Source organism: Pantoea sp. S62, assembly GCF_016658625.1.
Lineage (GTDB): Bacteria > Pseudomonadota > Gammaproteobacteria > Enterobacterales > Enterobacteriaceae > Pantoea > Pantoea vagans.
Map to the genome: position 1 here is coordinate 114,883 of NZ_JACVVI010000008.1, position 57,671 is coordinate 172,553.

Consider the following 57,671-nt stretch of genomic DNA (forward strand, 5'->3'; position numbering starts at 1 on the left):
AGTGTGCAGCGCAGAATGCGATGTCAGTAAATTATGCAGTGAGTCGATCAGCGCCAGCTTTTGTGCCGCCAGCGGTAACTGCTGTTGCTCCGCCTGCACCTGAGGTGCCAGCGTGAAAGAGAGGTGACGAATAACGGTGCGGATGGCGTGCTGATGCCAGTAATCCACGCTGAAGCTTGGACGTCGGGATGCTTCCTGAAGCCGGATTAAATGATCGAAGCTTGTGGCATTGCCAAGAAAGAGACTACTTGCCGGCGATTCAGACGAGGCGTTGAGTTCGGAGCTTTGCGCACAGGCTGGCAGGCCAAAGCTGGCCGCTACCATCCCTAACAGGAGATGGGGCCAGAAGTAGCGTCTACCTAATTGTCGCCAGCGCAGAAGAATCCCGATCACAACCTTTCCATCGCGCATGCTCTGTTGCGCTCTTGATTTCGTGTACCCGCCGCGAGCCGCAACGGATTTCGGCCTGTAAAAGCGCCACAGATAGTAACATTAATGTGGGGCATCCACACCTGGGATTAAAGAGGCGGCGTGAGAAAACGCGTGTGATTGTTCAGCAATTCAGCAGAACAGACAACGCTTTGCGAGCAAGGTCGCAGTCATCAGGTGTGTTACGGAAGGCAATAAAAAAACGGCTGGTGCCGCTGACCGGAGAGGGTGTCAGCATAACCAGCCGTTTCACGTTCTGGGGTAGTTAAGCCAGAACCAGATTCGGTGCTTTGAATGCCACTGGCAGTTCAGCTTCGTCTTCGAAGGTAGCCCATTCCCAGGCTTCCTGCTTCGCAAGAACCGCCTGCAACAGCTTGTTGTTCAGCGCGTGGCCCGATTTGAACGCAGTGAATGCGCCAATAATGTTATGACCACACATAAACAAGTCGCCAATCGCGTCCAGCATTTTGTGACGGACAAACTCGTCTTCAAAACGCAGACCTTCTTCATTCAGTACGCGGAAATCATCCAGACCTATCGCACAATCTAAGCTACCGCCCAGGCACAGGCCTTTAGACTGCAGATATTCGATTTCACGCATAAAGCCAAATGTACGCGCCCGGCTGATTTGACGAACAAAGGCGTCAGCAGAGAAGTTCATCGCATAGCGCTGTGAGCTGGAATCGATAGCCGGGTGTTTGAAGTCAATGGTGAAATCGAGCGAGAAACCGTTGTACGGTTTGATCTCTGCCCATTTGTCACCCTCTTCCACACGCACGGTCTGCTTAACGCGCACAAATTTCTTCGCGCTGTTGAGCTGCTCGATACCCGCATCCATCAGCAGATAGATAAACGGTGCTGCGCTGCCATCCATGATCGGGATTTCTGGCGCATCGACTTCAACAATAATGTTGTCGATACCCAGACCCGCCAGGGCGGCATTAAGGTGTTCAACCGTTGAAATACGCACGCCTTCATCATTCACCAGGCAGGTACTCAGCATGGTGTCGCGCACGTATTTTGCATCAGCCGGAAAATCTACCGGTGGATTCAAGTCGGTGCGACGATAGATGACCCCGGTGTTAGCCGACGCAGGGCGTAATGTCAGTGTGACTTTTTTGCCGGTATGTAAACCGACGCCAGTCGCCTGAACAATACGTTTTAATGTCCTTTGTTTGATCATCGCATTATCTCGCAGTATCACCTTTCCGACCGCCAGTATACTTTACCAGCGGACAGACACTTTAGCACAAAGAGCGGAGAATCCCAATTATAGGGTTAATCCTAGTCGGCCTGCTTACGTAAAAAGGCCGGAATATCAAGATAGTCTGGCTCTTTATTCGACTGCGCAGCCTGGTCGTTAACGACTTTGGCAGCAGGCTTCTGCTCCTGCGGCAGTGGTGACATACCGTGCTGCTGATAGCGATGATCCATCACTGGCTGGCTGGCTGGCTTGTTGGTGACCAGCGTGATTTCCGGACGCTTGTCCATGCCAATACCGGTTGCCACGACAGTGACGCGCAGTTCGTCGTTCATTTCCGGATCCAGCGACGTACCGATTACCACGGTCGCGTTGTCAGAGGCGAAGGCACGAATAGTGTTACCCACGGTTTCGAACTCATCCAGACGCAGGTCGAAGCCCGCAGTAATGTTGACCAGCACGCCACGGGCGCCAGACAGGTCGATATCTTCCAGCAGTGGGCTGGAGATCGCCATTTCAGCCGCTTCTTCCGCACGATCTTCACCGCACGCCACGCCTGAACCCATCATTGCATAGCCCATTTCGGACATCACGGTACGCACGTCAGCAAAGTCGACGTTCATCAGGCCCGGACGAGTGATCAGTTCGGCGATACCCTGGACTGCGCCTTTCAGCACGTCATTGGCCGCACCAAACGCATCCAGCAGGGAAATGCCACGACCCAGCACTTTCAGCAGCTTGTCGTTTGGAATGGTAATCAGTGAATCGACATGCTTGGAGAGTTCAGCGATCCCCTGCTCGGCAAACGCCATGCGTTTTTTGCCTTCGAAGTTGAATGGCTTGGTGACAACCGCCACCGTCAGGATACCGAGATCCTTGGCCACTTCAGCAACCACAGGTGCTGCACCGGTACCGGTACCGCCGCCCATGCCTGCTGCGATGAAGACCATGTCTGCCCCTTCCAGCGCAGCCCGCAGTGCTTCGCGATCTTCTTCTGCAGAGTTACGGCCCACTTCCGGGTTCGCACCCGCACCCAGACCTTTGGTAATGTTATTACCGATCTGGATGGTCTGGCCGACCGCTGTTTTACGCAGCGCTTGCGCGTCGGTATTCACAGCAAAGAATTCCACACCTTCGATACGTTCGCGTACCATGTGCTCTACGGCGTTACCGCCGCCGCCACCGACGCCGATGACTTTAATCACCGCGTCGTTGGTTAATTCCATAGGTTCAAACATGATTTCTCTCCGTTATGTGCCTGTCGCCTGGAGATCATTAAAGAAAACAGCATGATCCCCTTTCACAAAAATTAAAACTCTTTTTTTAACCAACTGTTAATACGCTTGAACCAGTTACCTACTGAAACCCGTTTTTCGGTCTCTGCATCACCGTTCATGTGCGACTCTTTGCCGTAATGCAACAGTCCCACGGCGGTGGAGTAGTACGATTCCTGCGCATAGTCAGTCAGGCCGGTAATATTCAGCGGCTGTCCGATACGCACCTGCGTATGGAATACGCGTTGCGCACAGGCCGCCAGTCCTTCGATTTGCGCTGCACCACCGGTCAGGACAATGCCTGCGGCCAGATGATGCTTCACGCCCTGCTGACGCAGTTGTTCCTGTAACTGCAGAATCTCGTCATTGACCAGATTCAAAAGTTCGGTATAACGCGGCTCAATCACTTCCGCCAGCGTCTGACGTTGCAGGCTGCGCGGTGGACGTCCTCCTACGCTCGGCACTTCAACGTTCTCATCTTTGCCGACAATCGAGCCCAGCGCACAGCCATGGCGCACTTTAATCGCTTCAGCATCCGTTGGTGGTGTACCAAACGCATAGGCGATATCGCTGGTGACGACGTTGCCTGCATACGGAATCACCTTAGTGTGCCGTAAAGCGCCGCCGGTATATACGGCTATGTCCATTGTACCGCCACCAATATCGACAACACAGACGCCCAGCTCACGTTCGTCTTCAGTCAGAACCGCAAAACTGGAGGCGAGGCCGGCAAAAATCAGCTGATCCACTTTCAGTCCGCAACGCTCAACGGCTTTAACGATGTTCTTCGCCATATCGTTGTGGCAGGTGATCAGGTGTACTTTTGCCTGCATGCGCACGCCGGACAGCCCGACCGGATTCTTAATCCCTTCCTGATAATCGATTGCGTATTCCTGAGGAATTACATGCAGGATGCGGTGCTCGTCACGTACTCTCACCGATTTGGCGGTATGTACAACGTTCTCTACATCATCCTGAGTCACTTCCTCTTCCGAAATCGGAACCATCCCGATTTCGTTCTGACAACTGATATGTTTGCCCGATAAAGCAAGGTAGACGGAGGAGATCTGGCAATCTGCCATCAGCTCAGCCTGATCGATGGCGCGCTGAACGCATTTCACCACCGACTCAAGGTCGTTTACGCCACCTTTATCCATACCGCGGGAAGGGCAGCTGCCCACCCCAATAATGTTGACCATACCATCGGGCAGAACTTCCCCAACCAGGGCGGCAACCTTTGCAGTGCCGATTTCGAGTCCAACTACCAGTTTTCTGTCCGTTGCCTTGATCATTGTTGTTTAGCCTGTGCCTGGTTCTGTTGCTGATTACTGTCCTGTGGCTCCATCACGACCGGTGTCCAGCCAACAGAAGCGCCAGAGTCGTATCGCAAATCCACGTAGCTGATACGTTTGCTCTCGTTCTGACCTTGCTGTTGCAGCACCGGGTAGAGCTCAATAAAGCGATTCAATCGTTTCATGGTGTCGCTGCGGCCCAGTTCGATACGTACATCATCGCTGGTGACCAGCTGCCATGAACGACGGGCCGTCATCGACGCCACCTTCAGGGTAAACTTCCGGGCTTTCAGCACATCATCCATGCTGTGATAGCCCGCCAGGACCTCTTTCTCACTCCCTTCTGGCCCATACAACATCGGCATTGTTTCTTTGCCGGCATGACTGGCGGGTACGCTGAAGGAGACACCTTCAGCATCCACCATATGCAAATCGTTCCAGCGCGCCACCGGCGTATACTCCACCAGATGGATTTTCAGTTCGTCCGGCCACTGCTTACGTACGCTGACCTGCTTAATCCACGGCAGCCGCTCAATCTGCTGCTGAAGGATATCCACATCCTGAGACATAAATGTGCCAGGCGGACCCAGCGACAGAATCGCCTGGCGGATATCGTCGTGGGTGGTGTAGTGCGTCTGTCCTGTCACCACCAGTTTTGACAGCGGCACCCGGGACGCATCGTTCATCCACTTCAGCACTACCAGCCCGCCGGCAACCATAATCCCGATAACCATCAGCAGAAAAACAATGCCGAACAGTCGGGCTCCGTTACTGCGCCCGGTGCGAATACGCTCCTGCGGTTCACGGTTTCGAACTCTCATCGCCGCCTGTGACATATCAGTCGGCCAGCTCCAGAATATGGGCAACCAGCTGCGGGAAACTCATGCCCGCCTGTTTCGCAGCCATAGGAACCAGACTGTGGCTGGTCATGCCCGGAGAGGTATTGGCTTCCAGCAACTGAAAGCGCCCTTCCCCATCCGTCATCACATCAACCCGTCCCCAGCCACGACAGCCCAGTGCACGCCAGGCCGCCAGCACCAGCTGCTGTAATTCAGCTTCACGTTCAGCGCTTAAATCGGCCGGACAGACGTACTGAGTATCGTCAGAAATGTATTTAGCTTCATAGTCATAGAACTCACTGGCGCTCTTTATTTCAATTGAGGGCAGAATACGATCGCCCACAATCGCGACGGTATACTCCGCGCCGCTGAGAAACGCCTCGACCAGTACGTCATTGTCGTGCTTAAACGCCATGTCCAGTGCGGCAGGCAGCGCGCTCAGATCGTTAACCCGGCTGATACCCACACTCGAGCCTTCACAGGCTGGCTTTACAAACAGTGGCAGACCCAGCGCCGCAATTGCTGCGTTGCTCTCTGCATCCAGCCCGGCATCAAACTGCTGACGCGTCAGCCAGACAAATTTGCCTGAGGGTAATCCGCGACCCTGCCACAGCAGTTTGGTGCGCAGCTTATCCATGGTCACAGCCGATGCCATTACGCCGCTGCCGGTGTAAGGCAGTTGCAGGAACTCCAGCACCGCCTGCATCGTGCCATCTTCTCCGCCCCGGCCATGCAGCGCGATAAAGGCTTTGGCAAAGCCCTGCTCTTTCAGCGTCAGCACCGATACATCACGGGTGTCGACGCCATGCGCATCGATGCCCATTTCCCGCAGTCCGGCGACGACGGCCTGACCCGAGTTCAGCGAAACCTCACGCTCTGCTGAGGTGCCGCCCATTAATACGGCAACTTTATCCGCCATGACGATCCTCCGCTTTGCGTTCCGGCTGGAGCTTAGTCTCCGCCAGCTTGCGGGCAACCTTGCCGACGTTACCGGCGCCCTGCACCAGGATCAGGTCATTGCCTGACAGAAGTGGTGCCAGCATTTCCGGCAGCGCGTCATGTTCCGGCACCAGAATCGGATCAACCTTGCCCCGGTTACGAATGGCACGGCACAGCGAACGGCTGTCAGCACCCGGAATCGCGGTTTCACCGGCGGAGTACACATCCAGCATCAGCAACACATCGACATGCGACAGCACGTTGGCGAAATCATCAAACAAATCGCGGGTACGGCTGTATCGGTGCGGCTGAAACACCATCACCAGTTTTTTATCCGGCCAGCCTGCGCGCGCGGCTTTAATCGTCGCGTCCACTTCGGTTGGGTGATGACCGTAATCATCCACCAGCATGGCGGTGCCCGGCTGACCGTTCACTGGCTCAGTCGGGAATTCACCCAGCAGATCAAAGCGACGGCCCGTGCCCTGGAAACTCTCCAGCGCAGCCAGGATGGCATTGTCTTCAATGCCCTCTTCACTGGCGACGGCAACCGCGGCTGCCGCGTTCAGGGCGTTATGGCGACCCGGCGCATTCAGCGTAATCTGCAGCGGCGCTTTGTCCTGACGGATCAGGGTAAAATGCCCCTGCGCGCCACTCTGCTCGTAGTTTTCAATGCGCAGATCCGCATCGTCACTGAAACCGTAGGTGGTGATATGACGGCCCACGCGCGGGATCAGGTCACGGATAACCACATCATCTACACACATCACCGCACGACCGTAAAACGGCAGGTTGTGCAGGAAGTTAATAAACGTCTGCTTCAGGTTCTCAAAATCGCCCTGATAGGTGTCCATATGGTCAGCTTCGATGTTGGTCACAATGGCCACCATCGGCTGCAGATGCAGGAACGACGCATCGCTCTCATCCGCTTCGGCAATCAGATAGCGGCTGTGACCCAGACGAGCATGGGTGCCTGCTGCTTTGACCAGGCCGCCGTTAACGAAAGTCGGATCAAGACCGGCTTCCGCATAAATACTCGACACCATCGCCGTGGTGGTCGTTTTGCCATGCGTACCCGCAACGGCGATGCCGTGACGGAAACGCATCAGTTCAGCCAGCATCTCCGCGCGACGGATGACCGGGATACGCTGTTCACGAGCCGCTACCAATTCCGGGTTATCCTGCGATACGGCGCTGGAGACCACAACGACGCTCGCATCAGTCACGTTTTCGGGGCGATGGTTAAAATAAATGGTGGCGCCCAGGGCGATCAGGTTCTGCGTCACCGGGTTAGGGGCCAGATCTGAACCGCTGATATGGTAGCCTTCATTTGCTAACACTTCGGCAATACCGCCCATGCCAGCACCACCGATGCCGACAAAGTGGATGTGCCGGACGCGACGCATCTCGGGCACGATAGAACGCAGTTTTGCCAATTGTTGTGTATTCATCGCTCTCAGTTACCTGCTATTTCAGTTTGTACCCACTTCGGGTACAGGTCAGACACGCTGACCGGAATGATTACTTTGCGGCGCGAGCCACTTCCTGAGCGACCCGTCCAGTCGCATCGGGGATCGCCACCTGACGGGCCTGCTCGGCCATCGTCAGCAGTGTTGCGCGGTCCCAGTGGCGTAGCAAATCCGCTACAGCCTCCGCAGTAAATTGCGGCTGCTCAAAAATTCTGGCGGCGCCCGCTTTCTCCAGCGGCAGCGCGTTCCAGTACTGCTGGCGATCTTTGTGCTGAAACGGCACGAAAATCGCCGGTAAACCAGCGGCAGCGACTTCGCTCACGGTTAATGCGCCGGAGCGACATACCACCACATCAGCCCAGGCGTAGGCGGCAGCCATGTCATCAATAAACTCAGTGACCTTATGCTGCGTCTGTCCCACCTGCTGATACGCTTTCTCTGTTTCGGGCTGTGCCCCTTTACCGGTCTGATGCCACAGGGTGATCTCATCACCCACCAGCGCCGCAACCTGCGGCAGCGTCTGGTTCAGAATCCGCGCCCCCTGACTGCCCCCAATCACCAGCACCCGAATCGGGCCATGACGATCCGCCAGACGTTGCGCGGGTAAAGGCAGAGCCAGAACATCGGTACGAACCGGATTCCCCACCACATCGGCGGCGGGAAACGCGCCCGGAAACGCCTGCAGTACTTTGGTAGCGATTTTCGCCAGCCATTTGTTAGTCAGCCCGGCGATCCCGTTCTGCTCATGCAGCACCACCGGAATTCCGCAGCTCCAGGCCGCTAAGCCGCCTGGTCCTGAAACGTAGCCGCCCATGCCCAGCACAACATCCGGCTGCCAGTCTTTCATAATGCGACGCGCCTGGCGCCAGGCATTGAAGATACGCAGCGGTGCCAGCAGCAGTGCTTTCATGCCCTTCCCGCGCAATCCGCTGATACGGATGAAGTCGATGTCGATGCCGTGTTTTGGCACCAGATCGGCTTCCATACGGTCGGCTGTGCCTAACCAGCGAACCTGCCAGCCCTGTTCCATCAGATGATGGGCGACAGCCAGACCGGGAAAGACATGTCCGCCAGTTCCGCCTGCCATCACCATCAATCGCTTACCGCTCATCGACCACCTCGGGTAAACGCCTGCGCTTTCGCCAGGCGCGTTTCATAATCTATGCGTAATAAAAAGACGATGGCGGTCGACATAATGATCAGACTCGACCCACCGTAACTGATCAGCGGTAAGGTCAGGCCTTTGGTCGGTAACATACCGGCTGCAGCCCCGACGTTAACCAGCGCCTGGAAGCTGAACCAGACACCGATTGAACAGGCTAAAAAGCCGGAAAAACGCTGATCCAGTTCCAGAGCACGACGGCCAATCGACATCGCACGAAAAGCGACGAAGAATACCATTAAAAGTGCCAGTACCACACCGACATAGCCGAGTTCTTCCCCGATGATGGCGAAAATAAAGTCGGTATGCGCTTCCGGCAGATATTCCAGCTTTTGCACCGAGTTACCGAGTCCCTGCCCCCAGAATTCTCCGCGACCAAATGCCATCAGAGACTGTGTCAGCTGGTAGCCACTACCAAACGGATCTTCCCACGGATTCCAGAACGAGGTCACACGGCGCATACGATAAGGTTCTGCAATGATCAGCAGGATCACCGCAAAAATGCCGGAGCCGATGATGGCCATGAACTGCCACAGCTTGGCACCGGCAAGGAACAGCATCGCCAGCGTGGTGACAAACAGCACCACCACCGTACCCAGGTCAGGCTGCGCCAGCAGTAACACCGCCAGCACGACCATCACGCCCATCGGCTTACAGAAGCCCCAGAAGTTGTTTCGCACCTCTTCCACTTTGCGCACCAGGTAGCTGGCGAGATAGCAAAACAGGGAAAGCTTCGACAGCTCTGCAGGCTGGATACGCAGCGGACCCAGCGCGATCCAGCGCGAGGCACCGTTGACCGAGCTGCCGACGACCAGAACAATCAGCAGCATCGCCACCGTGACCATCAGCATCACGTTGCTGTAGCGCTGCCAGAAATCCATCGGTACCCGCAGTGTGACCAGCGCCATACCCAAAGCCAGTACAATGTAGAACGCATCACGTTTGGCGAAGTAGAAGAGATCGTCATTCAGACGCTGACCTACCGGCATAGACGCCGACGTCACCATCACAAAACCAATTACCGCCAGGCCCAGCGTCAGCCATAACAGTGTGCGGTCATAGAGCACCAGCGATGAATCATCACTTTCGCGTGCGCCCATCACCCAGTCTTTCAGGCGTCCTGAGAAGTAACCCGCCAGTCCGGCACCAGGAATACGCATCAGCTCAGCTCCTTCGCCAGTTGCGCGAACTGCTCACCGCGCTGCTCAAAGTTACGGAACTGGTCAAGGCTGGCGCAGGCCGGCGACAGCAGAACCATATCGCCTGCTTTAACCTGCGGCGCGATCTGCTCCATTGCCTGTCGCATCGTTTCCGTGCGCACAGCGATGTCAGGACGCAGTGCGGCCAGCGCATCGCCGTCACGGCCAAAGCAGTAAAGGCGCACGTTGTTGCCCTGAAGCCACGGGATCAGCGGTGTAAAATCGGCTGACTTACCATCACCGCCCATCAGCAGCCACAGCGTTCCCTGAACCTGCAGGCCGTTCAGCGCCGCTTCGGTGCTGCCGACGTTGGTCGCTTTGGAGTCATTAATCCAGCGTACGCCCTGGTGTTCATGGACCAGCTGGAAGCGATGCGCCAGACCGTTAAATTGCGTTAAGGCCGCGAGGCTGGAGGCGCGTGGCAGACCGACCGCATCGGCCAGCGCCAGCGCAGCCAGCGCGTTGGTGTAGTTATGCTGTCCCACCATCTTCATTTCAGCGGTGTTCAGGACTTTCTCACCTTTCACCCGCAGCCAGATACTGCCCTGCTGCTTGTTAAGGTGGTAGTCACCGAAATCGACACCAAAGCTGACACAGCGCTTATCCGCACCACGTACCGGCATCGTCAGCGCATCATCAGCGTTAACGATGCAGATCTGCGCATTCTCATAGACCCGCAGCTTGGCAGCACGATACTGCTGCATACCCAGCGGATAGCGGTCCATATGATCTTCGGTGACGTTAAGCACGGTTGCCGCAGCCGCTTTCAGACTGTGGGTGGTCTCAAGCTGGAAACTGGAGAGTTCCAGTACATAAAGTTGGGCCGGTGATTGCAGCAGACTCAGCGCGGGCAGACCGATATTGCCACCGACGCCCACCTGCCAGCCTGCGGCTTTCGCCATCTCACCTACCAGCGTGGTCACGGTGCTTTTGCCGTTGGAACCAGTAATTGCCACGATGGGAGCCTGCGCCTCGCGGCAGAACAGCTCAATGTCACCGACGATTTCAATTCCGGCTTCTACCGCTTCGCTGAGAATCGGATGCGCCAGTGCGACGCCAGGGCTGGCAACAATCAGATCGGCCGCCAGTAGCCAGTCACCGTTAATGCCGCCCAGATGGCGTTCAACCTGCCCGGGCAATTTATCCAGCCCCGGCGGCGAGACACGGGTGTCCATCACGCGAGGCGTGACGCCCTGCGCTAAAAAGAAATCAACACAGGAGAGCCCGGTAAGGCCCAGTCCGATGATGACGACTTTTCTACCCCGATAGTCAGCCATGATTAACGCACCTTCAGCGTGGCCAGGCCAATCAGCACCAGCATTAGCGAAATAATCCAGAAGCGCACGATGACGCGCGGTTCCGGCCAGCCCTTAAGTTCATAGTGGTGATGGATCGGCGCCATGCGGAAAATACGCTGGCCGCGCAACTTGAACGATCCCACCTGAAGGATTACCGACAGCGTTTCAACCACAAATACGCCGCCCATGATCACCAGTAAAAATTCCTGACGCAGTAACACCGCGATGGTGCCCAGCGCGCCGCCTAATGCCAGCGAGCCGACGTCGCCCATAAAGACCTGAGCCGGATAGGTGTTGAACCACAGGAAGCCCAGCCCTGCCCCGACGATAGCGGTACAGACAATCACCAGCTCACCGGCGTGACGCAGATAGGGAATATGAAGGTATTCAGCAAACTTCACGTTACCGGTTGCCCAGGCAACCAGCGCGAAGCCCGCAGCGACAAAGACGGTTGGCATAATCGCCAGGCCATCCAGACCATCGGTCAGATTGACCGCATTACCCGTTCCGACAATGACAAAGTAGGCCAGCAGCACATAAAACAGGCCAAGCTGCGGCATGATGTCTTTGAAAAACGGCACGACCAGTTGAGTCGCAGGGGTATCTTTGCCCGCCGCATAAAGTCCGAACGCCACACCCAGCGAAATCACCGACATCCAGAAATATTTCCAGCGGGCGATCAGGCCTTTGGTGTCTTTACGCACCACTTTGCGGTAGTCATCGACAAAGCCGATGATGCCAAAGCCGACCAGCACGAACAGCACGCACCAGACATAGGGGTTCGACGGATAGGCCCACATCAGTACCGAAATGGTGATGGAAGTCAGAATCATGATGCCGCCCATGGTAGGCGTCCCGCGCTTACTGAAGTGCGATTCCGGACCGTCGTTACGGACGACCTGGCCAATCTGTAATTTCTGCAGCCAGGCGATGAGGCGCGGCCCCATCCAGAGCGAGATAAATAACGCGGTCAGCAGGCTGACAATGGCGCGAAACGTCAGATAGGAAAAGACGTTGAAGCCCGAATAAAAAGCGACCAGATGCTCGGCCAGCCAAACTAACATGTTCCTTTCTCCTTTAAGCTCTGTACTACCTGCTCCATGGCGGCACTACGTGAACCTTTTATCAGGACGGTAATTTCTGAGTGTTGGGACAACAATTCTCGCAAACGTTCAGTCAGCGCCGTCTTATCGCTGAAATGTTCACCAACGCCACTGCTTTCACTAATGAAATGGCTGAATTTTCCACAGGTCAGTACGCGGTCAAGGCCTGCTTCGCGTGCCGCTTCACCGATTTCGCGGTGACATTTTTCAGTCTCTTCGCCCAGTTCCGCCATATCACCCGCGACCAGCACCTGGTAACCTGGCATCTCTGACAGGACCTGGACGGCGGCGGTCATCGAGCCGACGTTAGCGTTGTAGCTGTCATCCAGCAGCAGCTGATGCGCAGAAAGACGCACCGGGAACAGACGACCCGGCACCGACTGCAGGTTTTTCAGTCCCTGCTGAACGGCGCTAAGCGGCGCATCCACCGACAGGGCCAGTGCCGCCGCCGCCAAAGCGTTAGCGATGTTATGACGGCCCGGCAACGGCAGTACGATCTCAGCCGTGCCACGCGGTGTGTTCATCACAAAATGGGTGCCATCCTGCGCAATGCGGATATCACGGGCGGAGAAATCACACTCGGCCGCCTGCGGTGAAAAGCGCCACACGGTTTTATCCTGCAGTGTGCTCTGCCAGTTCGGCCAGTCGTTGCTCTCCGCATTGAGAATGGCAATGCCGTGAGCCGGCAGGCCCTGAAAGATCTCACCTTTCGCTTTAGCAACACCCGCCAGTGAGCCAAAGCCCTCCAGATGGGCCGCGGCCAGATTATTCACCAGCGCACTTTCTGGTTTAACCAGGTCAGTGGTGTAGGCGATTTCGCCCTGATGATTAGCACCCAGCTCGATGACCGCATACTGATGTTCTGCGGTCAGGCGGAGCAGGGTCATCGGCACGCCATAATCGTTGTTGAGATTGCCTGCGGTGTAGAGCGTTTCGCCACACTGACGCAGAATTGCTGCGGTCATCTCCTTAACCGAGGTTTTGCCGGAGGAGCCGGTCAGCGCCACGACGCGGGCGGTCGACTGCTGACGAACCCAGGCACCCAGTCGGCCAAAGGCGATACGGGTATCTTCAACCACCACCTGAGGCACAGCGACAGGTAAATACTTACTCACCAGCAGCGCCTGTGCGCCACTGGCAATCGCCTCTTCAGCGAAGTCGTGTGCATCGAAGCGTTCGCCCACCAGCGCGACAAACAGGCTGCCCGCCGTCACTTTGCGGGTATCGGTGGTCACATCATTCAGGGTTAAATCGCTGCCGTGCAGCGTGCCGCCGGTAATTTCCGCCAGGGTCTTTAATGAAACCGGAATCATGCTGCGCCTCCCAGCAGTGCCGCTACCGTGGCACGATCGGAGTAGTCGAGACGACGGTTGCCGATGATCTGATAATCTTCATGGCCTTTGCCCGCCACCAGCACGATATCGTCAGGCTGTGCCTGCATAATGGCGTTAGTGACCGCTTGCGCACGACCTGATACCACGCGGGCGCGGCCCGGATCCAGCAAACCGGCCAGAATGTCTTTTACAATCGCCTGCGGATCTTCGCTGCGCGGGTTGTCGTCGGTAATCACCACCACATCCGCAAATTGTTCAGCAATCGCCCCCATTAACGGGCGCTTGCCTTTGTCGCGGTCGCCACCGCAGCCAAACAGGCACCAGAGTTTTCCTTTGCAATGCAGACGTGCCGCTTCCAGCGCTTTTTCCAGCGCATCCGGCGTGTGGGCATAATCCACCACGACCGTCGGTTTTCCTGCAGCGCTGAACACTTCCATACGCCCGTTAACGGGCTGTAATCGTGGTGCAACGCTTATCAGCGTCGCCAGCGGATAATCCAGTGACAGCAGGGTCGCCAGCGCCAGCAGCAGATTGCTGACGTTGAACGCGCCCATCAGCGGGCTGTCGATTTCACCGTTGCCCCAGCTGGAGCTGAAACGGATATGAGCCCCGTTGTCGTGGTACTCCACCGCATCGGCTTTCAGCCAGCGGCCATGGCAGCCCGATTGAAGGTTATCTTCCATGGTGACGGCAACCGCATCAGGTAAGCGCGCCAGCCAGCGACGGCCGACTTCATCATCAGCGTTAAGAATCGCCTGTCCGACCTGATGCTCAGAAAACAGTAGCCATTTGGCCGACTCATAGCTCGGCATGTCACCGTGGTAATCGAGGTGATCGCGACTGAGGTTAGTGAAGACCGCTGCAGCAAACGGCAGCGCCGCAACGCGATGCTGCACCAGACCGTGTGAGGAGACTTCCATCGCGGTCAGGGTCGCCCCTTTTTCAGCGAGCTCGTGCAGCATATGCTGAACGTCCACGGCTGAACCGGTAGTATTTTCTGCAGCGACTAAGTGACCCACCAGCCCGTTGCCGACGGTGCCCATCACCGCGCTGGTCTCACCCAGCAGCGTTGCCCACTGCGCCAGCAGCTGGGTAGTCGTGGTTTTACCATTGGTGCCGGTGACGCCAATCAGCGTCTGCTTCTCGCCCGGCTGCTGATAAAAACGTCCTGCTAAAGCCGACAGCCGCTGATGCAGCTGTGCCAGATAGATGACCGGTACGCCGTGCATTTCACGGATTTCGCCGTCAGTCGCTTCACCTTCAGCTTCAGCCACCACGGCGGCAACGCCCTGCGCAATCGCCTGCGGAATGAAACGGCGGCCATCAACCTGATGGCCTGCAACAGCGACAAACAGATCGCCAGACGCCGCCATGCGGCTATCCAGGGTCATGTCGCGCAATGGGCGCGCCGGCGCGCCTGGCACCCAGGGGCCGAGTAAGTCGCGCAGGTTACGATCTGTCACTTGATTCCTCACTTCTGTTAGTCACCAACTCATTCCTGTCATTGGTCGTCGGTAATGCGTCCGGCTCGATGTTCATGGTGCGCAGTACGCCGCCCATGATGGCACCAAACACCGGTGCAGAAACCGCACCGCCATAATACTTGCCAGCCTGGGGATCGTTGATCACCACCACCAGCGCGAATCGGGGATGACTGGCAGGCGCAACGCCTGCGGTATAGGCAATGTATTTATTGACGTAGCGTCCGTCCGGCCCGACTTTTTTCGCCGTACCGGTTTTTATCGCGATGCGATAACCCTTGATTGCCGCTTTAACGCCACCGCCACCGGGCAGCGCCACGCTTTCCATCATGTGCATCACAGTTTTCACCAGTGACTCATCGAAAACGCGTTGTCCCGCGACGGGCGGATCCACTTTGGTAATCGACAGCGGACGGTTAATGCCATAGCTGCCAATCGTTGCGTAGACTCGCGCTAACTGTAACGGCGTTACCATTAGCCCGTAGCCGAAAGAGAAGGTGGCCCTCTCTATGTCAGACCACCGTTGTTTTTTAGGGTATAAGCCACTGCTTTCCCCGACCAGCCCCAAATTGGTCGGTTTGCCCAGTCCAAAGCGCGCGTAAGTTTCTACCAACGCTGAGGAAGGCATCGCTAACGCCAGACGTGAAACACCGACGTTACTCGACTTCTGTAAAACCCCTGTCAGGGTCAATTCGTTGTAGCGCGCCACATCTTTGATCTCATGACCATTGACGCGGTACGGCACGGTATTCAGGACGCTGTTCTCTCTGACCACGCCGCGCTGCAGCGCGGTCATCACCACCATCGGCTTCACGGTAGAACCCGGCTCGAAGATGTCGGTAATCGCGCGGTTACGCATCAGATCTTTTGGCGTATTGGTGAGATTATTCGGGTTGTAAGCCGGACTGTTGGCCATCGCCAGCACTTCACCGGTGTTCACATCCACCAGCACCGCCGTACCCGATTCCGCTTTGTTAAAAGCAACGGCGTTATTCAGTTCACGGTAAACCAGCGCCTGTAAGCGTTCATCAATGCTCAGGGTCAGGTTATGGGCGGCGCGGCTGTCCACAGAGGAGATATCTTCGATGACGCGACCATAACGGTCTTTGCGCACCGTCCGCTCGCCCGGCGCACCGGTCAGCCATTTATCAAAGCTCTTTTCAATGCCTTCGATGCCCTGGCCGTCGATATTGGTAAAGCCAATCAGATGAGAGGTGACCTGCCCGGCAGGATAGTAACGACGCGATTCTTCGCGCAGATGAATACCGGGAAGTTTGAGTTTTTTGACGTATTCACCGATGGCCGGATTAACCTGGCGCGCCAGATAGACAAAGCGGCCTTTAGGGTTGGCATTGACGCGGGCCGCCAGCTGATCAAGCGGAATAGAGAGCGCATCGGACAGCGCTTTCCAGCGGCTGTCGAGCGTTACGCCACCACCAGCATGCAGCTCTTTTGGATCAGCCCAGATGGCATTAACCGGTACACTGACAGCCAGTGGGCGGCCAGCGCGATCGCTGATCATCCCGCGCGAAGTCGGCACTGCCTGAACACGCAGCGAGCGCAAATCGCCCTCTTTCACCAGCTTGCCGGGATTGATGACCTGCAGCCAGGCCACACGCGACAGCAAGCCACCCAGCGCCAGTAAAATACAGCCGCACAGCAACGCAAAACGCCAGCTTACAAAGCTGGCTTTATCTTCCGGTTTCTTTAACTTCAGCGTTCTGCCTGTGCCGCTCATTCGCTATCTGAAATCCTTATTTCTGCACCACGATATTTTCTTGTGAAGGATCAACGTGCTGCAGCTGCAGCTTTTCGGTGGCGATGCGTTCAACCCGGCTATGGTCGCCCAGCGCATTCTCTTCCAGAATCAGGTTGCGCCACTCGATATCCAGCGCATCACGCTCCAGCACCAGCTGTTCGCGCTGCGCGGTCAGCAGTCGTGTTTTATGGGTGGTGGTGACCACCAGCACGGCAGACACCACCACAGCGATCAGCAACAGCACCGGAATCTTGCCTTTTCGCAGCAAATCCCCGCCGATGACGGCGGGCAGACTGTGGCGCTCATTACCGATCATGCGTCGGTTTTCTCCGCGATACGTAATACCGAACTGCGCGCACGTGGATTTTCAGAGACTTCAGCATCACCCGGTGACATCTTGCCAAGCAGCTTCAGCTCACGCCCGCCCAGCGCTCGCAGCTGATGTTCAGTCATCGGTATCCCGGCTGGCACCTGTGGCCCGCGACTCTGATCGCGCATAAAGCGCTTCACCAGCCGATCTTCCAGTGAATGGAAGCTGATAACAGAGAGGCGCCCCTGTGGTGCCAGCACCTCAACCGCCCCTTTCAGAGCAATATCGATCTCTTCCAGTTCGCTGTTAATCCAGATACGAATGGCCTGGAAGCTGCGTGTAGCCGGATGCTTAAACTTATCTTTCACCGGCATGGCGACAGAGATCACTTCAGCCAGCTCCCGGGTGCGGGTCATCGGCTGTTCACGATTGCGCTCGACAATGGCCCGGGCAATACGTTTAGAGAATCGCTCTTCACCGTAGGTCTTCAGGACGAAGGCGATATCCGCTTCTTCCGCGTGCAGTAACCATTCTGCGGCGGAGTGACCGCGCGAAGGGTCCATGCGCATATCCAGTGGTCCGTCACGCATAAAGGAGAAGCCGCGTTCGGCGTCATCCAGTTGCGGTGATGAAACCCCCAGATCGAGTAAAATGCCGTCAATTTTCCCGACTAAATCCCGTTCAGCGACATACTCTGCCAGCGCGGAAAAAGGGCCATGGATAATTGAAAAACGCGGATCGGTGATCTCAGCGGCAGCGGCGATAGCTTGCGGATCGCGATCGATGGCGATCAGCCTTCCCTTCTCTCCCAGTTGCGAAAGAATCAGGCGTGAATGGCCACCACGGCCAAAAGTGCCGTCGATGTAAATACCGTCTTCCCTGATATTGAGGCCGTTAACCGCCTCATCCAACAGTACGGTGGTATGTTTGAAATTTTCCTGCATAGCTATAGCGACAAGTCCTGCAACCGCTCAGATAAAGGCTCCTGAGCCGACTGTTCTGCGTCAATATCGTCCCTGACTTGTTGATACCAGGTCTGTTCATCCCACAGCTCAAACTTGTTGAACTGTCCAACCAGCATCACTTCTTTGGTTAATTTTGCGTGCTGCCGAAGCGTATTTGCCAGCAGCAGGCGGCCTGCATTGTCCATCTGACATTCACTGGCATGTCCCAGCAGCAAACGCTGTACGCGGCGCTCAAGTGGATTCATGCTGGAAAGGCGTGCCAGCTTTTTTTCAATGATTTCCCATTCGGGCAGGGTATAAAGCAACAGGCATGGCTGGTGGAGGTCGATGGTACAGACCATCTGCCCCTGAGATTCCCCAATCAGCAAATCGCGATATCGCGTGGGTACGGCGAGCCGCCCTTTGCTGTCGAGATTGACTAACGTTGCTCCGCGGAACATGCCAGTCTCTCCTCCTGGTCACCCATTTACGCCACTTTATCCCACTTTTTACCACGAAACGAGTTTAAGGATCCCATGAAATCCTTGTCAAGCCGGAGCGGTAGTTGAATATCACTCTTTACAGAGCGCAAAATTAATCTCTGGCGACGATATAAACGAATAAAAAGGGAAAGTAAAAATTAAGCCAATGAATACCTGAATAAAAATAAGGACCCACAAAAAAACGACTAAAAATGAAACAACATGCAGCGCTGAATATTTATCGTAGTTTCTGAGACAGCGGCGGCATTTTAGGGGATTTCCGAAAGGAAGCACAGCAGCTTCAGGCGAGACGGGGCAGGAAGTTTGTTGAAGTTGTAAGCAGATAATAAAAATAAGCCTGTCGACTTTGTTAGATTTGATGAGCAGAATTTACGCTTTTTTACGTCGACCTGTTTATTTAATCAGTACATCACGGAAATAAAATGGGCGGGCAGCATAATACTGCCCGTTACTCATTTAACTTTTCTGCTTAATTGTCCGCGACGGTATAAATTACGACGAATGCGGGTTAAACCCGGTTTCGGTTTTCTGGGTTCATCCAGCGAGGCTAAAACTAATTCCAGTACACGCTCTGCCACGTCACGATGACGCTGACCCACCGCCAGTACCGGACACTCAAGAAAGTCCAGTAATTCGTGGTCGCCAAAGGTGGCAATGGCCAGCTCGGTCGGCAGCCTTCCGTCACGTTTCAGCGTCACATCCATGACACCCTGCAGCAGACCAAATGAGGTGGTAAACAGCGCCTCCGGCATCGGATGATCTTCAAGGTATTTTTCAAACAGCGCGGCAGCGGCGGTGCGTTCGAAGCTGTTGCAGTAGATGTAGTCAATCGGACGGGGATCGTCTTTCCAGGCATCGCGGAACCCCATCTCCCGCAGGAAACTTACTGAGAGCTCAGGTAACGCGCCAAGGAACAGCACATTTTTAACCTCAAGCTGACGCAGTTCAGCGGCCAGCGTCTGTGCATCATCCTGATCGGCACCCACTACGCTGGTAAAATGTTCACGATCCAGCGCGCGGTCTAACGCGATAATCGGCAGGGGATCGTTGATCCAGCGCTGATAAAAGGGATGCTCTGGCGGTAATGAGGTAGAGACGATAATCGCATCGACCTGCCGCTGTAACAGATGTTCAATGCAGCGCATCTCGTTATCAGGCTGGTCTTCAGAACAGGCGATCAGCAGCTGATAGCCGCGCTGACGCGCCTGGCGCTCCAGATAGTTCGCAATACGGGTATAGCTGGTATTTTCCAGATCGGGAATCACTAACCCAATGGAGCGCGTTCGCCCGGCACGTAGCCCGGCAGCCACCGCATTAGGGTGATAATTATGCTCACGTACCACCGCCATGACTTTTTCAACGGTTTTGTCGCTGACACGATACTGCCGCGCTTTACCATTGATCACATAACTGGCCGTGGTGCGCGATACGCCTGCCAGACGCGCAATTTCATCCAGTTTCACGATAACCCCACCATCAAATCCGCTTTAACGGCAAAAATAGCCGCAGTTAAGCTATGGATAACTTATGACTATCATCTAACAGCAGAAAAGTGCGCGGAGCAACCGCTTTTCTGAATGTAACCCGCCTGGCGCATAAAAAATAAAAAAACCCGGCATTTCGCCGGGTTAGGTGAGGATTGATGATGACGGAGCGTAATTAACGCATGATGCGATCGCCGCGTGAAACGCCCACGATCCCGGAGCGTGCCACTTCAATAATTTCGGCAACATCGCGGACGGTATTCAGGAAAGCGTCCAGTTTGTCACTGGTGCCTGCAAGCTGAACCGTGTACAGCGTTGGCGTCACGTCAATGATCTGACCGCGGAAGATCTCGGCGTTTCGTTTCACCTCTTCACGGCCATAACCGCTGGCCTGAATCTTCACCAGCATGATTTCACGTTCAACATAGGCGCCCTGCCCCAGTTCGGTAACGCGCAGCACATCCACCAGCTTGTGCAGCTGCTTTTCAATCTGCTCCAGCACCTTCTGATCGCCCACCGTCTGAATGGTCATCCGCGACAGCGTGGGATCGTCGGTCGGTGCCACAGTCAGGCTTTCAATGTTATAGCCGCGCTGCGAAAACAGACCGACGACACGGGATAATGCGCCGGATTCGTTCTCCAGCAGAACTGATAAAATGCGACGCATAATTATGTCCTCTCCGTTTTGCTTAACCACATCTCATCCATGCTGCCACCGCGAATCTGCATCGGGTAAACGTGCTCGCTACCGTCAACGGTGACATCCACAAACACCAGACGTCCTTTCGCCAGCGTTTCCAGCGCCAGCGTCAGTTTCTCTTCCAGCTCAGCCGGATGTTCAATCGCGATGCCGACATGACCGTAGGCTTCCGCCAGACGCACGAAGTCAGGCAGCGACTCCATATAAGACTGGGAGTGACGACCGGAATAGATCATATCCTGCCACTGCTTCACCATGCCCAGCACCCGGTTATTCAGGTTCAGCACCAGCACCGGCAGATCGTACTGCAGTGCTGTAGAGAGCTCCTGAATGTTCATCTGGATACTGCCATCGCCCGTTACGCAGATGACGGTCTCTTCCGGCAACGCCATCTTAACGCCCAGCGCAGCAGGCAGACCAAAGCCCATGGTGCCCAGACCGCCGGAGTTGATCCAGCGGCGCGGTTTGTCGAAAGGATAATAGAGCGCAGCAAACATCTGATGCTGGCCCACATCCGACGTGACGTACGCATCGCCTTTGGTCAGACGGCTGATGGTTTCAATTACGGCCTGTGGTTTAATTTTATCGCTGGTGCGATCAAATTCCAGGCAGTGACGACTGCGCCAGCCTTCGATCGCCTGCCACCAGTCGTGCAGGCTCTCAGCACGCGATGGCGTGTCGCTTTGCGCCAGCAAATCCAGCATCTGCTGCAGTACCTGTTTCGCATCACCTACGATCGGGATATCCGCCGCGACCGTCTTGGAAATAGAGGTAGGGTCGATATCGATGTGCATCACCGTGGCGTTGGGACAATATTTCGCCAGGTTATTAGTGGTGCGATCATCGAAGCGAACACCAATACCAAAAATCAGGTCGGTATTGTGCATCGTCATGTTGGCTTCGTACGTGCCGTGCATACCGAGCATGCCGACGCACTGACGGTGGGTACCCGGAAACGCGCCCAGGCCCATCAGCGAAGTTGTCACCGGAATATTCAGGCTTTCGGCCAGCTGTAACAGTTCCGCTTCGCAGCCAGCGGTGATGGCCCCGCCACCCGCGTAAATCACCGGCTTCTTCGCGGCCAGCAAGGTGGTCAGCGCGCGCTTAATCTGCCCTTTGTGACCCTGAATGGTCGGGTTGTAGGAGCGCATGCTTACCGAGTCCGGCCAGTGATAAGGCAGTTTGTTGGCCGGGTTCAGAATATCTTTTGGCAGGTCGATCACCACCGGTCCCGGACGTCCGCTGGAGGCCAGCCAGAATGCCTTTTTCAGTACGGTTGGGATCTCTTCGGTGCTTTTTACCAGGAAGCTGTGCTTCACCACCGGACGAGAGATGCCGACCATGTCGCACTCCTGAAAGGCATCATAGCCAATCAGCGACGAGGGAACCTGACCCGACAGGATCACCAGCGGAATCGAGTCCATATAGGCGGTAGCGATACCTGTAATTGCATTGGTTGCACCGGGTCCTGAGGTAACCAGCACCACGCCAACTTCACCAGTAGCACGCGCCAGACCGTCAGCCATATGCACCGCGCCCTGCTCATGGCGCACCAGAATGTGATCGATACCCCCGACGGTTTGCAGCGCATCATAGATATCTAAGACTGCGCCACCCGGATAACCGAATACCTGCTTAACGCCCTGATCGATTAACGAACGGACGACCATTTCGGCTCCTGACAACATCTCCATCTTCTGCCTCCAGGCTTGAGGACCCGGCCCGGTTACTACGCCCGTTGGTGTGTAACACGTTGCCCTGGTGCCTGCTTTGCCAATCAAAATCTTATGTTTATGCACGACAGCGAAAACATGTGCCGCTGTCCGGTTACAGAGAAATCTGTTGAGTTCATTGTTCTGAGAGTAGGTCAATTACCATAACCGCAGTTAACCGGGCAGGCAAACCGCAAACCCGCGTAAATTAAAAGGCCGGGACGTAAAGGCTCTGCCTGATAAGAATTGGCTGCGCGGATTAAACTAATTACGTCGCAGAACCGCAGACGAAAATGCTAAGTAAGAAATTATTTTCAGCGTGATATAAGAAATAACGAAAACTTATTACCGCCTGCAATAGCCCACAATCGCCTGACGCTTTTCTTTTCTGGCGTAATTAACCAGTAAATCACGCAAGCGCATTCGATTATGCTAACCGACAGGTGATAAATCCTGTGGTGCTGCTAGGCTGCAAACCAATAAAATTATTATTTTTCAATAGAATAAATCTTTAAACAGCCCATAAAAGGCAGCCTTCCGGGGCTGATTGCTTACGCAGTGACTGACGCGCTGTTCATTACGCTGCCTGACCGTTAAATAACAGAATATCTTCCTTCATCGTCCCGGATAATACCCCTGCATTGAAGGTTGACATCCCTGAGCGATTCCAGTACCAATATGTACAGCACAACATTTTATAAGGTTTGAATCCATGTTTCGTTCTGTTCGCCTTCTCGGTCTACTACTAAACGCACTCAGCTTGCGCGGTAGACTTGTGGGCGGAATCAAACACTGATTCAAACCTGCTGAAAGTTAAAAACCCGCGCCTGTCGCGGGTTTTTTTATGCTCGTTGCCAGGCCCGAAAAAAGCAAAAGGATGAATACGATGAGCCAGCAAGTCATTATTTTCGATACCACTCTGCGCGATGGTGAGCAGGCATTACAGGCCAGCCTGAGTGTGAAAGAAAAATTGCAGATTGCCTTAGCGCTGGAGCGTATGGGCGTGGATGTGATGGAAGTGGGTTTCCCGGTCTCCTCACCAGGCGACTTTGAATCAGTACAGACCATTGCGCGCACCATCAAAAACAGTCGGGTCTGCGGACTGGCGCGCTGTGTGGAGAAAGACATCGACGCGGCATATGAATCACTGCGCGTTGCCGAAGCCTTCCGTATTCATACTTTCATCGCGACCTCCCCGATGCACATCGCCACCAAACTGCGCAGTACGCTGCCGGAAGTGATTGAGCGTGCGGTGCATATGGTAAAGCGTGCGCGTAACTACACCAGTGACGTCGAGTTCTCCTGTGAAGATGGCGGCCGTACCCCCATTGATGACCTGTGCCGGATGGTGGAAGCCACGATTAACGCCGGTGCGACCACTATCAACATCCCGGACACCGTTGGCTACACCCTGCCAGGCGAATATGCTCACATCATCAGCGAACTGATGAACCGCGTTCCTAACATCGATAAAGCGATTATCTCTGTACATACCCACGATGACCTGGGCATGGCAACCGGTAACGCCCTGGCTGCTGTTCAGGCCGGCGCGCGTCAGGTTGAAGGCACGATGAATGGGCTGGGTGAACGTGCCGGTAACTGTGCGCTGGAAGAGGTGATCATGGCGATTAAAACCCGTCAGCAGATCATGAACGTGCACACCACTATCAATCATCAGGAAATCTACCGCACCAGCCAGATGGTCAGCCAGATCTGCAACATGCCGATCCCGGCGAATAAAGCAGTGGTCGGCTCCAACGCTTTCGCCCACTCCTCCGGTATTCATCAGGATGGCGTGCTGAAGAATCGCGAGAACTACGAAATCCTGACGCCAGAGTCGATTGGCTTGCACAAAATCCAGCTGAACCTGACCTCGCGTTCAGGCCGTGCGGCGGTAAAACATCGCATGGAAGAGATGGGCTATGCCGAGCAGGATTACAATCTGGATACGCTGTATGACGCCTTCCTGAAGCTGGCCGACAAAAAAGGTCAGGTCTTCGATTACGACCTGGAAGCGCTGGCCTTCATCAACAAACAGAATGAAGAGCCGGAGCATTTCCAGCTGCACGAATTTAACGTCCAGACCGGTTCCGGCATCACCGCAACCGCCTCTGTCAATCTGGGCTGCGGTGATGTCGCTAAATCGGATGCCGCCACCGGTAACGGTCCGGTTGATGCGGTCTATCAGGCGATTAACCGCATCACGCAGTTTGACGCTGAGCTGGTCAACTACAAGCTGACCGCGAAAGGCCACGGCGAGAACGCGCTGGGTCAGGTCGATATCGTTGTGAGCTACAACGGCCGCAAATTCCACGGCATTGGTCTGGCGACCGATATCGTCGAGTCCTCTGCGAAAGCGATGGTCAACGCCCTGAACAATATCTGGCGTGCCCGTCAGGTTGAACAAGAATTGCAGCGTAAATTTAAAGATCAGAAGGAAACCGTATAACCATGTCCACCTCCTCTCATATCGCAGTTTTACCCGGTGACGGTATCGGCCCGGAAGTGATGGCACAGGCGATGAAAGTGCTGGATGCCATTCGTCAGCGCTTTGATATGCAGATTACCACCCAGGAATATGCGGTCGGCGGCATTGCTATCGATCAGCACGGCGAACCTCTGCCACCGGCTACGGTTGCAGGCTGCGAGCAGGCCGACGCGATCCTGTTTGGCTCCGTTGGCGGTCCGAAGTGGGAGCATTTACCGCCGGCATCACAGCCGGAACGCGGTGCGCTGCTGCCGCTGCGCAAGCATTTTAAGCTGTTCAGTAACCTGCGTCCGGCGGCGCTCTACAGCGGACTGGAAGCCTTCTGCCCGCTGCGCGCCGATATCGCCGCAAAGGGCTTCGACATTCTCTGTGTTCGTGAACTGACCGGCGGCATCTATTTTGGTCAGCCGAAAGGACGCGAAGGCAGCGGCCCGGAAGAGCGTGCCTTTGATACCGAGGTCTATCACCGTTTCGAAATTGAGCGCATCGCCCGTATCGCGTTTGAATCGGCGCGCAAACGTCGCAACAAAGTCACCTCGGTGGATAAAGCCAACGTGCTGCAGACCTCGGTGATGTGGCGTGAAATTGTTAATGAAGTGGCAAAAGAGTACCCGGACGTGCAGCTGAGCCACATCTATATCGACAACGCGACCATGCAGCTGATCAAAGACCCGTCGCAGTTTGACGTGCTGCTCTGCTCCAACCTGTTCGGTGACATTCTCTCTGATGAGTGCGCCATGATCACCGGCTCGATGGGCATGCTGCCGTCAGCCAGCCTGAATGAAGCGGGCTTTGGCCTGTTCGAACCGGCGGGCGGTTCAGCGCCGGATATCGCCGGTCAGAACATTGCTAACCCGGTCGCTCAGATTCTGTCGCTGTCGCTGCTGCTGCGTTATAGCCTGAATGCCGATGCGGCAGCCGACAGTATCGAACGCGCCATCAGCCGTGCGCTGGAACAGGGCTACCGCACCAAAGATTTAGCCGGTGATGGCCCTGCGGTCAGCACAGATGAGATGGGCAGCATCATTGCCCGCTTTATCGCCGAGGAAAAATAAAAAAATGAAAACCTTATACCAGAAGTTATTTGATGCACATGTCGTCCACGAAGCGCCGAACGAAACGCCGTTACTCTACATCGATCGTCACCTGATCCATGAAGTGACCTCGCCACAGGCCTTTGATGGCCTGCGCGCACACGGACGTAAAGTCCGTCAGCCGGGCAAAACCTTTGCCACGATGGATCACAACGTCTCTACCCAGACCAAAGATATCAATGCGTCGGGCGAGATGGCGCGTATTCAGATGCAGGAGCTGATGAAGAACTGCGAAGAATTTGGCGTACAGCTGTATGACCTGAATCACCCATTCCAGGGCATCGTCCACGTTATCGGTCCTGAGCAGGGTATGACGCTGCCGGGCATGACCATTGTGTGCGGCGATTCGCACACCGCCACCCACGGCGCGTTCGGCTCGCTGGCCTTTGGTATCGGCACCTCTGAAGTGGAACATGTATTTGCCACTCAGACCCTGAAACAGGGTCGGGCGAAAACCATGAAGATTGAAGTACTGGGCCAGGCGTCCACCGGCATTACCGCCAAAGATATCGTGCTGGCGATCATCGGTAAAACCGGCAGCGCAGGCGGTACTGGTTATGTGGTTGAATTCTGCGGCCCGGCCATTCAGGCGCTGAGCATGGAAGGTCGTATGACCCTGTGCAACATGGCGATTGAGATGGGCGCGAAAGCGGGCCTGGTAGCACCGGATGACACTACTTTCAACTACCTGAAAGGTCGTCAGTTCTCCCCACAGGGCGAGAAATGGGAGCAGGCCGTTGAATACTGGCGCACCCTGAAATCTGATGAAGGCGCGAAGTATGATGCGGTAGTGACGCTGCATGCTGAAGAGATTGCACCGCAGGTCACCTGGGGCACCAACCCGGGCCAGGTGATTGCCGTTGATCAGTTGATCCCGAACCCGGCCTCATTCGCCGATCCGGTTGAGCGCGCCTCAGCGGAAAAAGCGCTGGCCTACATGAACCTGCAGCCGGGCATTAAACTGACCGATGTTGCGATTGATAAAGTGTTTATCGGCTCCTGCACCAACTCACGTATTGAAGATCTGCGTGCCGCCGCCGCTATCGCCAAAGGCCGCAAAGTCGCGCCTGGCGTGGTCGCGATGGTGGTGCCGGGTTCCGGCCCGGTCAAAGCGCAGGCTGAAGCGGAAGGTCTGGATAAAATCTTCCTGGAAGCGGGCTTTGAATGGCGTCTGCCTGGCTGCTCAATGTGCCTGGCGATGAACAATGACCGCCTGAATCCGGGCGAGCGTTGCGCATCTACCAGCAACCGTAACTTTGAAGGTCGCCAGGGCCGTGGTGGACGTACCCATCTGGTCAGCCCGGCGATGGCCGCGGCGGCTGCCGTGACCGGCCACTTTGCCGACATCCGTGAACTGACGACAGGAGCTTAAGTCATGGCGAATAAATTTACTCAGCACACTGGCATTGTTGCACCGCTGGATGCCGCGAACGTCGATACGGACGCGATCATTCCCAAGCAGTTTTTGCAGAAGGTCACCCGTACCGGTTTCGGTCAGCATCTGTTCCATGACTGGCGCTTTGAAGATGACGCTGGTACGGTGCCGACGCCCGGCTTTGTGCTGAACAAGCCTGAGTTCAAAGGCACCAGCATCCTGCTGGCGCGCGAGAACTTTGGCTGTGGCTCTTCACGTGAGCATGCGCCCTGGGCGCTGACCGATTTCGGTTTCCACGTGGTGATTGCGCCGAGCTTCGCGGATATTTTTTACGGCAACAGTTTCAACAACCAGCTGCTGCCGGTGAAGTTAAGCGAAGAGGAAGTGGATGAGCTGTTCAGACTGGTTGCGGCCCAGCCGGGTATCAGCTTCACGGTCGATCTGGAAGCGCAGACGGTCACCGCAGGCGATAAAGTCTATCCGTTTGAACTCGACAGCTTCCGCCGCCACTGCATGATTAATGGTCTCGACAGCATCGGCCTGACCCTGCAGCACGAAGCCTCGATTTCGCAGTACGAGCAGAATCAGCCCGCTTTTCTGCGCTGATTGAGTTAATGAAGGGTGACATTCGGTCGCCCTCAGACTGCTGACAAACCCAAATCAGGGTGAATCTGAAAGCAATAAAAAAACCTGATGCGCTGGGAACACGGTCAGAAGAGGAAAGCGTCCCGCGCCAGGGACGGCGCGGGCCGAGCGGCCAGGGATGGCTTAAGCGACTTTCCGATCTGACCGTGTTCTCTTCGCCAGCTCGGTCTTACCGCCACCGAGCCGGACGTTATCAGCACTGTGAGGGCGACATCCTGTCGCCCTTCTCTTTTATACGTCGCGCACCCGCGCCGACATCACCAGCGCCACGATCGCCAGCCCGAATGCCAGCCAGTAAACCGCCTCATGTCCCAGCCGCTCACTCAGCGTTCCCTGAATCACCCCGGCCAGAATCATGCCGGTCGAGATCGAGTTAGTGAACATCGTGGTCGCCGCGCCGGGTCGTCCTGGCATCAGATCCTGAAACCACAACATCCCGATACCCGCAATAATCCCGACAAATACCGCGTTAAACAGCTGCAATACCATCAGCGAAGTGCGGGAGTTGAACAACACCAGCCCCAGGTAAAACAGGACGCCCGCTGCCACCGCGATCAGCATTAACCGCCGCTTGCCGATGCGGCGCGCGTAATGTCCCGCCAGCAGCATCACCGGAATCTCCAGCCCGGCCGCCGTTCCCATCAGCAAACCAGCCAGCTTCTCCGGCAGCCCCAGCGTGGTGCTGATATAGAGCGGCATATCGATGATATACATGGTGTTGCAGGTCCACATCACGACGGAGGCGATGAACAGCAACCGCACATCCCGATCCCGCCAGCCGCTTATCGGCAGCCCGCCGCTTTGCATCAGCGGCTGCGTGCGTGGCACAGATGGCAGCGTAAACCAGACCAGCAGGATACAGATCAGAAACAGCGCAGCGGCCACCAAAAACAGCGTCACAAAACCGTAGTTCAGCGCCAGCGCGAACGAGAGCGGTGGCCCGATCACCCACGCCAGCGACAGCTGCGCACGCATCACCGAACTGAACATCACCGCTTCCCGTGACGACTGATCGGCATACTCCCGCGCCAGCGCAAACAGCTGCGGCATTGAGACGCTGGCCAGCGCCGACAGCACTACACCCAGCGTCAGCAGGGTCAGATAGTGGCGGGTAAAGGCAAACAGCAGCGCATTCATCAGCGCCATCAGGCAGCAGAAGAGAATGATATGCCGACGATCGCCAACGCTGTCTGAGCGCTTAGCCACCAGCATGCTCACCACGATACCGGCCACCGCATTGATGGTGAAAAACAGCCCGACCCAGAAGGGCCGCGCCTGCACCTCGCGCGTCAGAAACAGGCTGAGCGTGGGTGCCTGTAATGCGCCCGCGATGCCCAGCATGAACGAGGCAACCATAAAAGCGAGGTAAACCGGATTGATGCGGCGCTGCCGCGTTAACAGCGATTTCATAGCGAAATCCCTTTCAGAACAAACAGACGGGAAAAAGAAGGGTAGACGATACCGCGCAACATGAAAAAAGCCAGCAGAGATCATCTGCTGGCGGTGTAAATGCACCCTACTCAGAAAAGCACTCCACTGAACAGCGAAGTGAGGGTCGAACGCCATTCACTGCTGAATGCCTCCCGCTCTTCCCATAGCGCAAAGTTTGCTCTTAAAATGGGGCAGAAAAAACAGAGCGCTTTTCACCGGGAGTTCCTCTTTTATGTCCTCATCACGTCTGAAGCAGCAGTTCATTCGCCTGTGGCAGAGCTGCCAGGGGCAAACGCAGGAGATTACCCTCAGCGAACTGGCTGACCTGCTGCATTGCTCTCGCCGTCATATGCGTAATCTGCTCAACCGGATGCAGGCTGCAGGATGGCTGATCTGGCAGGCGGAAGCCGGCCGCGGCAGGCGATCGCAACTCACCTTCTGCTACACCGGTCTGGCGTTGCAGCAGCAGCGTGCTGAGGATCTGCTGGAACAGGATCGCATCGATCAACTGGTCCAGCTGGTGGGCGATAAAAACCAGGTGCGGCAGATGATTGGGGCACACCTGGGGCGCAGTTTCCGCCAGGGCAAGCATATCCTGCGGGTGCTCTACTATCGTCCGCTGCTTAACCTGCTGCCCGGTTCGCCGCTGCGGCGCTCGGAAACGCATATTGCGCGACAGATTTTTAACGGCCTGACGCGGATAAATGAGGAAAACGGGGAAATCGAACCCGATATTGCGCACCACTGGCAGCAGACTTCCCCACTTCACTGGCGCTTCTTTGTGCGTCCGGCGATTCGCTTCCATCACGGCAGAGAACTGGAGATGGAGGATGTGCTCGCCACGCTGGAGCGTCAGCGCGCCCATCCACTCTTTTCCCATATCGCGCAGATTGACTCGCCTGCCCCCTGGACGCTGGATATCTGTTTAAGCCAGCCCGACGAGGGATTACCCTGGCTGCTCGGCAGCGTCAGTGCGATGATCCTGCCGCGCGAATGGCCGACACTGCGTGATTTTGCCCGTCAGCCTGTTGGCACCGGTCCCTACCGGGTGATCCGCAATCAGGAGAGCCAGCTGAAAATCGAAGCGTTTGATGACTACTTCGGTTTTCGCGCCCTGATTGATGATGTCTCTATCTGGGTCCTGCCCGACATCAGCGATGAGCTGGTCTATGCCGGTGTCCGACTGCAGGGCGACAGCGTCGATGAAGTTCAGGAGGAGAGCCGCCTTGAAGAGGGCTGCTACTATCTGCTGTTCGATCAGCGTTCAGAGCAGGGTCGCAACGAGGCGGTGCGGCGCTGGGTCAGCTACCTGTTTAACCCCATCGCCCTGCTCAATCATGCCGGCGTCGGCTATCAGCGCTACTGGTTTCCGGCGTATGGTCTGCTGCCGCGCTGGCATCATCGCCGTGATCTGACGCCCGTGGAAAAACCGCCCGGCTTAACGCACCTGACGCTGACCTGGTACAGCCAGCACGTGGAGCACGAAGGTATCGCTAATGCACTGCGTCCGCTGCTGGCAGCGCATGGCGTCACGCTGGAGACCCGTGAGATCAGCTACGAAAGCTGGTATCAGGGCGAGGCGGAAAGTGATATCTGGCTGGGCAGCGTGAACTTTACCCTGCCGCTGAATTACTCCCTGTTCGCGCAACTTTATGAGATTCCACTGCTGCATCACTGCCTGCCGATCGACTGGCATGGCGATGCGGCCCGATGGCGTGAGAAAACACTGCCGCTGGCCGAATGGAGCAAGCAATTAGTCGAAGAAGCCGGTCTGCATCCGCTGTTTCATCACTGGCTGCTACTGGAAGGACAGCGCAGCATGCGCGGCGTACGGATGAATACCCTGGGCTGGTTTGATTTTAAATCGGCCTGGTTCGCGCCACCAGCGCTGTGACGCTTTCGCCCCGGCGCTGAAATGACTAGAATGTGACGTTCTCAACGGGGTGCGGCCTGCCACAAGCAAGCCGCTGAGAGAGACCCGTCGAACCTGATTCGGTTAATACCGACGTAGGGATTTGAGAGGCCTCTGTGCTCAGATCCTTTGCGACTCATCCCCTATTCTCCTGAAGGAGCGCAAAGTGTTAAACAAAGTTCTGCCGGTGCTGCTGTTACTCTCCGCCCCCGTTCTGGCGGCTAAGCCAGTTCTCACGGTCTACACCTACGACTCCTTCTCCGCCGACTGGGGCCCTGGCCCGGCAGTGAAAAAAGCCTTTGAAGCCCAGTGCGACTGCGAACTGAAATTCGTCACGCTGGAAGATGGCGTCTCGCTGCTGAACCGCGTCCGCATGGAAGGCAAAAACAGTAAAGCGGATGTGGTGCTGGGGCTGGATAACAATCTGGTGCAGGCGGCGCAAAAAACTGGCCTGTTTGCCGAAAGTCAGGTCGACACCTCGACATTAAAACTGCCCGATGGCTGGCACAACACCACCTTCGTGCCGTTCGATTATGGCTACTTCGCCTTTGTCTATGACAAAACCCGGCTGAAAAATCCGCCAAAAAGCCTGAAAGAGCTGGTCGACAGCCCGGAGAAGTGGCGGGTGATCTACGAAGATCCCCGCACCAGCACGCCCGGCTTAGGTCTGCTGCTATGGATGCAGAAGGTCTATGGCGATCAGGCCCCGCAGGCGTGGCAAAAGCTGGCGCAGAAAACCGTGACGGTCACTAAAGGCTGGAGTGAAGCCTATGGCCTGTTCCTGAAGGGTGAAGGCGATCTGGTGCTGAGTTACACCACCTCACCGGCTTACCACATCATCGAAGAGAAAAAAGAGAACTATGCTGCCGCGTCTTTTGCCGAGGGACACTATCTGCAGGTTGAAGTGGCCGCGCAGTTAACCAGCAGCAAACAGCCCGCGCTGGCACAGCAGTTTATGAAGTTTATGGTCTCGCCTGACTTCCAGCGCACTATCCCCACCGGCAACTGGATGTACCCGGTGATCGACACGCCTCTGCCTGCCGGTTTCACGGCGCTCAGCGTGCCTTCAACTGCTCTGCAGTTCTCGCCGGAAGAGGTTGCCAGCCAGCGTTCGGGCTGGATTAGCCAGTGGCAACGCGCCGTCAGCCGCTGATGCCGCGCTGGCTGATCCCCGGTTCCCTCGCCACGGTGTTACTGACACTCGTGGCGTTTCTGGCCTTCGGTGCACTCTGGAGCGCCGCACCGGACACGGACTTACGCGGCGTGCTGCAGGATGACTACCTGCATCACGTTATCGCGTTCTCTTTCGCTCAGGCGCTGCTCTCCGCCCTGCTGTCACTGTTGCCTGCAGTACCGCTGGCGCGGGCGCTCTATCGACGCAGCTTCCCAGGCCGCCAACTGCTGCTGCGCCTGTGCGCCATGACGCTGGTGCTGCCGGTGCTGGTCGCGGTGTTCGGCCTGCTGACCGTTTACGGTAGCAATGGCTGGCTGGCGCAGCTGTGCCAGATGGCAGGGCTAGGTTATCACTTCTCGCCCTATGGTCTGCCGGGCATCTTGCTGGCGCACGTCTTCTTTAACCTGCCGCTGGCGACCCGCCTGATGCTGCAGGCGCTGGAGAGCATCCCGGCTGAACAGCGTCAGCTGGCGGCGCAGCTCGACCTGCGCGGCTGGCACCATTTTCGTCTGCTGGAGTGGCCGTGGCTACGGCGTCAGCTGCTGCCGACCGGCGCGCTGATCTTTATGCTCTGTTTCGCCAGCTTTGCCACCGTGCTGTCGCTGGGTGGCGGTCCTCAGGCCACCACCATTGAGCTGGCAATATTCCAGGCGCTGAGTTATGACTACGATCCCGGACGTGCGGCGCTGCTGGCGCTGATTCAGCTCGGCTGCTGCCTTACGCTGGTGCTGCTCAGCCAGCGCTTTAGCAAGGCGATTCCCGCCGGAACCAGTCAGTTGAACGACTGGCGCGATCCGCAGGATTCCCGTGCAGCACAGCTGATGGATGCGCTGCTGATCGGGCTGGCGCTGATCCTGCTGCTGCCTCCGCTGGCGGCGGTCATTGTCGATGGTCTGCACGGCGGACTGCGTGGCGCGCTGGCACAGCCTGCACTGTGGCAGGCCACCTTTACCTCACTGCGCATCGCCATGGGTGCCGGTTTACTCTCAGTGGTCCTGACCATGATGCTGCTGTGGAGCAGTCGGGAACTGCGTCTGCGTCAGCGTCCGACGGCAGCGCAGTTGATCGACACCAGCGGCATGCTAATTCTGGCGATGCCAGGCATTGTGCTCGCCACCGGCTTTTTCCTGCTGTTCAACGCCACCATCGGCCTGCCCGAGTCGGCCGACGGGCTGGTGATCTTTACCAATGCGCTAATCGCCATTCCCTATGCGCTGAAAGTGCTGGAAAATCCGATGCGGGATGTCGCAGAGCGCTACGGCAGACTTTGCGATTCACTGGATATCCACGGCTGGAACCGGCTGCGGCTGATCGAGCTGCGGGCGCTGAAGCGTCCGCTGGCCCAGGCGCTGGCCTTTGCCTGCGTGCTGTCGATTGGTGATTTCGGCGTGGTGGCACTGTTTGGCAGTGCCGACTTCCGCACACTGCCGTTCTACCTTTATCAGCAGATTGGCGCCTATCGCGGTGCAGATGGCGCGGTTACCGCTCTGCTGCTGCTGCTGCTCTGCTTATTGCTGTTCACGCTAATGGAAAAATTACCAGGCCGCCATGCTGACACTTGATAACCTCACTTACCTTTATCAGCATCTGCCGATGCGCTTCAGCCTGACTGCCGCGCGCGGCGAGCGCATCGCGATTCTCGGACCCAGCGGGGCGGGTAAAAGCACCCTGCTGAGCCTGATTGCCGGTTTTCTGCCGGTGAAACAGGGCACTCTGATGATTGACGGCCAGGTGCACACCCACAGCGTCCCGGCCAGACGACCGGTTTCGATGCTGTTTCAGGAGAACAACCTGTTTCCGCACCTCAGCGTACAGCAGAACATGGCGCTGGGGCTGCATCCGGGATTAAAACTCAGCGCTGGGCAGCGTCAGCAGCTGACCGTACTGGCCGACCAGGTGGGATTAGGCGATCTGCTGACTCGCCTGCCGGGCGAACTGTCAGGCGGACAGCGTCAGCGCGTGGCGCTGGCTCGCTGTCTGCTGCGTGACCGGCCGGTGCTGTTGCTGGATGAGCCGTTTTCTGCGCTCGATCCGGCGCTGCGTGGCGAGATGCTGCAACTGGTGCGTTCGGTGTGCGAAGCGCGCAGCATCACGCTGCTGATGGTGTCGCACAGTCTTGAAGATGCACAGCAGATTGCGCCGCGCAGTGTGGTGATTGTGGATGGACGGGTGTACTGGGATGGCGAGACCCGACTGCTGCTGTCGGGCGAGACGCGGGAGGCAGAAGTCCTCGGCATCCCGCGTCGTTAAGCGTCAGGCGAAGAACACTTGCCACAGCAGATGACGGAAAACCGGCATCATCGGATGGAACTGAATACCCACAAACGCCGCAACGGCGATCACCAGCCCCAGCGGTCCTGCCCAGCGTAAACGCTCAGGCGGCAGCCAGGCGGTCGCCCAGTCGCGGCTCTTGCCGCTGCGCCACCAGCGCCAGCATAACCAGCCGCCCAGCCAGATCAGCAGGGCTACGCCGAGTAACAGCCACTTAAAGCTGCCGCCCTGCGCGGCTTTGGGCACATCGATCGCTACACCCGCCAGAATACCGGGCAGCAGATAGAGCGGCGGCCAGAGGATGCAGCCAATAATGTTCGGCGGCAGGAATTTACGCACTGGCAGCTCCAGCATACCGGCCGCCAGCGGAATCAGCGGACGTGTCGGCCCCACAAAGCGCCCGACCAGAATCGTAAACATGCTGTGCTGATGCAGGGCATGCTCGGTTTTATCCAGCAGGCCTTTATATTTTTGCAGATACTTCCAGCGATGCAGCGGCCCCTGGAATTTCCAGCCGATACCGTAAGAGACCCAGTCACCAATCAGGCAGCCCGCAAAGCCCGCCGCCCAGGCAGGATAGAGACCAAGCTCGCCACTGCCCACCAGCGCACCCAGACTGGCCATCATTACCGTACCTGGCAGCAACAGCCCGACCAGCGCCAGCGACTCCAGAAACGTCACCAGCGCAACGGCAAACAGCGCCCACTCCAGGGACTGCGTAATCAGTTGTTGAATCCAGGCTTCCATAATCATCCTAAGTAAAAGCAGAAGGCTGGATTGTCCAGAGCCAGCCACACAGCGTCAAGGCAAGAATTGTAGGACAATGTTGACAAAAGCGGCGGCGGGAACTGTATAAATATCCATGATATACTTAAGCAGTTTTCTCATCCCTGAATTGCTGAGTCCGGAGAACATCTGAATATGGCCCGCGCAGGTTTTCTGCTCACCCGCCACTGGCGCGACAGCCCGCAAGGCACCGAAATTATCCTCTGGCTCGCCACGGATGCTGGCGCACAGCGCGTGGTACTGCCGGTACAGGAGTCCGTTGCGTTTATTCCTGAGGAATTTCAGGCGCAGGTCAGCGAATTACTCAAAGATGAACGTCAGTTTCGGATTCAGTCGCTGGCGCTGAAAGATTTCCGCCGCCGCCCGGTTTTTGGCCTCTACTGTCCGCAGAACCGTCAGCTACAGCGCATTGAAAAGCGGCTGCGCGAACAGGGCATCCCGGTCTATGAGGCGGATATCCGCCCGCCGGAGCGCTACCTGATGGAGCGTTTTATTACCGCCCCGGTCTGGTTTGACGGCGAGCAGCGCGGCGACAGCGTGGTCAATGCGCGGCTCAAACCCCACCCCGACTATCGCCCGCCACTGAAATGGGTCTCACTGGATATTGAAACCACGCAGCATGGCGAGCTTTACTGCATCGGGCTGGAGGGTTGCGGTCAGCGCCAGGTCTTTATGCTCGGCCCGCCAAACGGTGATGCCAGCGCGCTGGACTTCGAGCTGATCTATCTCGACAGCCGCCCGCAGCTGCTTGAAGCGCTGAACCAGTGGTTTGCAGAGCATGACCCGGACGTGCTGATTGGCTGGAACGTGGTGCAGTTTGACCTGCGGGTGCTGCAGAAGCATGCCGATCGCTACGGCATACCGCTGCGTCTTGGCCGCCAGCAGGCCGCGCTGGAGTGGCGTGAACACGGCTTCAAGCCCGGCGTTTTTTTCGCGCAGGCCAGCGGCCGGTTAATTATCGATGGCATCGACGCCCTGAAATCGGCGTTCTGGGATTTTCCGTCGTTCAGCCTGGAGTCGGTGTCGCAACAGCTGCTGGGTGAAGGAAAAGCGATTGATAATCCCTGGGATCGCATGGAGGAGATCAACGGGCGCTTTGCCAACGATAAACCGGCGCTGGCACGCTACAACCTGAAAGACTGCGAGCTGGTGACGCGCATTTTTCACAAAACCGCAATTATGCCGTTTCTGCTGGAGCGTGCGGCGGTGAATGGCCTGGCCGTCGATCGCCACGGCGGTTCGGTGGCGGCTTTTGGTCATCTTTATATTCCGCGGATGCATCGCGCCGGGTTTGTCGCCCCGAACATGGGCGATGTCGCCCCGGAAGCCAGCCCGGGCGGCTATGTGATGGATTCGCGCCCCGGCCTGTATGACTCGGTGCTGGTGCTGGATTACAAAAGCCTCTATCCGTCGATTATCCGCACCTTCCTGATCGACCCGGTGGGTCTGGTAGAGGGACTGGCCCATCCGGATGATGCCGATTCAGTCGAAGGTTTCCGCGAAGCGCGTTTCTCACGGCATACCCATTGCCTGCCCGCGATTGTTGAGCAGATCTGGCTGGGTCGTGAGGCAGCGAAAAAGCAGAATAATCAGCCGCTGTCCCAGGCGCTGAAGATCATCATGAATGCCTTTTACGGCGTGCTGGGCACCAGCGCCTGCCGCTTCTTTGATCCTCGTCTCGCCTCCTCGATTACCCTGCGCGGTCACGCCATCATGCAGCAGACCCGCACGCTGATTGAAGCGGAAGGCTATGACGTTATCTATGGCGACACCGACTCCACCTTTGTCTGGCTGAAGTCGGCGCACAGTGAAGAAGATGCTGCCACGATTGGTCAGCAGCTGGTGCAGAAAGTAAATGACTGGTGGCGTGACCACCTCCAGCAGACGCAGGGGCTGACCAGCGCTCTGGAGCTGGAGTATGAAAGCCACTTCTGCCGCTTCCTGATGCCGACCATTCGCGGCGCGGAACAGGGCAGCAAGAAACGCTACGCCGGACTGATTCGTGACGCTGCCGGTGAGCGCATGGTCTTCAAGGGGCTGGAGTCGGTGCGAACCGACTGGACGCCGCTGGCCAAACAGTTTCAGCAGCAGCTCTACCATCGCATTTTTCACCGTGAGCCGTGGCAGGACTACATCCGCACCACAGTAGCGCAGCTGCTGGCGGGTGAACTCGACGATCAGCTGATCTATAAAAAGCGTCTGCGGCGGCCGCTGAATGAATATGAACGAAACGTGCCCCCGCATGTGCGTGCCGCCAGGCTGGCCGATGAGCAGAATCGTAAATTAAACCGGCCATTGCAGTATCAGAAGGGAGGCCGTATTCGTTACGTTATGGCGACGGCAGGCCCGGAACCACTGGAAGCGCGCAGCACGCCGCTGGACTATGACCACTATGTAACGAAGCAACTTCAGCCGGTCGCTGAGGGGATTCTGCCCTTTGTTGAAGGGGACTTTGCTACACTGATTACAGGGCAACTGGGGCTTTTTTGACAGGTGACGAACGCCCTGCCATCCAGTACCATAGCGCCCTTCCTGAAACTCACCGCTCTTACTCCCGCTCCAGACCTCGTTTGTCTGGCGGTAACGCTATTGCCTGAGCTTCGGGAACACCTCTAAAAACGTTAAAATTCGAGCAAAAAATATATGGTTTTTACATTAGGTCAGCGCTGGATTAGTGATACGGAAAGTGAACTGGGACTGGGCACCGTGGTGGCGATCGATACCCGCATGATCACCCTGCTGTTTCCGGCCACGGGGGAAAACCGCCTCTACGCCCGCAACGATTCGCCGGTTACCCGCGTCATCTTTAATCCGGGTGATACCATCACCAGCCACGAAGGCTGGCAGATGCGCGTCGATGAAGTACGCAACGAAAATGACCTGATGACCTATATCGGTACCCGGCTGGATACCGAAGAAAGCGACGTGATGCTGCGCGAAGTGATGCTCGACAGCAAGCTGGTATTCAGTAAGCCGCAGGATCGCCTGTTTGCCGGCCAGCTCGACCGGATGGATCGTTTCGCCCTCCGCTTCCGCGCCCGTAAATACCAGAGCGAGCAGTACCGCCTGCCGATCAGCGGCTTACGCGGTATGCGTACCAACCTGATCCCTCACCAACTGCATATCGCCCACGATGTCGGCCGTCGCCATGCGCCGCGCGTGCTGCTGGCCGATGAAGTTGGCCTGGGTAAAACTATTGAAGCCGGGATGATCATCCAGCAACAGCTGCTGGCGGGTCGTGCTGAGCGTGTTCTGATCGTGGTGCCTGAAACCTTACAGCACCAGTGGCTGGTCGAAATGCTGCGCCGCTTCAACCTGCGCTTTGCGCTGTTTGATGACGATCGCTATACCGAAGCGCAGCACGACAGCGATAACCCGTTTGAAACGGAGCAGCTGATTATCTGCTCGCTGGACTTTGTGCGCCGTAACAAACAGCGCCTTGAGATGCTGGCCGATGCCGAATGGGATCTGCTGGTGGTGGATGAAGCGCACCATCTGGCCTGGTCAGAAGGCGAGCCAAGCCGCGAATATCAGGTTATCGAAAAGCTGGCCGAAAAAACTGCCGGCGTTCTGCTGCTGACCGCAACACCAGAGCAGCTGGGTATGGAGAGCCACTTCGCCCGTCTGCGCCTGCTCGACCCGGACCGTTTCCATGACTTTGCCGCCTTTGTAGAAGAGCAGCAGCATTTCCGCCCGATTGCCGATGCCGTCACGGCGCTGCTGGCGGACAACGCGATCTCCCAGGAGGAGATGAACCGGATCAACGATCTGGTCGGCGAGCAGGACATTGAGCCGCTGCTGCAGGTCGCCAACAGCGACCGTGATGGCAAGCTGGAGGCGCGCCAAGAGCTGATCTCCATGCTGATGGATCGCCACGGCACCAGCCGCGTACTGTTCCGTAATACCCGTAATGGCGTTAAAGGCTTCCCGAAACGCGAGCTGCATCAGATCCGTCTGCCGCTGCCTGCGCAGTATCAGACGGCGATTAAAGTCTCCGGCATTATGGGTACGCGCAAAAGCGCCGAGGAGCGGGCGCGCGACCTGCTCTACCCGGAGCAGATTTATCAGGAATTTGAGGGCGACAGCGGGACCTGGTGGAACTTCGACCCGCGCGTCGAATGGCTGATGGGCTATCTCACCAGCAACCGTAAAGAGAAAGTGCTGGTGATCTGCGCCAAAGCCGCCACCGCGCTGCAGCTGGAGCAGGTGCTGCGTGAACGTGAAGGCATCCGCGCCGCGGTGTTCCACGAAGGTCTGTCGATCATTGAACGTGACCGTGCTGCCGCCTGGTTCGCCTCAGAAGAGAACGGCGCGCAGGTGCTGCTGTGCTCCGAGATCGGTTCAGAAGGCCGTAACTTCCAGTTTGCCAGCCGTCTGGTGATGTTCGACCTGCCGTTTAACCCGGACCTGCTGGAGCAGCGTATCGGTCGTCTGGACCGTATCGGTCAGGCGCACGATATTCAGATTCTGGTGCCGTGGCTGGAGCAGACCGCACAGGCGGTGCTGCTGCGCTGGTATCACGAAGGGCTGGACGCGTTTGAGCACACCTGCCCGACCGGCCGTACCATCTATGACAGCGTCCATTCACAGCTGATCGGCTATCTGGCCGCGCCGGAGAACAATGAAGGCTTCGATGCGTTTATCACTGACTGCCGTAAACAGCACGACGCGCTGAAATCGCAGCTGGAACAGGGTCGCGATCGCCTGCTGGAACTGAACTCCAACGGCGGTGAATCGGCGCAGCTGCTGGCCAATGCTATCAGCGAGCAGGATAACGACACCGGTCTGGTAAACTTCGCGCTCAACCTGTTTGATATCGTCGGCATCAATCAGGAAGATCGCAGCGATAACCTGATCGTGCTGACCCCTTCCGACCACATGCTGGTGCCCGATTTTCCTGGCCTGCCGGAAGATGGCTGCACCATTACCTTTAACCGCGATCAGGCACTGTCACGCGAGGATACTCAGTTCATTACCTGGGAACACCCGCTGATCCGTAACGGTCTGGATCTGATCCTGTCAGGCGATACCGGCAGCAGCGCACTGTCACTGCTGAAGAACAAGGCGCTGCCGGTGGGGACGCTGCTGGTCGAGCTGATCTATGTGGTTGAAGCGCAGGCACCGAAGCATCTGCAACTGACCCGCTTCCTGCCACCGACGCCAATCCGTCTGCTGATGGATACCAAAGGTACTAACCTGGCGGGCAAAGTGGAGTTCGAAAGCTTTAACCGTCAGCTGAATGCGGTTAACCGTCACACCGCCAGTAAACTGGTGAATGCGGTGCAGCAGGATGTGCATGCGATTCTGACGCAGGCCGAAGAGAGCGTCGTCAGTGAAGCGCGTGCGGTGATTGATGCGGCACGTGCTGAAGCGAACGAGAAGCTGGGTGCCGAGCTTTCGCGTCTTAACGCGCTGAAAGCCGTCAACCCGAACATCCGCGACGACGAAGTTGAGGCGCTGGAAAGCAACCGCGAACAGGTGCTGGAAAGTCTCGACCAGGCCAACTGGCGTCTCGATGCGCTGCGCCTGATTGTGGTGACACACCAGTAAGCTCAGGGGCCACATGGCCCCTTATTTTTGGAAAGCCCCATGGAACCTTACAATCCACCGCGTGAACCCTGGCTGCACATCCTTTATCAGGATGCGCATATCATGGTGGTAAATAAACCCAGCGGTCTGCTCTCGGTACCCGGTCGTCTGGATGAGCACAAAGATAGCGTGATGACGCGGATACAGCGTGATTTCCCGCAGGCCGAGTCGGTCCACCGACTCGATATGGCGACCAGCGGCGTAATGGTGGTGGCGCTGACCAAGGCGGCGGAACGCGAGCTGAAACGCCAGTTCCGCGAACGGGAGCCTTCCAAAACCTACGTGGCCTGTATCTGGGGACATCCTGAAAAGGAAGAGGGACTGGTTGATCTGCCGCTGATTTGTGACTGGCCAAATCGTCCAAAGCAGATGGTCTGCTTCGAGACCGGCAAAGCCGCGCAGACGGAGTATCAGGTGCTGGAGTATCGTGCGGATAACAGTGCACGCGTGTCGCTGAAGCCGATTACCGGCCGTTCACACCAGCTGCGGGTGCATATGCTGGCGCTGGGCCATCCGATTCTGGGAGATAACTTCTATGCGCACCCGGAAGCCAAAGCGATGGCAGCCCGTCTGCTGCTGCATGCGGAGTCACTGACCATTACCCATCCGGCATTTGGTAATGCTATGACGTTTCGTCAGCCCGCCGATTTTTGAGATGTTCGACCTGTCACCCTGGCCTCCTCTGTTGCAGAAGAGGCCAGGGGACACAGTGATTATTTAAAGCCTTTCTCTTTGCGAATCAGATCGTACGCCGCCTGAATTTCCTGCGCTTTCTGCTTCGCCATCTCCATCATCTCTGGCGGCAGCCCTTTCGCCACCAGCTTGTCGGGATGATGCTCGCTCATCAGTTTACGGTAAGCGCGTTTGATCGTGGTGGCGTCATCACTGCTTTTCACGCCCAGTACGCTGCAGGCATCTTCCAGCGTTGGGCCGCGTTGTGCCTGCTGGAAACCGCCAGAACTGCGCTGACCGCCGCCAAACTGCTGGCCACCTTCCATCATGCGCAGGAACTGGTCGAACTGGACCCGTGAAATGCCGAGCTCTTCAGCAATCACATAGAGCACCTGACGCTCATTGGGATGCAGCGAGCCGTCGGCAAAGGCGGCCTGAATCTGGATCTCCAGGAACATCCGAATCAGATCGAACCGGCCAAAACAGGCGCTGCGCAGTTCACGCAATTTGCTGCGTAACGGGTAATCCGCCTGCTTGCCTTCGCGGAACGCGCTCTGGGCTGCACTGCGGGAGTCACCGTGCAGCTGCATCCGTTCCATTAACAGCGAAGCAATCTGAATATCCGCTTCCGTGACGCGCCCTTTTGACTTGGTCAGATGGCCCATCACCTGAAAGGTGGTGCTGAAAAACAGCGTCTGTCGGGTCTGATTATTTGAGAAGTAAGCCTTGCCTTGTGCGCCGCGTACTTTGTCAATCATATGGCCAATGATCAAACCGATCACAATACCCCAAAAGCCTGCGCCAGAAAGTAATCCCACCGCCAGACCCATAACTTTTCCCCAGTAGCGCATAAACTCCTCAATTCGCCATGCTTGCGGCTGAAAATTGCATTATCATACCTGTCATTTATCTCAGCGCCTAACGGCAACGCTGACAGACCAGGATTAACACTGGCGCAACGCCGGGCAGTAAGTTAGTCTCTGACCCGATTGTCGGCATGATGCCAGTTTTCATGGAATTCTCGATACCGCGTATGAAAAAACATATACCTACTCTGCTGGCCACACTGATCGGCGCAGCCATTAGCCAGCAAGCCTTTGCCGACGATTTGATGTCGCAGTGTATGTTAGGCGTGCCGAGTTACAACCGCCCGCTGGTGAACGGTGATACGAACCAGCTGCCTGTCACCATTCACTCCGATGCCGCGAAAGGGAACTATCCCAATGATGCGGTCTTTACCGGCAACGTAAACATTGAGCAGGGCAACAGCCGTATGCAGGCGGATGAAGTTCAGCTTCATCAGCGTCAGCAGGAAGGCCAGACCGCGCCCGTGCGTACCGTCGATGCCCTGGGTAATGTGCACTACGATGACAACCAGGTCATCCTGAAAGGTCCGAAAGCCTGGTCAAACCTCAACAGCAAAGATACCAACGTCTGGAATGGTCAGTACCAGATGGTGGATCGTCAGGGACGTGGTACCGCCGATCAGATGAAGCTGCGCGGCGATAACCGCTATACCATTCTGGAAAACGGTACCTTTACCTCCTGTCTGCCTGGCTCCAACAGCTGGAGCGTGGTCGGTTCAGAAGTGATCCAGGATCGTGAAGAGGAAGTGGCGGAGATCTGGAACGCCCGCTTTAAGCTCGGTCCGGTTCCGGTGTTCTACAGCCCCTATCTGCAGTTACCGATTGGCGATCGCCGCCGGTCCGGTTTCCTTATCCCGAACGCAAAATATGGCAGTAATAACGGCTTTGAGTTCATTCTGCCCTATTACTGGAACATCGCGCCACAGGCCGATGCGACCATCACGCCGCACTACATCAGTAAGCGCGGCATGAAGTTTGAAAATGAATTCCGTTATCTGACCACGCTGGGTGCCGGTCTGGTGGAGTTCGACTACCTCGGCTCCGATAAACAGTACGATAACGACAAATCAGAGCGTGGCATCGCCGAAAGCGCCAGCTCCGATCGCTGGCTGTTCTACTGGCGTCATGCGGGTGTTTATGACCAGCACTGGCGTTTCAACGCGGACTATACCAAAGTCAGCGACAAATATTACTTCAACGATCTCGACTCGAAGTACTACAGCTCGACCGACAACTACGCCACGCAGAAATTCAGCGTTGGCTATGCGGACACCAACTGGGACGCCACGCTCTCCACCAAAGATTTCCAGGTATTTGGCAATACCACCAGCAATAATGTCTATCGCGCGATGCCGCAGCTGGACGTTAATCTCTATCAGAACGATATCGGCCCGTTTGATGGCCGCGTTTATGCGCAGGCGGTGAAGTTCACCAACGTCAACAGCCGCTATCCCGAGGCGACCCGCTTGCATGTTGAGCCAACGCTGAATCTGCCACTGTCCAATGGTTGGGCCAGCCTGGATACCGAAGCGAAGTTCCTGGCGACCCACTATCAGCAGACTGACGTTGATTACTATAACAACGCTGCTAACGGTCTCCGGGGTGATAAGAGCGGCGAACTGGATGAATCTGTAAACCGCACCCTGCCGCAGTTTAAAGTGGATGGCCGGCTGGTATTTGACCGCGATATGAATTCGGCTGCGGGCTATACCCAAACGCTGGAACCGCGCGTGCAGTACCTGTATATCCCGTACCGTAACCAGAGCAACATCTATCCCTACGACTCAACATTGCTGCAAACCGACTACACCGGTCTGTTCCGCGATCGTACTTATAGCGGGCTGGATCGCATCGCGTCGGCCAATGAAGTGGCTACCGGTGTCACCTCACGTATTTATGATACCGATCTGGTTGAACGTTTTAACGTTTCTGTGGGTCAAATCTACTCGTTTACCCCTTCTCGTACTGGTGTGAATCAAACCAGTAAAGAAGATGATACCGGCAGCCTGATTTGGGCTGGTGATACATACTGGAAAATCAGCGATCGCTGGGGCGTCAGAGGTGGGCTGCAATATGACACCAAACTCGACAACGTCTCCCAGGGCAATACCGTACTGGAATACCGTCGTGACGCCGACCGCATGGTACAGCTGAGCTACCGTTACAGCAGCCCGGAATATGTAGCGACCGCGCTGAACGATAGCAGCCTGGTGACAAACCCTATCTTTAAAAACGGGATTTCACAGGTGGGTACCACGGCCAGCTGGCCGATTGCGGATGCATGGTCTGTGGTAGGTGCTTACTACTACGATACCCGCAATACGCGTCCGGCGTCGCAGCTGGTTGGCCTGCAGTACAGCTCATGCTGTTACGCGATTCGGGTCGGTTACGAACGCAAAATTAACGGTTGGGAAAACAACGACAGTAAATATGACAACCAAATCTCATTCAACATTGAGCTGCGTGGTCTGAGTCCTAACTATGGCTTAGGCACCAACGATATGCTGCGTCAGGGCATTATCCCTTACCAGCCCGCTTTCTGATGTTGTGATGTTTGACAGGCAATCCCGCAGTGCGGAACCAACAATGGATAAAGTATGAAGAACTGGAGAATGCTGATTCTTGGTGTGGCAATCAGTGCCAACACCGCGTTCGCAGCACCACAAGTCGTTGATAAAGTTGCAGCCGTGGTCAATAACGGCGTGGTTCTTGAGAGTGACGTGGACGGCATGATGGGCACGGTTAAATCTCAGGCCCAGCAGGCAGGTCAGCAGTTGCCGGATGATAAAACGTTGCGCCATCAGATTCTGGAACGTCAGATCATGGACAACATCATTCTGCAGATGGGTGAAAAAGCAGGGATCCAGATCAGCGACGAGCAGCTGGACCAGGCGATTCAGAACATCGCTGCGCAGAACCGCATGAGCCTTGATCAGCTGCGCAGCCGTCTGGCTTATGACGGCATGAACTACAGCGTTTATCGTTCTCAGATCCGTAAAGAGATGACCATTGCTGAAGTGCGCAACAACGAAGTGCGTCGTCGCGTCACCATTCTGCCGCAGGAAGTCGATACGCTGGCTAACCAGATCGGCTCTCAGAACAGTCAGGGCACCGAACTGAACGTCAGCCATATTCTGCTGCCGCTGCCGGAAAACCCGACGCAGCAGCAGGTTGATGAGCAGGAAACGCTGGCGAAACAGCTGGTTGGCGAACTGAAAAATGGCGCGGACTTCGGCAAGATGGCCGTAACCTACTCTGCCGACTCTCAGGCGCTGAAAGGCGGGAACATGGGCTGGGGTAAAATCGAAGAGTTACCAACCCTGTTTGCGCAGGCGCTGGCGACCGCGAAAAAAGGTGATATCGTCGGACCCGTTCGCTCAGGTGTTGGCTTCCACATCCTGAAAGTGAACGACCTGCGTGGCGAGAGCAAAAATGTCTCTGTCACCGAAGTCCATTCACGTCACATTCTGCTGAAGCCGTCGCCGATTCTGACAGACGACCAGGCACGCGCGCAGCTGGAACAGATCGCTGCTGACATCCGCAGTGGCAAAACCACTTTCGCCGCGGCGGCCAAACAGTACTCTGATGACCCGGGTTCGGCGAACCAGGGTGGCGATCTCGGCTGGACCTCCCCGGAAGTCTTTGATCCGGCGTTTCGTGACGCGCTGCTGCGCCTGAAGAAAGGTCAGACGAGTCAGCCGGTCCACTCCTCTTTCGGCTGGCATCTGATTCAGTTACTGGATACTCGTCAGGTCGATAAAACCGATGCGGCTCAGAAAGAGCGCGCTTACCGTATGCTGTTTAACCGTAAGTTCGCGGAAGAAGCACAGACCTGGATGCAGGAACAACGCGCCAGCGCCTACGTGAAAATTCTGGATGGCAATGCGCAGTAATCTTCGTGTGGTGATCACGCCCGGCGAACCCGCCGGGATTGGTCCCGATCTCACCGTTCAGCTGGCTCAGCAGTCGTGGCCGGTTGAATTGGTGGTGTGCGCCTCGCCAGCACTGTTGCAGCAGCGTGCGGCCCAACTTGGTCTGCCGCTGACGCTACGGACCTACCAGCCTGACGCGGCGGCAGAGCCGCAGCAGGCGGGTACGCTGACTGTCATGCCCATTGAAACGGCAGAGACGGTTACGCCAGGTGAACTCTGCGTCGCCAACAGCGACTATGTGCTGGCTACGCTGGCACGCGCCTGTGACGGTTGTCTCGACGGTGAATTTTCCGCCCTGATAACCGGCCCGGTACACAAAGGTGTCATCAATGATGCCGGCATCGCCTTTACCGGCCATACCGAATTCTTCGCCGAGCGCGCTGGCGGGCATCGGGTGGTCATGATGCTGGCGACAGAAGAGCTTCGGGTCGCACTGGCGACTACGCATCTGCCGCTGAAAGATGTCCCCGCGGCGGTCACCCGTGACTGTCTGCATGAAGTGATCACAATTCTGCATCGCGATCTGCAGCAGAAATTTGCGATTGCCGAACCGCATATTTACGTCTGTGGTCTTAATCCTCATGCGGGCGAAAGCGGCCACATGGGTCGGGAAGAGATCGAGACCATCACGCCGGCACTCAACGAACTGCGTCAGCAGGGCATTAATCTGACCGGCCCACTGCCTGCAGATACCCTTTTCCAGCCTAAATATCTGCAGTATGCCGATGCGGTGCTGGCGATGTATCACGACCAGGGCCTGCCAGTACTCAAATTTCAGGGGTTTGGCCGGGCGGTGAATATCACCCTGGGCCTGCCCTTTATCCGGACTTCCGTTGACCACGGCACCGCGCTAGAACTCGCCGGTCTGGGTCAGGCTGAACCGGGCAGCTTCATCACGGCGCTTAACCTCGCCATCACTATGATCAAGAGCAGTAATGAATAATCGCGTCCATCAGGGGCACTACGCCCGTAAACGTTTCGGGCAAAACTTCCTGAACGATCAGTACATTATCGACAGCATTGTCTCCGCCATTCATCCACAGCGCGACGAAGCGCTGGTGGAAATCGGCCCAGGCCTGGGTGCCTTAACCGAGCCGGTTGGTGAACGGCTCGATAAATTAACGGTGATAGAGCTGGACCGCGACCTCGCTGCGCGTCTGGAAACCCATCCGTTTCTTGGCCCGAAACTGACTATCTTCCAGCAGGATGCCATGACCTTCGACTTCGCCGCGCTGGCTCAGGAGAGAGGCCAGCCACTGCGGGTATTTGGTAACCTGCCGTACAATATTTCGACCCCGCTGATGTTCCACCTTTTCAGCTATACTGGTTCGATCAAAGATATGCACTTCATGCTGCAGAAAGAAGTGGTCAACCGTCTGGTTGCCGGTCCGGGCAGTAAAGCATATGGTCGTCTGACGGTGATGGCGCAATATTACTGCCAGGTCATCCCGGTGCTGGAAGTGCCTCCGCACTCCTTTACGCCGCCACCGAAAGTGGACTCGGCCGTAGTGCGGCTGGTGCCGTTTGCTGAGCCGCCTCATCCGGTCAGCGATGTGCGTATCCTGAGCCGTATTACCACGGAAGCATTCGGCCAGCGCCGCAAAACGCTGCGCAACAGCCTGAGCCACATGGTGGCTGCCGGGGCACTGGAAGAGTTATCCATAGACCCGACCCTGCGTGCCGAGAACGTCTCCGTCGCGCAATATTGTCAGCTGGCGAACTGGCTGGCGAATCATCAGGGAAAATCGCAGGAGTAAGTCATGAGTGAAACGGCCCGCGTCTCCGTCCATGTGCAAAGCCAGTACGTCGCCTCACAATCCTCACCGGATGATGATCGCTACGTCTTCGCCTATACCATTACGATACGCAATCTGGGCCGTTCCTCCGTGCAACTGCTGGGACGTTACTGGCTGATTACCAACGGTAATGGCCGCGAAACGGAAGTTCAGGGTGAAGGCGTGGTCGGTGAACAGCCGTTTATTGCGCCTGGCAACGAATTTCAGTACACCAGCGGTGCCGTGATCGAAACGCCGATGGGCACCATGCAGGGACATTATGTGATGGTCGACGAACAGGGTGATACTTTCCACGTCGAGATCCCGGTGTTCCGCCTCGCCATTCAGACCCACATTCATTGATTTACACGCTTTTTGCCCGTTAAGTCGGGCACCTTCCTGATGGATAAAACGTTATGAGCACATACCTGATTGGCGATGTTCACGGTTGCTACGATGAATTACGTGCGTTGCTGCAACAGGTCGATTTCAATCCTGAGCAGGATACGCTGTGGCTGACCGGCGACCTGGTGGCACGCGGTCCGGGCTCCCTTGAGGTCCTGCGCTACGTGAAATCGCTGGGTGACGCGGTACGTCTGGTGCTGGGCAATCACGATTTGCATCTGCTGGCGGTTTACGCCGGGATCAGCCGTAACAAGCCTAAAGATCGCCTGACGCCTCTGCTCGAAGCGGACGATGCAGATGAGCTGATCAACTGGCTGCGCCGTCAGCCGCTGTTGCAGGTGGATGAAGAGAAAAAGCTGGTGATGGGCCACGCCGGTATCACGCCGCAGTGGGATATTGAGACCGCGAAAAAGTGCGCGCGTGAAGTTGAAGCGGTGCTCGCCAGCGACAGTTATCCGCTGTTCCTGGATGCCATGTATGGCGATATGCCGAACAACTGGAGTGAGGATTTGACCGGCCTGGCGCGTCTGCGCTTCAGCACCAACGCCCTGACCCGCATGCGTTACTGCTTCCCCAACGGCCAGCTGGACATGATCTGCAAAGATGCCCCTGAGTCAGCCCTTCCGCCGCTGAAACCCTGGTTTAACATTGAGGGACCGGTCGCACGTGACTACACCATCGTGTTTGGTCACTGGGCATCATTGGAAGGCAAAGGAACACCCGAGGGTATTATCGGTCTGGATACCGGCTGCTGCTGGGGCGGAACGCTGACCCTGCTGCACTGGGAAACGCAGCGTTATGTCGTGCAGCCTTCCAATCGCGAAAAAGCACTGGCCTCCAGCGACAGCCTGGCACCGCCCACACTGTAAACTTTGATGCTGGCCCGTCAGGCCAGCATCCTGTTTTAGGCGCCGATAATGCCGCCATCTTCACGGGTGATCATGATCACCGATGAGCGTGGGCGTGGACTGTTATTGGGAAAGTGCGAGTCACCCTCTTCACCGGGATGCTGCACGTTCACGAACAATGTTTTGTAGTCAGGCGTGAAGGTAATACCGGTCAGCTCACACGATTTGGGACCGACCATAAAGCGGCGGATCTCTCCGCTGTCAGGATCGCCCACCAGCATCTGATTATTTCCCTGTCCCTGATAATCCTCTTTATTACTGTACTTGCCGTCAGTCAGGATCCATAAGCGCCCGTGCGCATCAAAGCCCAGACCATCCGGACTGTTGAAGGTGTTTTCAGCAGTGATGTTGGGTGTGCCGCGATAGATCCCCTCGGGATGCGCTATCGGGTTACCGCACAACGCATAGATATCCCACTCAAAGGTCTGTGCCGTAGCATTACCCTTTTCATCCCAGCGGATAATCTGACCGTAGATATTTTTGGGCCGCGGATTCGCCGCATTGACCGGCATGCCCTCATTGCCACGCTTGTTATTGTTGGTCAGGGTGCAGTAGGCACGGCCATCGTGCGGATTAACGGCAATCCACTCGGGCCGGTCCATCCGCGTGGCGTTCACCACATCGGCCGCAGCACGTGCATTGATCAGGACATCAGCCTGACTGTTAAAGCCTTTCTCAGCGGTGAGTCCATTTTCGCCCCACTTCAGCGCCAGCCAGCGCCCGGTGCCTTTCAGCGGTGTGCCCTGCGCATCGCCGTTGAACTGCGCCACATAGAGCGTGCCCTTATCCAGCAGTCCCTGACTGGCTTTGGCATCATCCGGAATGACCTTGTCATCGGAGACATATTTATAGATATATTCGCCGCGCTCATCGTCGCCCATGTAAACCACCAGTTGCCCGGTTTTCGCGACCGTCACAGCCGCGTTCTCGTGCTTAAAGCGGCCCAGCGCGGTGCGTTTGACCGGCACGGCGTGAGGATCAAAGGGATCGATCTCGACAATCCAGCCGTGGCGATTAAATTCGTTGGGATTTTTCGCGATATCGAAGCGGGGATCAAAGTCAGACCAGTTGCGCTCCGGCTCGGCGGCATTCAGGGTGTAACGCTTCTGCTGTGGAGTCGGGGTAAAGTCTGCCTGATGAGTGCCAAAGTAGGTGTCGTAGTTCTCTTCACAGGTGAGATAGGTGCCCCACGGCGTTTTACCGTTGGCACAGTTACCAAAGGTGCCAAGGACATGCATTCCCTGGGGATCAGCCGCGGTCTTCAGCGCGTTATCACCGGCGGCCGGACCGGAAAACCGCATAGGTGTATTGGCAGTAATGCGGCGATTGTAGTCAGAAGGACGTACCACCTGCCAGCGATTGTCTTCACCCCGTTTAACTTCAACGATGGAGACGCCGTGTGCCGCCTGTGACTTCCTCACATCTTCCAGGCTGGTCGCTTTGCTACCGCCGTGGGCAAACAGCGTCGGCTCATTCACGTACTCATTGTTAATCGCCATCACGCCGCGATGCTCATCAATGGCGAAGAAGCTCATGCCATCGTTGTTATCACCGAACTGCTTTTCCTGCTCTTCTGCGCTGTTATTGCCCAGCGGGTCAAACGCGGCCGCGCCATTCACCAGCGGATCACCCCAGGAGATCAGCACGTCAGCACGATAGCCGGGAGCGACCACAACCTCATCGGCCGTGGATGCAGCAATCGCCTGAAAGCCCAGCAGCGGACTGCCTGCTGGCTTCGTCTGAGCCAGTGCGCTGGATGAGAGCGTCAGGCCGCCGCTGAGAAAGCCGGTCAGCCCTATTGCACCGGAACCGGCAAGAAATTTACGGCGATGTGGATCACGAAGGCGGTCAGTGCTTAATGCGGAGAGTTCGGTTTTCATTATTGATTGCTTCCTTTATGACGTTCCCAGAAAAGAAGCAATGCTAATAAACAGAGATGACAGCCAGGTTACAGCCGGGCTGAGAGAGAATTAACGGCGACGGTCGAGGATCTCAAAGCAGTAGCTGTGGGAGTTCTGCTCATCAGCGTCGTGGAATTCGCTGAACGTGGACTGCCACTCATCCGGCTCGTAATCCGGGAACTGCGTATCGCCTTCCACTTCCGCATCAATGTGCGTCAGATAGAGACGATCGGCACGCTTCAGCATCTGCTCGTAGACGCGTCCACCCCCAATCACCATGATCTCTTCTGCATCACCGGCTGCCTGTAACGCCTCATCCAGCGACGTAACCCAGGTGACGCCTTCCGTGGTGCCTGGCTTACTGCTGACCACGATGTTCAGCCGGCCAGGTAACGGGCGCCCGATGGATTCAAAGGTCAGTCGGCCCATAATGACCGGTTTCTTCAGCGTATTGCGTTTGAACCACGCCAGATCTGCAGGCAGGTCCCACGGCATGGCGTTCTCCATCCCAATAATGCGATCTGCTGCTAATGCCGCGATAAGACTAATCATGTTAACCACTCACTGAAAAAAATTGGCGCCATGATACGTAAAGGTGAAACTTTCGTCGATAGGGGGAAAGGTCTATTTGCGTAAACCTTTTCAGGACGCCGTTTTTCACGGCCTGTGCAGCGTTTTTCACCGCGTAATCGCGTCAGTTTGCTGCAGCACGCCAGCGATTTGCCTCAGGCTGGCACAAAAAGCGTGCGCAAAAGAAAACGGCTTCCAGGGGAAGCCGTCAGAGTTATCAGAAGTCGTAGCGCAGACGCACCAGATTCATATCACCCAGGTTATCAGTGCTGGAGGTGAAGACATGTTCGTAATCAACACGGAAACCGTAGTCGAGGAACAGCGTCACACCCAGACCGTTGTCGATGCGCTGGTAATCACGACCTGTCGCATACTCGATGCGGTCACCCATGACATAAGGCTGCACCGCTTTCAGACCATACTGCGCCACCGGGATCTTGTAACCGGCGAAATATTCAATGCCCCACGCATCGCCCGCAAAGTAGTTATGGACATCTTTGCGTTTGGTGGTCATGAAGTTTTCATACCAGCCACCACCGGCTGACAGCGTCCAGTTGCCTGGTGTCCAGCTCAGTGCGGTGCCGTAAATGTTCTGGTCGTAATCGTGACTGTCGCCGTTGTTCGGGTTACGCATTGCCGCGCGGGTGTAGTTCCACGCCGTGCCCCAGCTCAGATCCTCTGTGATGTGGTAATCCACGCCCAGTGAGCCGCCGCCTTTGCGCTTATAGCGCAGGCCGTTGCCTGGCAGATACTCGTTGTCTTCGAACAGATAAGAAGCGTAGACATCCGCGTCGCCGAAGCTGTTTTTATACTTCAGCTGTTTACGTGAGCGGTAAGAGCCGTCGTAGTCGCCGTTGATTCCGTTGCCCGGTGCCTGGCCGACCATATCGTAATCCCAGATATCGGTTTTGGCGCCCACGGTGTCGTAATAGACGCTGTTCTGCTGACCAAAGGTAAGCTGACCCCAGGTTTTGCTTTTCAGACCGGTGTAGAGCTGGCGACGCGTGGTGTTATTGGCACCATCGGCATAGTGACGATCCCAGCTGAACACTGCCGGGATGTTAACGCCCAGCTCGTAGTAGCTGATCCAGCTAACGTCATCAAACAGGTAGTAATCCGCACCGAAACGGAAACGGGTGCCGCCATCGAAACCGTCACGCTTGTAGGATTTGTCACCCACGCCGGTCTGATGATTGACCTGAGCACGGATGCTGCCGCCAACATTCAGGGTAAGACGGCTAAGCGGATCGCCTGCCTGCGGATCCTGTTTTAACAGGGTAATTTCCGCCTGACTGGCGAAAGGAAGAGTAACCATCAGTGCAGCCACTGCACTCAGAGAAAAAGTACGCATTTTCATTTTTTATTTATGTCCTGATACGCTTCAGTGATAAGCGGCAGGCATAGTACTGGCGAAAAATCCGCACAGGAAGTGTTTATCTTATAAATTTGTGCGAACTGGCCACATTCGCACCTAAAGCTAAAAAATTAAGCCAAATCAGTAACTTTAACGCAAATACCTGGCTTTACCTGAACCTGAAATTCGGATTATCGCCAGAGAAGTGGCAAAAAAAACGGCTCCTGCAGGAGCCGTTTTTCACACTACATTATCTTACATCGCCTTTATCTGAGCATGCATTTCCTGAACGGAAATAACCTGTTCCGTCGGGTCAGCATTCAGCGCCATCGCGGTGGCGAAGCCGCCATTCAGCGTGGTGTCGTAGTGCACTTTATATTGCAGTGCGCTGCGGCGAATCAGCTTCGAATCTTCAATCGCCTGACGACCCGCCGTGGTATTGACGATATAGCTATACTCGCCATTCTTCAGACGGTCCTGAATGTGCGGACGACCTTCATGCACCTTGTTAACCAGCCGCGGATTAATGCCCGCTTCGCCCAGCACCACCGCCGTGCCGTGGGTCGCATCCAGTTCGAAACCAAACTTCTGCAGCTTCGCGGCCAGGTCGACGATACGTTTCTTGTCGCCTTCACGCACCGACAGCAGGGCACGGCCCGACTTCTTCATATTGCTCTGGGCGCCCAGCATCGCTTTGGAGAATGCCTCAGCGAACGTGCGGCCCACGCCCATGACTTCACCGGTAGAGCGCATTTCTGGTCCCAGAATCGGGTCAACGCCCTGGAACTTGTTGAACGGCAGAACCACTTCTTTGACCGAGTAGTAAGGCGGAATCACCTCTTCCGTGACGCCCTGCTCTGCCAGTGTTTTACCTACCATCACGCGCGCGGCCACTTTCGCCAGCGGTACGCCGGTCGCTTTAGAGACGAACGGAACGGTACGCGCCGCTCGTGGGTTAACTTCGATCAGGTAGACTTCATTGTCTTTCACCGCGAACTGAACGTTCATCAGGCCACGAACGTTCAGCTCAAACGCCAGCTTCTCAACCTGCTGGCGCATCACGTTCTGAATCTCCTGATTCAGTGTGTAGGCCGGCAGTGAACAGGCGGAGTCACCGGAGTGAACACCTGCCTGCTCAATGTGTTCCATGATTCCGCCAATCAGCACCCGCTCACCGTCGCAAATCGCATCCACATCCACTTCGACCGCATCATCCAGGAAGCGATCCAGCAGTACCGGCGCATCGTTGGAAACCGAAACCGCCGTCTGGAAGTAGCGTCTGAGGTCGATCTCGTCGTAGACGATCTCCATGGCACGGCCGCCCAGTACATAAGAAGGACGCACCACCAGCGGATAACCCAGGCCAGCGGCTTTCTCGACCGCCTGTTCCAGCGTCGCTACCGTGGCGTTAGCCGGTTGCTTCAGTTTCAGGCGATCAACCGCCTGCTGGAAACGTTCACGGTCTTCCGCACGGTCAATCGAGTCCGGGCTGGTGCCGATAACCGGCACGCCTGCGGCTTCCAGCGCACGCGCCAGTTTCAGCGGGGTCTGACCGCCATACTGGACGATGACGCCTTTTGGCTGCTCAATCCGCACAATCTCCAGCACGTCTTCCAGCGTGACCGGCTCAAAGTAGAGGCGGTCGGAGGTGTCATAATCGGTCGAAACCGTTTCCGGGTTACAGTTGACCATAATGGTCTGGTAACCATCTTCACGAAGCGCCAGAGCGGCGTGAACGCAACAGTAGTCGAATTCGATACCCTGACCGATACGGTTTGGTCCACCACCCAGAATCATGATTTTTTCGCGATCCGGACTCGGGTTGGCTTCACACTCCTCCTCATAGGTGGAGTACATGTAGGCCGTATCCGTGGCGAACTCGGCGGCACAGGTATCCACACGCTTATAAACCGGGTGCAGGTTAAACTGCTGACGCAGCTTGCGGATTTCGCTCTCTGCCACACCCGCCAGCGTCGCCAGCCGCGCATCAGCAAAGCCTTTGCGCTTCAGGGTACGCAGGAACGTGGCATCCAGGCTATTCACTCCTTCGCTTGCCACCTGATCTTCAAGCCGCACCAGCTCTTCAATCTGCACCAGGAACCAGCGGTCAATGTTGGTCAGATTGAACACGCCATCAACCGACATGCCAGCGCGGAAAGCGTCTGCGATGTACCAGATGCGGTCTGAACCGGCATCTTTCAGCTCGCGGCGGATGCGGGTTAACGCTTCCGGATCGTCCAGGTGCACTTTCGGATCGAAGCCATTAGCGCCCACTTCCAGACCGCGCAGCGCTTTCTGCATCGATTCCTGGAATGTGCGGCCAATCGCCATCACTTCACCGACTGACTTCATCTGCGTGGTCAGGCGATCGTTGGCACCGGCAAATTTTTCAAAGTTGAAACGCGGGATCTTGGTGACGACGTAGTCGATTGACGGCTCGAACGAGGCCGGTGTTAAACCGCCGGTGATATCGTTCATCAGCTCATCGAGGGTATAGCCCACCGCCAGTTTGGCCGCCACTTTCGCAATCGGGAAGCCCGTTGCTTTTGAGGCCAGCGCCGAGGAGCGCGATACGCGTGGGTTCATCTCGATGACAATCAGGCGACCATCTTTCGGGTTAACCGAGAACTGCACGTTGGAGCCGCCGGTTTCAACACCGATTTCACGCAGTACCGCCAGCGAGGCGTTACGCATGATCTGATACTCTTTATCGGTCAGCGTCTGGGCAGGTGCGACCGTGATAGAGTCACCGGTGTGAATGCCCATCGCGTCGAAGTTTTCAATGGAGCAGACGATGATGCAGTTATCGTTCTTATCGCGCACCACTTCCATTTCATACTCTTTCCAGCCAATCAGCGACTCATCAATCAGCAGCTCATTGGTTGGTGAGAGGTCGAGACCGCGTTCGCAAATCTCTTCAAACTCTTCGCGGTTATAGGCGATGCCGCCACCGGTGCCGCCCATGGTAAAGGAGGGGCGGATGATGCACGGGAAGCCAACATCTTCCGCCACGGCCAGCGCTTCTTCCATGGTGTGCGCAATGCCGGAGCGCGCGGTATCCAGACCGATACTTTTCATCGCCACGTCGAAGCGACGACGATCTTCCGCTTTGTCGATCGCATCAGCGGTCGCGCCAATCATGGTGACGCCAAACTCTTCCAGCACGCCATGGCGTTCCAGCTCTAGCGCACAGTTCAGCGCTGTCTGTCCGCCCATCGTTGGCAGCACCGCATCCGGGCGCTCTTTTTCGATGATTTTGCGCACCACTTCCCAGTGAATCGGCTCAATGTAGGTTGCATCGGCCATTTCCGGGTCGGTCATAATCGTCGCCGGGTTAGAGTTCACCAGAATGACGCGGTAGCCCTCTTCACGCAGCGCTTTACACGCCTGCGCACCGGAATAGTCAAATTCGCAGGCCTGGCCGATCACAATCGGACCGGCACCAAGAATCAGGATGGATTTTAGGTCTGTACGTTTTGGCATGAATTAGCTCCTGATTACTTCGCTTGCAGACGGAATGTGTCAATCAATTCAATAAAGTGGTCAAACAGCGGCGCAGCATCACCCGGTCCAGGGCTGGCTTCCGGGTGTCCCTGGAAGCTGAATGCGGGCTTGTCAGTGCGGTGAATACCCTGCACGGTTTTATCGAACAACGAAATGTGGGTGACACGCAGGTTCGCAGGCAGATTGTTCTCATCGACTGCAAAACCGTGGTTCTGGGCGGTGATCATGACGCGATTGTTTTCGAGATCTTTCACCGGATGGTTGCCGCCGTGGTGACCGAGCTTCATCTTCACGGTCTTAGCCCCGCTGGCCAGCGCCAGCAACTGATGACCCAGGCAGATACCGAACACCGGGATCTCGGTTTTCAGGAAGGCCTGAATCGCGCTGATGGCGTAGTCGCACGGCTCCGGGTCGCCAGGACCGTTGGAGAGGAAAATGCCATCCGGGTTCAGCTTCAGCACCTCTTCGGCAGGTGTCTGTGCCGGAACCACGGTCAGACGGCAGCCGCGATCGACCAGCATGCGCAGGATGTTGCGCTTAGCGCCGTAGTCGTAAGCCACCACATGGTAAGGCAGCGACTCCGCAGTAGC

The 57,671-nt window shown here is 56.5% G+C and carries 46 protein-coding genes and 1 riboswitch (2 of these 47 only partly in view); of the genes, 18 read left to right on the forward strand and 28 right to left on the reverse strand.

What is annotated here, in order from left to right; translation table 11 throughout:
• From secM to ilvI, 20 genes are all read right to left on the reverse strand, one after another.
• Window positions 1–393, reverse strand: partial view of a secA translation cis-regulator SecM gene (gene secM, locus IBT54_RS13505; RefSeq protein WP_370585076.1) — the 5' portion only. Its footprint begins 114 nt before the window's first position; only the first 393 of its 507 coding nucleotides appear in the window; it begins with the start codon at window positions 391–393; its stop codon lies beyond the left edge, outside the window.
• Between the two features lie 301 nt (window positions 394–694).
• Window positions 695–1,612, reverse strand: coding sequence for a UDP-3-O-acyl-N-acetylglucosamine deacetylase (gene lpxC / locus IBT54_RS13510; protein ID WP_013356769.1), 918 nt, complete (start codon window positions 1,610–1,612; stop codon window positions 695–697).
• A gap of 101 nt (window positions 1,613–1,713) precedes the next feature.
• Window positions 1,714–2,868 (reverse strand): cell division protein FtsZ, encoded by a 1,155-nt coding sequence (gene ftsZ / locus IBT54_RS13515; protein WP_003854738.1) that lies wholly within the window; start codon window positions 2,866–2,868, stop codon window positions 1,714–1,716.
• A 71-nt stretch (window positions 2,869–2,939) separates the two neighbouring features.
• Complete coding sequence (gene ftsA / locus IBT54_RS13520) at window positions 2,940–4,196, reverse strand: cell division protein FtsA (protein WP_010253890.1); 1,257 nt, start codon at window positions 4,194–4,196, stop codon at window positions 2,940–2,942.
• A complete protein-coding gene (ftsQ, locus tag IBT54_RS13525; RefSeq protein WP_201252297.1) occupies window positions 4,193–5,032 on the reverse strand; it encodes a cell division protein FtsQ in 840 nt (279 codons plus the stop codon). Before ftsQ ends, ftsA begins: the two co-directional genes overlap by 4 nt.
• Before the next feature lies 1 nt (window position 5,033).
• Entirely contained in the window at window positions 5,034–5,954 is a 921-nt protein-coding gene (locus IBT54_RS13530) for a D-alanine--D-alanine ligase (protein WP_147789394.1), read from the reverse strand.
• A complete protein-coding gene (gene murC, locus IBT54_RS13535; RefSeq protein ID WP_013356766.1) occupies window positions 5,944–7,422 on the reverse strand; it encodes a UDP-N-acetylmuramate--L-alanine ligase in 1,479 nt (492 codons plus the stop codon). The genes IBT54_RS13530 and murC overlap by 11 nt, the downstream gene beginning before the upstream one ends.
• 70 nt (window positions 7,423–7,492) lie before the next feature.
• Window positions 7,493–8,551 carry an undecaprenyldiphospho-muramoylpentapeptide beta-N-acetylglucosaminyltransferase gene (gene murG / locus IBT54_RS13540; protein ID WP_013356765.1) on the reverse strand — a complete coding sequence of 353 codons (1,059 nt, stop codon included), beginning with the start codon at window positions 8,549–8,551 and terminating at the stop codon, window positions 7,493–7,495.
• Window positions 8,548–9,762: a cell division protein FtsW gene (ftsW, locus tag IBT54_RS13545; RefSeq protein WP_003854750.1), complete on the reverse strand. Its 1,215-nt coding sequence runs from the start codon at window positions 9,760–9,762 to the stop codon at window positions 8,548–8,550. Before ftsW ends, murG begins: the two co-directional genes overlap by 4 nt.
• Window positions 9,762–11,078: a UDP-N-acetylmuramoyl-L-alanine--D-glutamate ligase gene (gene murD, locus IBT54_RS13550; RefSeq protein WP_201252298.1), complete on the reverse strand. Its 1,317-nt coding sequence runs from the start codon at window positions 11,076–11,078 to the stop codon at window positions 9,762–9,764. Before murD ends, ftsW begins: the two co-directional genes overlap by 1 nt.
• Window positions 11,079–11,080: 2 nt before the next feature.
• Window positions 11,081–12,163 carry a phospho-N-acetylmuramoyl-pentapeptide-transferase gene (gene mraY, locus IBT54_RS13555; protein ID WP_013356763.1) on the reverse strand — a complete coding sequence of 361 codons (1,083 nt, stop codon included), beginning with the start codon at window positions 12,161–12,163 and terminating at the stop codon, window positions 11,081–11,083.
• On the reverse strand, window positions 12,157–13,515 hold the full coding sequence (gene murF / locus IBT54_RS13560; RefSeq protein ID WP_201252299.1) for a UDP-N-acetylmuramoyl-tripeptide--D-alanyl-D-alanine ligase: 1,359 nt from the start codon (window positions 13,513–13,515) through the stop codon (window positions 12,157–12,159). Before murF ends, mraY begins: the two co-directional genes overlap by 7 nt.
• On the reverse strand, window positions 13,512–14,999 hold the full coding sequence (gene murE, locus IBT54_RS13565; protein ID WP_201252300.1) for a UDP-N-acetylmuramoyl-L-alanyl-D-glutamate--2,6-diaminopimelate ligase: 1,488 nt from the start codon (window positions 14,997–14,999) through the stop codon (window positions 13,512–13,514). Before murE ends, murF begins: the two co-directional genes overlap by 4 nt.
• On the reverse strand, window positions 14,986–16,755 hold the full coding sequence (locus tag IBT54_RS13570) for a peptidoglycan glycosyltransferase FtsI (protein WP_013356760.1): 1,770 nt from the start codon (window positions 16,753–16,755) through the stop codon (window positions 14,986–14,988). The genes murE and IBT54_RS13570 overlap by 14 nt, the downstream gene beginning before the upstream one ends.
• Before the next feature lie 16 nt (window positions 16,756–16,771).
• The gene (ftsL, locus tag IBT54_RS13575; protein ID WP_003854764.1) at window positions 16,772–17,092 is read right to left on the reverse strand and encodes a cell division protein FtsL; all 321 of its coding nucleotides are present in this window, start codon (window positions 17,090–17,092) and stop codon (window positions 16,772–16,774) included.
• Window positions 17,089–18,030, reverse strand: a complete 942-nt coding sequence (gene rsmH, locus IBT54_RS13580) for a 16S rRNA (cytosine(1402)-N(4))-methyltransferase RsmH (RefSeq protein ID WP_013356759.1) — start codon at window positions 18,028–18,030, stop codon at window positions 17,089–17,091. The genes ftsL and rsmH overlap by 4 nt, the downstream gene beginning before the upstream one ends.
• Window positions 18,031–18,032: 2 nt before the next feature.
• The gene (gene mraZ / locus IBT54_RS13585) at window positions 18,033–18,491 is read right to left on the reverse strand and encodes a division/cell wall cluster transcriptional repressor MraZ (RefSeq protein ID WP_009092149.1); all 459 of its coding nucleotides are present in this window, start codon (window positions 18,489–18,491) and stop codon (window positions 18,033–18,035) included.
• Window positions 18,492–18,985: 494 nt separating this feature from the next.
• Window positions 18,986–19,996 (reverse strand): catabolite repressor/activator, encoded by a 1,011-nt coding sequence (cra, locus tag IBT54_RS13590; RefSeq protein WP_013356758.1) that lies wholly within the window; start codon window positions 19,994–19,996, stop codon window positions 18,986–18,988.
• A gap of 196 nt (window positions 19,997–20,192) precedes the next feature.
• Window positions 20,193–20,684, reverse strand: a complete 492-nt coding sequence (ilvN, locus tag IBT54_RS13595; protein WP_013356757.1) for an acetolactate synthase small subunit — start codon at window positions 20,682–20,684, stop codon at window positions 20,193–20,195.
• Window positions 20,685–20,686: 2 nt separating this feature from the next.
• Window positions 20,687–22,411, reverse strand: a complete 1,725-nt coding sequence (gene ilvI / locus IBT54_RS13600) for an acetolactate synthase 3 large subunit (RefSeq protein WP_201252301.1) — start codon at window positions 22,409–22,411, stop codon at window positions 20,687–20,689.
• 730 nt (window positions 22,412–23,141) lie between these two features.
• On the opposite strand from ilvI, the gene leuL reads away from it, so the two are divergent.
• The 5 genes from leuL to leuD all read left to right on the forward strand — a co-directional run bounded on the left by leuL (window position 23,142) and on the right by leuD (window position 27,992).
• Entirely contained in the window at window positions 23,142–23,225 is an 84-nt protein-coding gene (leuL, locus tag IBT54_RS25470; RefSeq protein WP_099257765.1) for a leu operon leader peptide, read from the forward strand.
• 90 nt (window positions 23,226–23,315) lie between these two features.
• The gene (gene leuA, locus IBT54_RS13610) at window positions 23,316–24,878 is read left to right on the forward strand and encodes a 2-isopropylmalate synthase (protein WP_033781852.1); all 1,563 of its coding nucleotides are present in this window, start codon (window positions 23,316–23,318) and stop codon (window positions 24,876–24,878) included.
• 2 nt (window positions 24,879–24,880) lie between these two features.
• Window positions 24,881–25,972, forward strand: coding sequence for a 3-isopropylmalate dehydrogenase (gene leuB / locus IBT54_RS13615; RefSeq protein ID WP_098051507.1), 1,092 nt, complete (start codon window positions 24,881–24,883; stop codon window positions 25,970–25,972).
• Between the two features lie 4 nt (window positions 25,973–25,976).
• Window positions 25,977–27,383, forward strand: coding sequence for a 3-isopropylmalate dehydratase large subunit (gene leuC / locus IBT54_RS13620; protein ID WP_013356753.1), 1,407 nt, complete (start codon window positions 25,977–25,979; stop codon window positions 27,381–27,383).
• Between the two features lie 3 nt (window positions 27,384–27,386).
• Entirely contained in the window at window positions 27,387–27,992 is a 606-nt protein-coding gene (gene leuD, locus IBT54_RS13625) for a 3-isopropylmalate dehydratase small subunit (protein ID WP_003854779.1), read from the forward strand.
• A 270-nt stretch (window positions 27,993–28,262) separates the two neighbouring features.
• On the opposite strand, the gene IBT54_RS13630 is transcribed toward leuD, so the two are convergent.
• A complete protein-coding gene (locus IBT54_RS13630) occupies window positions 28,263–29,441 on the reverse strand; it encodes an MFS transporter (protein ID WP_201252302.1) in 1,179 nt (392 codons plus the stop codon).
• A gap of 253 nt (window positions 29,442–29,694) precedes the next feature.
• Here IBT54_RS13630 and sgrR point away from each other — a divergent pair, with 253 nt between their 5' ends.
• The 4 genes from sgrR (at window position 29,695) to thiQ (ending at window position 34,798) form a co-directional block, all read left to right on the forward strand.
• Complete coding sequence (gene sgrR / locus IBT54_RS13635) at window positions 29,695–31,356, forward strand: HTH-type transcriptional regulator SgrR (RefSeq protein ID WP_201252303.1); 1,662 nt, start codon at window positions 29,695–29,697, stop codon at window positions 31,354–31,356.
• Window positions 31,357–31,391: 35 nt separating this feature from the next.
• Window positions 31,392–31,494, forward strand: a riboswitch (TPP riboswitch).
• A 46-nt stretch (window positions 31,495–31,540) separates the two neighbouring features.
• A complete protein-coding gene (thiB, locus tag IBT54_RS13640; protein WP_033781845.1) occupies window positions 31,541–32,527 on the forward strand; it encodes a thiamine ABC transporter substrate binding subunit in 987 nt (328 codons plus the stop codon).
• The gene (gene thiP, locus IBT54_RS13645) at window positions 32,503–34,110 is read left to right on the forward strand and encodes a thiamine/thiamine pyrophosphate ABC transporter permease ThiP (RefSeq protein ID WP_201252304.1); all 1,608 of its coding nucleotides are present in this window, start codon (window positions 32,503–32,505) and stop codon (window positions 34,108–34,110) included. The genes thiB and thiP overlap by 25 nt, the downstream gene beginning before the upstream one ends.
• Window positions 34,097–34,798 carry a thiamine ABC transporter ATP-binding protein ThiQ gene (thiQ, locus tag IBT54_RS13650; protein WP_201252305.1) on the forward strand — a complete coding sequence of 234 codons (702 nt, stop codon included), beginning with the start codon at window positions 34,097–34,099 and terminating at the stop codon, window positions 34,796–34,798. Before thiP ends, thiQ begins: the two co-directional genes overlap by 14 nt.
• Before the next feature lie 3 nt (window positions 34,799–34,801).
• On the opposite strand, the gene IBT54_RS13655 is transcribed toward thiQ, so the two are convergent.
• Window positions 34,802–35,566 (reverse strand): DedA family protein, encoded by a 765-nt coding sequence (locus IBT54_RS13655; protein ID WP_095707664.1) that lies wholly within the window; start codon window positions 35,564–35,566, stop codon window positions 34,802–34,804.
• Between the two features lie 168 nt (window positions 35,567–35,734).
• Here IBT54_RS13655 and polB point away from each other — a divergent pair, with 168 nt between their 5' ends.
• The 3 genes from polB to rluA all read left to right on the forward strand — a co-directional run bounded on the left by polB (window position 35,735) and on the right by rluA (window position 41,848).
• Window positions 35,735–38,095 (forward strand): DNA polymerase II, encoded by a 2,361-nt coding sequence (gene polB / locus IBT54_RS13660; RefSeq protein WP_147789385.1) that lies wholly within the window; start codon window positions 35,735–35,737, stop codon window positions 38,093–38,095.
• A 153-nt stretch (window positions 38,096–38,248) separates the two neighbouring features.
• Window positions 38,249–41,155: an RNA polymerase-associated protein RapA gene (gene rapA / locus IBT54_RS13665; RefSeq protein ID WP_013356745.1), complete on the forward strand. Its 2,907-nt coding sequence runs from the start codon at window positions 38,249–38,251 to the stop codon at window positions 41,153–41,155.
• A gap of 39 nt (window positions 41,156–41,194) precedes the next feature.
• Window positions 41,195–41,848: a bifunctional tRNA pseudouridine(32) synthase/23S rRNA pseudouridine(746) synthase RluA gene (gene rluA, locus IBT54_RS13670; protein ID WP_013356744.1), complete on the forward strand. Its 654-nt coding sequence runs from the start codon at window positions 41,195–41,197 to the stop codon at window positions 41,846–41,848.
• A 59-nt stretch (window positions 41,849–41,907) separates the two neighbouring features.
• Here the strand turns inward: rluA and djlA are convergent, their stop codons facing one another.
• Window positions 41,908–42,717, reverse strand: coding sequence for a co-chaperone DjlA (gene djlA / locus IBT54_RS13675; RefSeq protein WP_201252306.1), 810 nt, complete (start codon window positions 42,715–42,717; stop codon window positions 41,908–41,910).
• Between the two features lie 182 nt (window positions 42,718–42,899).
• On the opposite strand from djlA, the gene lptD reads away from it, so the two are divergent.
• The 6 genes from lptD to apaH are packed head-to-tail and all read left to right on the forward strand — an operon-like array spanning window position 42,900 to window position 49,713.
• Window positions 42,900–45,275, forward strand: a complete 2,376-nt coding sequence (lptD, locus tag IBT54_RS13680) for an LPS assembly protein LptD (protein WP_095706211.1) — start codon at window positions 42,900–42,902, stop codon at window positions 45,273–45,275.
• A gap of 54 nt (window positions 45,276–45,329) precedes the next feature.
• Window positions 45,330–46,625, forward strand: coding sequence for a peptidylprolyl isomerase SurA (gene surA / locus IBT54_RS13685; RefSeq protein ID WP_013356741.1), 1,296 nt, complete (start codon window positions 45,330–45,332; stop codon window positions 46,623–46,625).
• Window positions 46,615–47,607: a 4-hydroxythreonine-4-phosphate dehydrogenase PdxA gene (gene pdxA, locus IBT54_RS13690; RefSeq protein WP_147789384.1), complete on the forward strand. Its 993-nt coding sequence runs from the start codon at window positions 46,615–46,617 to the stop codon at window positions 47,605–47,607. The genes surA and pdxA overlap by 11 nt, the downstream gene beginning before the upstream one ends.
• Window positions 47,600–48,421 (forward strand): 16S rRNA (adenine(1518)-N(6)/adenine(1519)-N(6))-dimethyltransferase RsmA, encoded by an 822-nt coding sequence (rsmA, locus tag IBT54_RS13695; RefSeq protein ID WP_033781836.1) that lies wholly within the window; start codon window positions 47,600–47,602, stop codon window positions 48,419–48,421. The genes pdxA and rsmA overlap by 8 nt, the downstream gene beginning before the upstream one ends.
• A gap of 3 nt (window positions 48,422–48,424) precedes the next feature.
• Window positions 48,425–48,802 (forward strand): Co2+/Mg2+ efflux protein ApaG, encoded by a 378-nt coding sequence (gene apaG / locus IBT54_RS13700; protein ID WP_013356738.1) that lies wholly within the window; start codon window positions 48,425–48,427, stop codon window positions 48,800–48,802.
• A gap of 53 nt (window positions 48,803–48,855) precedes the next feature.
• Window positions 48,856–49,713 carry a bis(5'-nucleosyl)-tetraphosphatase (symmetrical) ApaH gene (apaH, locus tag IBT54_RS13705; RefSeq protein ID WP_010253765.1) on the forward strand — a complete coding sequence of 286 codons (858 nt, stop codon included), beginning with the start codon at window positions 48,856–48,858 and terminating at the stop codon, window positions 49,711–49,713.
• Window positions 49,714–49,748: 35 nt separating this feature from the next.
• Here the strand turns inward: apaH and IBT54_RS13710 are convergent, their stop codons facing one another.
• From IBT54_RS13710 to carA, 5 genes are all read right to left on the reverse strand, one after another.
• Entirely contained in the window at window positions 49,749–51,632 is a 1,884-nt protein-coding gene (locus IBT54_RS13710; protein WP_201252307.1) for a PhoX family phosphatase, read from the reverse strand.
• Window positions 51,633–51,722: 90 nt separating this feature from the next.
• Window positions 51,723–52,205 carry a type 3 dihydrofolate reductase gene (gene folA / locus IBT54_RS13715; RefSeq protein WP_013356735.1) on the reverse strand — a complete coding sequence of 161 codons (483 nt, stop codon included), beginning with the start codon at window positions 52,203–52,205 and terminating at the stop codon, window positions 51,723–51,725.
• Between the two features lie 235 nt (window positions 52,206–52,440).
• Window positions 52,441–53,580 carry a porin gene (locus IBT54_RS13720; RefSeq protein WP_195857360.1) on the reverse strand — a complete coding sequence of 380 codons (1,140 nt, stop codon included), beginning with the start codon at window positions 53,578–53,580 and terminating at the stop codon, window positions 52,441–52,443.
• Between the two features lie 252 nt (window positions 53,581–53,832).
• Window positions 53,833–57,060 carry a carbamoyl-phosphate synthase large subunit gene (gene carB, locus IBT54_RS13725; protein ID WP_201252308.1) on the reverse strand — a complete coding sequence of 1,076 codons (3,228 nt, stop codon included), beginning with the start codon at window positions 57,058–57,060 and terminating at the stop codon, window positions 53,833–53,835.
• A 14-nt stretch (window positions 57,061–57,074) separates the two neighbouring features.
• Window positions 57,075–57,671, reverse strand: the 3' portion of a protein-coding gene (gene carA, locus IBT54_RS13730) for a glutamine-hydrolyzing carbamoyl-phosphate synthase small subunit (RefSeq protein WP_013356732.1). The gene runs 552 nt beyond the window's last position; the window shows 597 of its 1,149 coding nt (coding positions 553–1,149); the start codon falls outside the window, past its right edge; the stop codon is at window positions 57,075–57,077.

What these genes read in the sequence shown, in the direction of transcription:
- lpxC (WP_013356769.1), bottom strand. Translation starts at nt 1,612, where the DNA reads ATGATCAAACAAAGGACATTAAAACGTATTGTTCAGGCGACTGGCGTC.
- ftsZ (WP_003854738.1), bottom strand. Translation starts at nt 2,868, where the DNA reads ATGTTTGAACCTATGGAATTAACCAACGACGCGGTGATTAAAGTCATC.
- ftsA (WP_010253890.1), bottom strand. Translation starts at nt 4,196, where the DNA reads ATGATCAAGGCAACGGACAGAAAACTGGTAGTTGGACTCGAAATCGGC.
- ftsQ (WP_201252297.1), bottom strand. Translation starts at nt 5,032, where the DNA reads ATGTCACAGGCGGCGATGAGAGTTCGAAACCGTGAACCGCAGGAGCGT.
- IBT54_RS13530 (WP_147789394.1), bottom strand. Translation starts at nt 5,954, where the DNA reads ATGGCGGATAAAGTTGCCGTATTAATGGGCGGCACCTCAGCAGAGCGT.
- murC (WP_013356766.1), bottom strand. Translation starts at nt 7,422, where the DNA reads ATGAATACACAACAATTGGCAAAACTGCGTTCTATCGTGCCCGAGATG.
- murG (WP_013356765.1), bottom strand. Translation starts at nt 8,551, where the DNA reads ATGAGCGGTAAGCGATTGATGGTGATGGCAGGCGGAACTGGCGGACAT.
- ftsW (WP_003854750.1), bottom strand. Translation starts at nt 9,762, where the DNA reads ATGCGTATTCCTGGTGCCGGACTGGCGGGTTACTTCTCAGGACGCCTG.
- murD (WP_201252298.1), bottom strand. Translation starts at nt 11,078, where the DNA reads ATGGCTGACTATCGGGGTAGAAAAGTCGTCATCATCGGACTGGGCCTT.
- mraY (WP_013356763.1), bottom strand. Translation starts at nt 12,163, where the DNA reads ATGTTAGTTTGGCTGGCCGAGCATCTGGTCGCTTTTTATTCGGGCTTC.
- murF (WP_201252299.1), bottom strand. Translation starts at nt 13,515, where the DNA reads ATGATTCCGGTTTCATTAAAGACCCTGGCGGAAATTACCGGCGGCACG.
- IBT54_RS13570 (WP_013356760.1), bottom strand. Translation starts at nt 16,755, where the DNA reads ATGAGCGGCACAGGCAGAACGCTGAAGTTAAAGAAACCGGAAGATAAA.
- ftsL (WP_003854764.1), bottom strand. Translation starts at nt 17,092, where the DNA reads ATGATCGGTAATGAGCGCCACAGTCTGCCCGCCGTCATCGGCGGGGAT.
- rsmH (WP_013356759.1), bottom strand. Translation starts at nt 18,030, where the DNA reads ATGCAGGAAAATTTCAAACATACCACCGTACTGTTGGATGAGGCGGTT.
- mraZ (WP_009092149.1), bottom strand. Translation starts at nt 18,491, where the DNA reads ATGTTCCGCGGAGCAACGTTAGTCAATCTCGACAGCAAAGGGCGGCTC.
- ilvN (WP_013356757.1), bottom strand. Translation starts at nt 20,684, where the DNA reads ATGCGTCGCATTTTATCAGTTCTGCTGGAGAACGAATCCGGCGCATTA.
- ilvI (WP_201252301.1), bottom strand. Translation starts at nt 22,411, where the DNA reads ATGGAGATGTTGTCAGGAGCCGAAATGGTCGTCCGTTCGTTAATCGAT.
- leuL (WP_099257765.1), top strand. Translation starts at nt 23,142, where the DNA reads ATGTTTCGTTCTGTTCGCCTTCTCGGTCTACTACTAAACGCACTCAGC.
- leuA (WP_033781852.1), top strand. Translation starts at nt 23,316, where the DNA reads ATGAGCCAGCAAGTCATTATTTTCGATACCACTCTGCGCGATGGTGAG.
- leuB (WP_098051507.1), top strand. Translation starts at nt 24,881, where the DNA reads ATGTCCACCTCCTCTCATATCGCAGTTTTACCCGGTGACGGTATCGGC.
- leuC (WP_013356753.1), top strand. Translation starts at nt 25,977, where the DNA reads ATGAAAACCTTATACCAGAAGTTATTTGATGCACATGTCGTCCACGAA.
- leuD (WP_003854779.1), top strand. Translation starts at nt 27,387, where the DNA reads ATGGCGAATAAATTTACTCAGCACACTGGCATTGTTGCACCGCTGGAT.
- IBT54_RS13630 (WP_201252302.1), bottom strand. Translation starts at nt 29,441, where the DNA reads ATGAAATCGCTGTTAACGCGGCAGCGCCGCATCAATCCGGTTTACCTC.
- sgrR (WP_201252303.1), top strand. Translation starts at nt 29,695, where the DNA reads ATGTCCTCATCACGTCTGAAGCAGCAGTTCATTCGCCTGTGGCAGAGC.
- thiQ (WP_201252305.1), top strand. Translation starts at nt 34,097, where the DNA reads ATGCTGACACTTGATAACCTCACTTACCTTTATCAGCATCTGCCGATG.
- IBT54_RS13655 (WP_095707664.1), bottom strand. Translation starts at nt 35,566, where the DNA reads ATGGAAGCCTGGATTCAACAACTGATTACGCAGTCCCTGGAGTGGGCG.
- rapA (WP_013356745.1), top strand. Translation starts at nt 38,249, where the DNA reads ATGGTTTTTACATTAGGTCAGCGCTGGATTAGTGATACGGAAAGTGAA.
- rluA (WP_013356744.1), top strand. Translation starts at nt 41,195, where the DNA reads ATGGAACCTTACAATCCACCGCGTGAACCCTGGCTGCACATCCTTTAT.
- djlA (WP_201252306.1), bottom strand. Translation starts at nt 42,717, where the DNA reads ATGCGCTACTGGGGAAAAGTTATGGGTCTGGCGGTGGGATTACTTTCT.
- lptD (WP_095706211.1), top strand. Translation starts at nt 42,900, where the DNA reads ATGAAAAAACATATACCTACTCTGCTGGCCACACTGATCGGCGCAGCC.
- surA (WP_013356741.1), top strand. Translation starts at nt 45,330, where the DNA reads ATGAAGAACTGGAGAATGCTGATTCTTGGTGTGGCAATCAGTGCCAAC.
- pdxA (WP_147789384.1), top strand. Translation starts at nt 46,615, where the DNA reads ATGCGCAGTAATCTTCGTGTGGTGATCACGCCCGGCGAACCCGCCGGG.
- rsmA (WP_033781836.1), top strand. Translation starts at nt 47,600, where the DNA reads ATGAATAATCGCGTCCATCAGGGGCACTACGCCCGTAAACGTTTCGGG.
- apaG (WP_013356738.1), top strand. Translation starts at nt 48,425, where the DNA reads ATGAGTGAAACGGCCCGCGTCTCCGTCCATGTGCAAAGCCAGTACGTC.
- apaH (WP_010253765.1), top strand. Translation starts at nt 48,856, where the DNA reads ATGAGCACATACCTGATTGGCGATGTTCACGGTTGCTACGATGAATTA.
- IBT54_RS13710 (WP_201252307.1), bottom strand. Translation starts at nt 51,632, where the DNA reads ATGAAAACCGAACTCTCCGCATTAAGCACTGACCGCCTTCGTGATCCA.
- folA (WP_013356735.1), bottom strand. Translation starts at nt 52,205, where the DNA reads ATGATTAGTCTTATCGCGGCATTAGCAGCAGATCGCATTATTGGGATG.
- IBT54_RS13720 (WP_195857360.1), bottom strand. Translation starts at nt 53,580, where the DNA reads ATGAAAATGCGTACTTTTTCTCTGAGTGCAGTGGCTGCACTGATGGTT.
- carB (WP_201252308.1), bottom strand. Translation starts at nt 57,060, where the DNA reads ATGCCAAAACGTACAGACCTAAAATCCATCCTGATTCTTGGTGCCGGT.